56 protein-coding genes (2 of these 56 cut by a window edge) are annotated in these 57,671 nt (G+C 45.4%); 52 read left to right on the top strand and 4 right to left on the bottom strand.

Going from position 1 to position 57,671, the window contains the following annotated elements:
• From mtnP to DESDI_RS12650, 33 genes are all read left to right on the top strand, one after another.
• A protein-coding gene (mtnP, locus tag DESDI_RS12810) for an S-methyl-5'-thioadenosine phosphorylase (protein WP_041219477.1) crosses the window boundary here: on the top strand, positions 1–562 show its 3' portion. It extends 230 nt beyond the left edge of the window; the window shows 562 of its 792 coding nt (coding positions 231–792); its start codon lies beyond the left edge, outside the window; the stop codon is at positions 560–562.
• A gap of 15 nt (positions 563–577) precedes the next feature.
• Positions 578–1,615: an S-methyl-5-thioribose-1-phosphate isomerase gene (gene mtnA, locus DESDI_RS12805; protein WP_015263041.1), complete on the top strand. Its 1,038-nt coding sequence runs from the start codon at positions 578–580 to the stop codon at positions 1,613–1,615.
• The gene (locus DESDI_RS12800) at positions 1,615–2,247 is read left to right on the top strand and encodes a class II aldolase/adducin family protein (protein WP_015263040.1); all 633 of its coding nucleotides are present in this window, start codon (positions 1,615–1,617) and stop codon (positions 2,245–2,247) included. Before mtnA ends, DESDI_RS12800 begins: the two co-directional genes overlap by 1 nt.
• A 59-nt stretch (positions 2,248–2,306) precedes the next feature.
• A complete protein-coding gene (locus DESDI_RS12795) occupies positions 2,307–3,602 on the top strand; it encodes an amidohydrolase (RefSeq protein WP_015263039.1) in 1,296 nt (431 codons plus the stop codon).
• Positions 3,603–3,819: 217 nt separating this feature from the next.
• Entirely contained in the window at positions 3,820–4,188 is a 369-nt protein-coding gene (gene ylxM, locus DESDI_RS12790; protein WP_015263038.1) for a YlxM family DNA-binding protein, read from the top strand.
• A gap of 32 nt (positions 4,189–4,220) precedes the next feature.
• Positions 4,221–5,582, top strand: a complete 1,362-nt coding sequence (gene ffh, locus DESDI_RS12785) for a signal recognition particle protein (protein WP_015263037.1) — start codon at positions 4,221–4,223, stop codon at positions 5,580–5,582.
• A 58-nt stretch (positions 5,583–5,640) separates the two neighbouring features.
• Complete coding sequence (gene rpsP / locus DESDI_RS12780) at positions 5,641–5,907, top strand: 30S ribosomal protein S16 (RefSeq protein WP_015263036.1); 267 nt, start codon at positions 5,641–5,643, stop codon at positions 5,905–5,907.
• Positions 5,908–5,929: 22 nt separating this feature from the next.
• On the top strand, positions 5,930–6,160 hold the full coding sequence (locus tag DESDI_RS12775) for a KH domain-containing protein (protein ID WP_015263035.1): 231 nt from the start codon (positions 5,930–5,932) through the stop codon (positions 6,158–6,160).
• A 59-nt stretch (positions 6,161–6,219) separates the two neighbouring features.
• Positions 6,220–6,726, top strand: a complete 507-nt coding sequence (gene rimM / locus DESDI_RS12770; protein ID WP_015263034.1) for a ribosome maturation factor RimM — start codon at positions 6,220–6,222, stop codon at positions 6,724–6,726.
• Between the two features lies 1 nt (position 6,727).
• Positions 6,728–7,546, top strand: a complete 819-nt coding sequence (gene trmD / locus DESDI_RS12765) for a tRNA (guanosine(37)-N1)-methyltransferase TrmD (protein ID WP_015263033.1) — start codon at positions 6,728–6,730, stop codon at positions 7,544–7,546.
• An 11-nt stretch (positions 7,547–7,557) separates the two neighbouring features.
• Positions 7,558–8,115, top strand: coding sequence for an RNA methyltransferase (locus DESDI_RS12760; protein ID WP_015263032.1), 558 nt, complete (start codon positions 7,558–7,560; stop codon positions 8,113–8,115).
• Between the two features lie 176 nt (positions 8,116–8,291).
• The gene (rplS, locus tag DESDI_RS12755) at positions 8,292–8,633 is read left to right on the top strand and encodes a 50S ribosomal protein L19 (RefSeq protein WP_015263031.1); all 342 of its coding nucleotides are present in this window, start codon (positions 8,292–8,294) and stop codon (positions 8,631–8,633) included.
• A 206-nt stretch (positions 8,634–8,839) separates the two neighbouring features.
• Positions 8,840–9,349, top strand: a complete 510-nt coding sequence (lepB, locus tag DESDI_RS12750) for a signal peptidase I (RefSeq protein WP_015263030.1) — start codon at positions 8,840–8,842, stop codon at positions 9,347–9,349.
• Positions 9,350–9,378: 29 nt separating this feature from the next.
• Complete coding sequence (ylqF, locus tag DESDI_RS12745; protein WP_015263029.1) at positions 9,379–10,290, top strand: ribosome biogenesis GTPase YlqF; 912 nt, start codon at positions 9,379–9,381, stop codon at positions 10,288–10,290.
• Positions 10,235–11,014, top strand: coding sequence for a ribonuclease HII (locus tag DESDI_RS12740; protein WP_015263028.1), 780 nt, complete (start codon positions 10,235–10,237; stop codon positions 11,012–11,014). Before ylqF ends, DESDI_RS12740 begins: the two co-directional genes overlap by 56 nt.
• A gap of 125 nt (positions 11,015–11,139) precedes the next feature.
• A complete protein-coding gene (locus DESDI_RS12735; protein WP_015263027.1) occupies positions 11,140–11,496 on the top strand; it encodes an NADH-quinone oxidoreductase subunit A in 357 nt (118 codons plus the stop codon).
• The gene (locus tag DESDI_RS12730) at positions 11,487–12,008 is read left to right on the top strand and encodes an NADH-quinone oxidoreductase subunit B (protein ID WP_015263026.1); all 522 of its coding nucleotides are present in this window, start codon (positions 11,487–11,489) and stop codon (positions 12,006–12,008) included. The genes DESDI_RS12735 and DESDI_RS12730 overlap by 10 nt, the downstream gene beginning before the upstream one ends.
• Entirely contained in the window at positions 11,998–12,489 is a 492-nt protein-coding gene (locus DESDI_RS12725) for an NADH-quinone oxidoreductase subunit C (RefSeq protein ID WP_015263025.1), read from the top strand. Before DESDI_RS12730 ends, DESDI_RS12725 begins: the two co-directional genes overlap by 11 nt.
• Before the next feature lie 12 nt (positions 12,490–12,501).
• On the top strand, positions 12,502–13,614 hold the full coding sequence (locus tag DESDI_RS12720) for an NADH-quinone oxidoreductase subunit D (RefSeq protein ID WP_015263024.1): 1,113 nt from the start codon (positions 12,502–12,504) through the stop codon (positions 13,612–13,614).
• 24 nt (positions 13,615–13,638) lie between these two features.
• Complete coding sequence (nuoH, locus tag DESDI_RS12715) at positions 13,639–14,697, top strand: NADH-quinone oxidoreductase subunit NuoH (protein ID WP_015263023.1); 1,059 nt, start codon at positions 13,639–13,641, stop codon at positions 14,695–14,697.
• Positions 14,698–14,701: 4 nt separating this feature from the next.
• Positions 14,702–15,109 carry a NuoI/complex I 23 kDa subunit family protein gene (locus tag DESDI_RS12710; protein ID WP_015263022.1) on the top strand — a complete coding sequence of 136 codons (408 nt, stop codon included), beginning with the start codon at positions 14,702–14,704 and terminating at the stop codon, positions 15,107–15,109.
• Positions 15,106–15,618, top strand: coding sequence for an NADH-quinone oxidoreductase subunit J family protein (locus tag DESDI_RS12705; protein WP_015263021.1), 513 nt, complete (start codon positions 15,106–15,108; stop codon positions 15,616–15,618). Before DESDI_RS12710 ends, DESDI_RS12705 begins: the two co-directional genes overlap by 4 nt.
• Positions 15,615–15,947, top strand: a complete 333-nt coding sequence (nuoK, locus tag DESDI_RS12700) for an NADH-quinone oxidoreductase subunit NuoK (protein WP_015263020.1) — start codon at positions 15,615–15,617, stop codon at positions 15,945–15,947. Before DESDI_RS12705 ends, nuoK begins: the two co-directional genes overlap by 4 nt.
• 19 nt (positions 15,948–15,966) lie before the next feature.
• Positions 15,967–17,925, top strand: coding sequence for an NADH-quinone oxidoreductase subunit L (nuoL, locus tag DESDI_RS12695; RefSeq protein WP_015263019.1), 1,959 nt, complete (start codon positions 15,967–15,969; stop codon positions 17,923–17,925).
• The gene (locus tag DESDI_RS12690) at positions 17,925–19,484 is read left to right on the top strand and encodes a complex I subunit 4 family protein (RefSeq protein ID WP_015263018.1); all 1,560 of its coding nucleotides are present in this window, start codon (positions 17,925–17,927) and stop codon (positions 19,482–19,484) included. Before nuoL ends, DESDI_RS12690 begins: the two co-directional genes overlap by 1 nt.
• Positions 19,484–20,947 carry an NADH-quinone oxidoreductase subunit N gene (locus tag DESDI_RS12685; protein ID WP_015263017.1) on the top strand — a complete coding sequence of 488 codons (1,464 nt, stop codon included), beginning with the start codon at positions 19,484–19,486 and terminating at the stop codon, positions 20,945–20,947. The genes DESDI_RS12690 and DESDI_RS12685 overlap by 1 nt, the downstream gene beginning before the upstream one ends.
• Positions 20,948–21,145: 198 nt before the next feature.
• Positions 21,146–21,511, top strand: a complete 366-nt coding sequence (locus DESDI_RS12680) for a YraN family protein (protein ID WP_015263016.1) — start codon at positions 21,146–21,148, stop codon at positions 21,509–21,511.
• A gap of 77 nt (positions 21,512–21,588) precedes the next feature.
• Positions 21,589–22,281, top strand: a complete 693-nt coding sequence (locus DESDI_RS12675; RefSeq protein ID WP_015263015.1) for a response regulator transcription factor — start codon at positions 21,589–21,591, stop codon at positions 22,279–22,281.
• Between the two features lie 31 nt (positions 22,282–22,312).
• The gene (locus tag DESDI_RS12670) at positions 22,313–24,118 is read left to right on the top strand and encodes an ATP-binding protein (RefSeq protein WP_015263014.1); all 1,806 of its coding nucleotides are present in this window, start codon (positions 22,313–22,315) and stop codon (positions 24,116–24,118) included.
• Positions 24,119–24,143: 25 nt separating this feature from the next.
• Positions 24,144–25,067, top strand: a complete 924-nt coding sequence (locus DESDI_RS12665; protein WP_015263013.1) for a LysR family transcriptional regulator — start codon at positions 24,144–24,146, stop codon at positions 25,065–25,067.
• Between the two features lie 13 nt (positions 25,068–25,080).
• Positions 25,081–26,013, top strand: coding sequence for a LysR family transcriptional regulator (locus tag DESDI_RS12660; RefSeq protein WP_015263012.1), 933 nt, complete (start codon positions 25,081–25,083; stop codon positions 26,011–26,013).
• A 377-nt stretch (positions 26,014–26,390) separates the two neighbouring features.
• Positions 26,391–27,914 carry an SLC13 family permease gene (locus DESDI_RS12655; RefSeq protein ID WP_015263011.1) on the top strand — a complete coding sequence of 508 codons (1,524 nt, stop codon included), beginning with the start codon at positions 26,391–26,393 and terminating at the stop codon, positions 27,912–27,914.
• A 150-nt stretch (positions 27,915–28,064) separates the two neighbouring features.
• A complete protein-coding gene (locus tag DESDI_RS12650; RefSeq protein ID WP_015263010.1) occupies positions 28,065–29,951 on the top strand; it encodes an aryl-sulfate sulfotransferase in 1,887 nt (628 codons plus the stop codon).
• A 213-nt stretch (positions 29,952–30,164) separates the two neighbouring features.
• Here the strand turns inward: DESDI_RS12650 and DESDI_RS12645 are convergent, their stop codons facing one another.
• The gene (locus tag DESDI_RS12645) at positions 30,165–31,688 is read right to left on the bottom strand and encodes a YifB family Mg chelatase-like AAA ATPase (RefSeq protein WP_015263009.1); all 1,524 of its coding nucleotides are present in this window, start codon (positions 31,686–31,688) and stop codon (positions 30,165–30,167) included.
• A 217-nt stretch (positions 31,689–31,905) separates the two neighbouring features.
• Between DESDI_RS12645 and DESDI_RS12640 the strand changes: the two genes are divergently transcribed.
• The 5 genes from DESDI_RS12640 to DESDI_RS12620 all read left to right on the top strand — a co-directional run bounded on the left by DESDI_RS12640 (position 31,906) and on the right by DESDI_RS12620 (position 37,291).
• Positions 31,906–32,592 carry a CDGSH iron-sulfur domain-containing protein gene (locus DESDI_RS12640; RefSeq protein WP_015263008.1) on the top strand — a complete coding sequence of 229 codons (687 nt, stop codon included), beginning with the start codon at positions 31,906–31,908 and terminating at the stop codon, positions 32,590–32,592.
• Positions 32,593–32,832: 240 nt separating this feature from the next.
• Positions 32,833–35,763 carry an AfsR/SARP family transcriptional regulator gene (locus DESDI_RS12635; protein ID WP_242825399.1) on the top strand — a complete coding sequence of 977 codons (2,931 nt, stop codon included), beginning with the start codon at positions 32,833–32,835 and terminating at the stop codon, positions 35,761–35,763.
• 178 nt (positions 35,764–35,941) lie between these two features.
• The gene (locus DESDI_RS12630; protein ID WP_015263006.1) at positions 35,942–36,565 is read left to right on the top strand and encodes an RNA polymerase sigma factor; all 624 of its coding nucleotides are present in this window, start codon (positions 35,942–35,944) and stop codon (positions 36,563–36,565) included.
• A complete protein-coding gene (locus DESDI_RS12625; protein ID WP_015263005.1) occupies positions 36,558–36,932 on the top strand; it encodes a hypothetical protein in 375 nt (124 codons plus the stop codon). The genes DESDI_RS12630 and DESDI_RS12625 overlap by 8 nt, the downstream gene beginning before the upstream one ends.
• A 119-nt stretch (positions 36,933–37,051) precedes the next feature.
• Positions 37,052–37,291 carry a Nif11-like leader peptide family natural product precursor gene (locus tag DESDI_RS12620; RefSeq protein WP_015263004.1) on the top strand — a complete coding sequence of 80 codons (240 nt, stop codon included), beginning with the start codon at positions 37,052–37,054 and terminating at the stop codon, positions 37,289–37,291.
• 187 nt (positions 37,292–37,478) lie between these two features.
• Here DESDI_RS12620 and nlpM read toward each other — a convergent pair whose 3' ends face one another.
• Positions 37,479–38,873 carry a nif11-like peptide radical SAM maturase gene (nlpM, locus tag DESDI_RS12615; RefSeq protein ID WP_015263003.1) on the bottom strand — a complete coding sequence of 465 codons (1,395 nt, stop codon included), beginning with the start codon at positions 38,871–38,873 and terminating at the stop codon, positions 37,479–37,481.
• 235 nt (positions 38,874–39,108) lie between these two features.
• Here nlpM and DESDI_RS12610 point away from each other — a divergent pair, with 235 nt between their 5' ends.
• Genes DESDI_RS12610 through DESDI_RS12595 form a run of 4 tightly spaced genes read left to right on the top strand, consistent with a single transcriptional unit; the run spans position 39,109 to position 46,279 of the window.
• Positions 39,109–40,227, top strand: coding sequence for an ABC transporter substrate-binding protein (locus DESDI_RS12610; RefSeq protein ID WP_242825398.1), 1,119 nt, complete (start codon positions 39,109–39,111; stop codon positions 40,225–40,227).
• A 15-nt stretch (positions 40,228–40,242) separates the two neighbouring features.
• Complete coding sequence (locus DESDI_RS12605) at positions 40,243–41,181, top strand: NHLP bacteriocin system secretion protein (protein ID WP_015263001.1); 939 nt, start codon at positions 40,243–40,245, stop codon at positions 41,179–41,181.
• Between the two features lie 32 nt (positions 41,182–41,213).
• Complete coding sequence (locus DESDI_RS12600) at positions 41,214–43,391, top strand: NHLP family bacteriocin export ABC transporter peptidase/permease/ATPase subunit (protein WP_015263000.1); 2,178 nt, start codon at positions 41,214–41,216, stop codon at positions 43,389–43,391.
• A 47-nt stretch (positions 43,392–43,438) separates the two neighbouring features.
• Positions 43,439–46,279: an NHLP bacteriocin export ABC transporter permease/ATPase subunit gene (locus DESDI_RS12595; protein WP_015262999.1), complete on the top strand. Its 2,841-nt coding sequence runs from the start codon at positions 43,439–43,441 to the stop codon at positions 46,277–46,279.
• A 151-nt stretch (positions 46,280–46,430) separates the two neighbouring features.
• Here the strand turns inward: DESDI_RS12595 and DESDI_RS12590 are convergent, their stop codons facing one another.
• Positions 46,431–46,925: a CarD family transcriptional regulator gene (locus DESDI_RS12590; RefSeq protein WP_015262998.1), complete on the bottom strand. Its 495-nt coding sequence runs from the start codon at positions 46,923–46,925 to the stop codon at positions 46,431–46,433.
• Between the two features lie 303 nt (positions 46,926–47,228).
• On the opposite strand from DESDI_RS12590, the gene DESDI_RS12585 reads away from it, so the two are divergent.
• On the top strand, positions 47,229–47,660 hold the full coding sequence (locus DESDI_RS12585; RefSeq protein WP_015262997.1) for an Hsp20/alpha crystallin family protein: 432 nt from the start codon (positions 47,229–47,231) through the stop codon (positions 47,658–47,660).
• An 83-nt stretch (positions 47,661–47,743) separates the two neighbouring features.
• Here the strand turns inward: DESDI_RS12585 and DESDI_RS12580 are convergent, their stop codons facing one another.
• The gene (locus DESDI_RS12580; RefSeq protein WP_015262996.1) at positions 47,744–47,923 is read right to left on the bottom strand and encodes a small, acid-soluble spore protein, alpha/beta type; all 180 of its coding nucleotides are present in this window, start codon (positions 47,921–47,923) and stop codon (positions 47,744–47,746) included.
• Between the two features lie 212 nt (positions 47,924–48,135).
• On the opposite strand from DESDI_RS12580, the gene DESDI_RS12575 reads away from it, so the two are divergent.
• The 9 genes from DESDI_RS12575 to hslU all read left to right on the top strand — a co-directional run.
• Positions 48,136–48,966, top strand: a complete 831-nt coding sequence (locus tag DESDI_RS12575) for a TIM barrel protein (RefSeq protein WP_015262995.1) — start codon at positions 48,136–48,138, stop codon at positions 48,964–48,966.
• A gap of 131 nt (positions 48,967–49,097) precedes the next feature.
• Complete coding sequence (locus DESDI_RS12570; protein WP_015262994.1) at positions 49,098–49,700, top strand: DUF3786 domain-containing protein; 603 nt, start codon at positions 49,098–49,100, stop codon at positions 49,698–49,700.
• A 363-nt stretch (positions 49,701–50,063) separates the two neighbouring features.
• Positions 50,064–50,621 (top strand): hypothetical protein, encoded by a 558-nt coding sequence (locus tag DESDI_RS12565; protein WP_015262993.1) that lies wholly within the window; start codon positions 50,064–50,066, stop codon positions 50,619–50,621.
• Between the two features lie 242 nt (positions 50,622–50,863).
• The gene (gene dprA, locus DESDI_RS12560; RefSeq protein ID WP_041219955.1) at positions 50,864–52,027 is read left to right on the top strand and encodes a DNA-processing protein DprA; all 1,164 of its coding nucleotides are present in this window, start codon (positions 50,864–50,866) and stop codon (positions 52,025–52,027) included.
• 144 nt (positions 52,028–52,171) lie between these two features.
• Positions 52,172–54,262: a type I DNA topoisomerase gene (gene topA, locus DESDI_RS12555; RefSeq protein WP_015262991.1), complete on the top strand. Its 2,091-nt coding sequence runs from the start codon at positions 52,172–52,174 to the stop codon at positions 54,260–54,262.
• Between the two features lies 1 nt (position 54,263).
• A complete protein-coding gene (gene trmFO / locus DESDI_RS12550) occupies positions 54,264–55,577 on the top strand; it encodes a methylenetetrahydrofolate--tRNA-(uracil(54)-C(5))-methyltransferase (FADH(2)-oxidizing) TrmFO (protein WP_015262990.1) in 1,314 nt (437 codons plus the stop codon).
• Positions 55,578–55,621: 44 nt separating this feature from the next.
• Positions 55,622–56,518 (top strand): tyrosine recombinase XerC, encoded by an 897-nt coding sequence (gene xerC, locus DESDI_RS12545; protein WP_015262989.1) that lies wholly within the window; start codon positions 55,622–55,624, stop codon positions 56,516–56,518.
• A gap of 99 nt (positions 56,519–56,617) precedes the next feature.
• Positions 56,618–57,148 (top strand): ATP-dependent protease subunit HslV, encoded by a 531-nt coding sequence (hslV, locus tag DESDI_RS12540; protein ID WP_015262988.1) that lies wholly within the window; start codon positions 56,618–56,620, stop codon positions 57,146–57,148.
• Between the two features lie 11 nt (positions 57,149–57,159).
• Positions 57,160–57,671 carry the beginning of an ATP-dependent protease ATPase subunit HslU gene (hslU, locus tag DESDI_RS12535; protein ID WP_015262987.1) on the top strand. The gene runs 865 nt beyond the window's last position, so 512 of the gene's 1,377 nt are visible here — the first part of the coding sequence; the start codon lies at positions 57,160–57,162; the stop codon falls past the right edge of the window.

The raw sequence follows: 57,671 nt of genomic DNA, 5'->3' as shown, positions 1-57,671 counted from the left end.
CCGTAAAATCATCGCGACAGCAGCTGTGGGATCCCTTGCTTCTCGTTTGCAATTGGGAGATATCGTACTTATGGATCAGTTTCTTGACTTTACGAAGAGTCGTCCGCATACCTTTTATGAAGGGGGAGAACAGGGTGTTCTCCATGTAGATATGACCGAGCCCTATTGTAAATCCCTTCAAGCAGTCATTCGAGTAGCAGGAGAAGCCGTGGGTGTTCCTTTGGAAGAGGGTGCGACCTATGTATGTACAGAGGGTCCACGCTTTGAGACTCCGGCCGAGATTAGAATGTACCAGATGCTTGGTGGAGAATGTGTGGGAATGACCAGTGTTCCTGAAGTTGTTCTTGCTAAAGAATGTGGAATGTGCTATGCCACGATTGGGATGATTACTAATGAAGCGGCAGGGATTGCCGATCATCCCTTGACCCATGAAGAAGTTATAGTGAGCATGAAAGCCACAGGAAAAACAGTGGCCCAATTGATTCAAGAAACATTTCGGATACTTCGCCCCGAACAGGATTGCCGGTGTCAGTTGGGTAATTCAGAGGTCGGTAAGTTTTAGAAAGGCGGTACGAATGTGAAAGCACTAGAATGGATGGGGAATTCTCTACGAATATTAGATCAGACACGCCTGCCCGTTGAGATAAATTATCAGCTGGCTACGACCTATGAAGATGTAGCTAAAGCCATTGAAACGATGGCAGTTCGGGGCGCACCGGCAATCGGTTCTGCCGCTGCTTATGGCTATGCTCTCGGTGCTCTGCAATACTCAGGTGAATTTGAGGGCGTACATGATCATATGGAGCAGGTGAAAAACCGTCTGGCAGAGACTCGCCCTACCGCTGTAAATCTTTTTTGGGCGCTGCGCCGTATGGAAGATCGCTTGCGGGAACAACATGGGGAAACAGATCTGGCAAAAATTCGTCAAGCTCTGCTCGATGAAGCAGAGACTATAGCAGAGGATGATCGGCGCGTCAATCGCTTGATCGGTGAACATGGTAATCCCATCGTTTCCGAAGAAGCCAATATTCTCACCCACTGCAATGCAGGATCCTTGGCTACGGTCGAGTATGGTACTGCCCTTGGGGTAATTCGTGCTGCCCATGATACAGGTAAGAAGGTTCATGTTTATGCTGATGAGACTCGACCCTTTTTGCAGGGGGCTCGTCTGACGACTTTGGAATTGATGAACGATAAGATACCGGTGACTTTGATCGCCGATAATATGGCTGGGTTTTTAATGCAGCAAGGGAAAATTGATTTGGTGATCGTCGGTGCTGACCGTATCGCTGCCAACGGAGATACTGCCAATAAGATCGGCACTTATTCCTTGGCGGTATTGGCTCAGGCCCATGGCATTCCTTTCTATGTGGCAGCTCCCACTTCGACCATTGATTTGAAAGTTCCCAGCGGACAAGATATTCCCATCGAGGAAAGAAATCCTCAAGAAATGCGAGAAGTGTTTGGGGTGCAGGTAGCACCGGCTGATGTACCCGTGTATAATCCGGCCTTTGATGTGACTCCCTCCAAATTGATTACAGGGATTATTACGGAAAAAGGAATTGTTTCGTCCCCTTACTCTGTGAATCTCTTAAAAATGATGGTGCGCTCTTAATGGAGAAAAGGGATATCATCGCGGCGGGTCGTAAAATTGCTGAGAGCGGAATGGTTGCCGGAACTTGGGGTAACATTTCGGCTTGGGACTCATCCCGGGAGGGGTATTGGATTACTCCCAGTGGGATGGATTACTTTACCCTAGGGGAAGAGGATCTCGTCCTTTTGAGCATCGGCAATGTAGTGTTAGAGGGATGCCGCAAGCCTTCTTCAGAGTTGCTGCTCCACACTGAAATTTATAAGCAACGTCCTGATGTGAAGGGGATTGTCCATACTCATTCCCCCTATGCAACAGCCCATGCGGTCGCCCGAGCTCCTCTGCCCGGAATCGTCGAGGATATGGTGATGATTGTGGGTGGTCAAGTGGAAGTGGCGCCATACTGTCTACCCGGCACCTTAGAATTAGCTCAAGGAGCGGTGAATGCTCTGCAGGAGAGAAGTGCTGTGCTGCTGGCTAACCATGGGTTGGTCGGGGTGGGCTGTTCTGTAGAAGAAGCCTTAAAGGTATGCCAAGTAGTAGAAAAAAGTGCTCAAATCCATATAATGTCTCGCCTCTTAGGTGGACCGGCCTTATTGAGTCAAGAGGATATCCAATTGATGTGCCGTTCTTATCGACAAAGCTATGGACAGTGAAGTAAGTCGATGAGACCCCCAATTCCTTGGGGGTCTTTTATAAGCAAGGAGTGAAGTATATGGCCAAGATACTGATACGAGCCATGGTTCTACCCATGACTGGACCCGAAGATTTTTATCCTGAGGGAGAAATCGCTATTGAAAATGACCGAATTCTTTTCGTAGGCGAGAAAGGATCGACGCCGGACAGTTTTGTTCCTGAGCGCATTATCGACTTGCCTGATGATGTGGTCATGCCGGGGTTAATCAATACTCATACTCATGCTGCGATGACGATGTTGAGAAGTTATGCTGATGACTTGCCGTTGATGCCTTGGTTGCAAACGAAGATTTGGCCCTTTGAAGATAAGCTGTCTGATGAAGATATTTATTGGGGGACCTTACTTGCTCTGGGGGAAATGATCCAATCAGGGACCACCACTATGCTGGACATGTATGCCTCCATGAGCCATGTAGCCAAAGCTGTTTTGGAAGCCGGAACCCGCGGTGTGCTGGCGCGCGGTTTGATCGGGAACGCACCTAACGGCGAAAAAGCCCTTGCTGAAAACATTGAATTGGTTCGGGAATATCATGGGGCTGGCAAGGGGAGAATTCAGATCATGTTCGGGCCCCATGCACCTTATACCTGCTCGGGAGAGTTCCTCCAACGAGTCAAGCAGGAAGCTGACCGGCTTGGGGTAGGGATACACATTCATGTGGCTGAGACCGAGGATGAGATCGGGACGATCAAGGAGCAATATGGGAAGACACCGGTGCAATGGCTGGATGAACTTGGATTATTCGGTGGGCATGTGGTTGCCGCCCATTGTGTGCATCTCACCGAGGAAGATCGAGATATTTTGGCGCAAAGAAAGGTCTGTGTAGCTCATAACCCCGAAAGCAATATGAAATTGAACAGCGGTACTGCTCCTGTTCCTGAATTACGCTCTCGTGGAGTCTTGGTCGGTCTGGGAACTGACGGAGCGTCCAGCAACAATAATTTAGATATGTTCGGGGAAATGCGTTCGGCTGCCTTGCAACAGAAACTTACTAAGGGAGCCACAACTCTACCGGCCTATGAAGTGTTGCAGATGGCAACGGTGGATGGGGCGCGCAGCTTAGGGTTAAAAGATGTAGGGATGCTTGTTCCTGGCTATAAGGCTGACCTGATATCGATTGATTTTGATCAGCCGCATTTTTATCCGAGATTCTCAGTGCCAGCTCATTTGGTGTATGTAGCCCATGCCGGTGATGTGCGGACTGTCATGGTAGATGGGGAACTATTGATGGAAGAGCGGCAATTAAAGACCATCGATATTAAGCGCGTGTGCCACGAGGTCGAAAAGCGGGCAAAGGCGATTGCGGAAAGCTTTTAAGGTTTTTTGAATTCTATAAACTAAAATTTTCCTTCATATAATATATCGCATTATTCTTGAAATGAGATATCCAAACAAAACTTAAGAAAATGCTAGCTCCAAGACTTAGAATTCGCATATATTTTAACAACAGGAAAGCAAAATTACTTGACAAGGTCTTGAAGATAGCCTAGAATAGCACAGTAAAGTAAAAATCCTTGACGGGAGGGTTTTTCCCGTGGAAAGATTTGCAAAAATGGCATTGCTGGCAGATTTTTATGGGCCGCTGTTGACTTCTAAGCAAGGGAGGATATGGGACCTCCACTATGAGCAGGATTTCTCCTTAGTAGAAATAGCTGAATCAGAGAATATCAGTCGGCAAGCAGTTTACGATTTGCTTAAAAGAACAGAAAAAATCTTACATGGATATGAGGATAAGCTGGGACTCGTACGCCGTTTTGTGGTCGAGCACAATAAGTTATCCGAAGTCCATCAATTGATGCAGGAATTCGAAGAAAAGGATTTTGCCAACGGAAATGCCTGGGAACGTCATCAATCCATCAAGCAGAAGATTGATGAAATCTATCGGGATATTGAAGCTTCCTAGTCTTAGAATGAGTCCGGAAAGTGAGGGCTTGTATGTTTCAAGGTCTAAGTGAAAAATTGCAAGAAACCTTTAAACGCTTAAAAAGCAAAGGCAAACTCACAGAAGCGGATGTCAATGAAGCGATGCGCGAAGTTCGCATGGCTTTATTGGAAGCTGATGTGAACTTTAAAGTTGTTAAGGATTTTGTCGCTAAAGTCAAGGAGCGTTCGATCGGTCAAGAGGTTCTTGAATCCCTCTCTCCTGGGCAACAGGTGATTAAGATTGTTAACGAGGAAATGGTTGCCTTAATGGGCGGCGTTTCCAGTAAAATAAATATTTCCTCAAAGCCACCGACGGTCATTATGTTGGTGGGCTTGCAAGGGGCCGGTAAAACAACTCATGGAGCTAAGCTCGCCAATATGTTGAAAAAGCAGGGCAAGCATCCCCTCCTGGTCGCCTGTGATATCTATCGTCCTGCGGCAATCAAGCAGCTCGAGGTTTTAGGGGACCAAATCAAGGTCCCGGTGTTTTCATTAGGGCAGGAAAATCCGGTAAAGATCGCTTTGGCCAGCCTAGAGCATGCTCTTAGTCAAGGCTTAGATGTGGTCATTATTGATACGGCAGGACGTCTGCACATCAATGAAGAATTGATGGGGGAGCTCAAGGATATCAAAGCCGCTGTTAAGCCTCATGAAATCCTGCTGGTCGTGGATGCCATGACAGGGCAAGATGCAGTGAATGTGGCAGAAAGCTTCCATGGTGATCTCGGGATTGACGGAATCATTATGACCAAGCTTGATGGCGATACCCGAGGTGGGGCTGCTCTCTCTGTTAAAGCCGTCACCGGCTGTCCCATTAAGTTTGCCGGCATAGGGGAGAAGCTGGACGCTATAGAGCCGTTTTTTCCGGACCGGATGGCCTCCCGTATTTTGGGAATGGGCGATGTCCTAACCCTGATTGAAAAGGCTCAAGAAGCTTTCGATGAAAAGCAGGCTCGGGAGATGGAGCAAAAACTTCGCAAGCAGGAATTCACTCTCGATGATTTCCTCGATCAGATGCAGCAGATTAAAAAAATGGGGCCCTTAGGCTCGCTGCTCGAAATGATTCCCGGTGCCGGGAAACAACTGAAAGATGCCCAGATCGATGAAAAAGATATGTCCCATGTGGAAGCGATCATTCATTCCATGACCCAGGAGGAACGCAGAAAGCCAGCCTTGATTAAAGATTCAAGAAAGCGCCGCATTGCCAAAGGAAGCGGTACCAGCGTTCAAGAAGTGGGTCGGTTGCTTAAACAATTTGAGCAGATGCAAAAAATGATGAAGCAATTTGCGGGTGCGCCGGGTATGGGCATGATGGGTAAAGGTAAAAAGGGTAAAAAAGGCAAGAAATTAGGTTTGCCGTTCCCCTTTAAATAATCACGATACATTAAATTCGGCTAGCGGATAAAAGTATCCTGATGAGGAGGTGAAAAACATGGCAACAAAAATTCGTCTTCGCCGCTTAGGTGCCAAGAAGAATCCCTTCTATCGCTTAATCGTTGCGGATTCCGATTCGCCACGCGATGGTCGTTTTATCGAAGAGATCGGTTACTACGATCCTACGAAACAACCAGCAGTCTTGAACATTGATGAGGAAAAAGCATTGAAATGGTTAGCAACTGGTGCTCAACCTTCAGATACAGCGAAGTCTTTGCTTCGCAAAGCTGGAGTTTTGGCTAAGTACCATGAGTCCAAGAAGTAATTGGATTATTGGGGGTGTTCCTGTGAAGGAACTCGTTGAAGTGCTGGCAAAAGCTTTGGTCGATCACCCGGATCAAGTACTTGTAGCTCAATCCGAAACGGAGAGATCCGTTCATCTGCAACTCACTGTAGCGGCGGAGGATATGGGCAAAGTCATTGGTAAACAGGGTAGAATCGCTAACGCAATTCGCACGTTAGTTAAAGCTGCTGCGGTCAAAGATGGGCGCAGAGTGCATGTTGACATTGATCAGTGATGTTGAGAAGGGCCTTGTGCCCTTTTTGACGTTCAGCTCAAAGAAGGAGCAATAATCTTATGGACAAGGTTCTAATCGGTGAAGTCATTAAGCCCCACGGTGTGCAGGGCGAAATAAAGGTGCATCCCCTTACGGGTAATCCCAAGCGCTTTAAAAAGCTTCAGGAAGTCATACTCGTGCGGAATCAGCTGCAACGCCGTTTGAAGGTGCTGAATGCTAAGGTTCAAGAATCTGAGATATACCTGACTTTAGAAGGAGTAAATTCTAGGGACGAGGCCGATAAATTACGGGGCTGGGCAATTAAGGTGGATCGCTCGGAGGTACCGCCTCTTGAAGAAGGCTGGTATTACTTTGAACTTGAGGGTATGCAGGTATATGAGGGTGAGACTTTATTGGGGACTTTGACTCGAGTGATTGAGACGGGCGCCAATGATGTTTACCTTGTGAAGGGAAATGAGAGGGAAGTCTGCGTGCCGGCTCTGAAGACTGTGGTGAAGCGTGTTGATGTACCCGGCCGACGGATGGAAGTGGAGCTACCCCTTGGACTGCTGGATGGAGAAGAGTAAAATGATGCAGTTTACTATTCTGACCCTTTTTCCAGAAATGTTTGCACCCTTACAGGAGAGTATCCTGAAGCGTGCCCAGGCGGCCAACCTAATGGGTGTTAAGCTGATTAATTTTCGCGATTATGCTCTCAGTAAGCATAAGAATGTGGATGATGTGCCATATGGTGGCGGAGCAGGAATGGTCCTCAAGCCTGAACCTATCTACGCTGCGATACAGGATTTGCCTTCCCCCCGGGGACAGAGGCGGGTTATTTTGCTTACTCCTCAGGGTGAAGTCTTTCAGCAACGGAAGGCTAAAGAATGGAGTAAACTTGATGAGCTGGTCTTTATTTGCGGGCACTATGAAGGATTTGATGAGCGTATTCGCGGCCTTGCTGATGAAGAGGTATCCTTAGGAGACTTTGTCCTTACAGGTGGAGAGCTGGCGGCCATGGTGATGATCGATTCTGTGGCCCGTTTATTGCCTGGAGTGTTGGGAGAAAAAGCATCTGCAGAGGAAGATAGTCACAGTGAAGGGCTTTTGGAGTACCCTCAGTATACTCGCCCACCGGTTTTTAACGGATTAGCGGTTCCGGAGGTTCTTTTGTCTGGACATCATCGTCATATTGAGGGGTGGCGACGCAAGGAATCTTTAAGACGTACTTTTTTAAAGCGTCCCGATTTATTCCTACATACCGAGTTCCAAGGGAGTGACTACACTCTTCTCGAGGAATTGTGCCAAGAAATTCCTAACCTCGCAGCGGAACGATTCCGCTGGCAACACCTTAAGCCAAAGCCGAAAAGGTCGAGAATAAAACCTCAGGCTCCGTTGAACGATTAGGAGGTAAAATCATGGGCGACTTATATATCGCTTTAATTCATGCACCTGTATACAATAAGAACATGGAAACGATCGCAACCTCGATTACGAACTTGGATATTCACGATATCGCTCGGAGTTCGACTACCTACGGGGTTAAGCGTTACTATATCGTTCATCCTGCACAAGCCCAACAAGCATTAGCCCAGCGAATTATGGGTTACTGGCAGGAGGGTTTTGGTGCGGAATACAATCCCAATCGCCAGGAAGCCTTCTCCCGGGTCAAGTTACTTAGTGAGCTTGCTGAGGTTGAGGAAGAAATTTATCAAGAGCAAGGGCTTAAGCCCCTGAGGATTGCCACGGATGCCCGAAGGTATCCCAATACCTTAGATTATGCGGCGGTTCGCGCTAAAATCGAAGAGGGTGAGGAGCCATTGCTTTTGCTCTTCGGAACAGGATGGGGGCTGCACAAAGACGTCATGGCAAGCTGTGATATCATTTTGGAGCCGATTTATGGTCCGGGAGAATGGAATCATCTTTCGGTTCGTTCGGCAGCAGCGATTATTTTAGATCGCTTAAGAGGACATTAGTCACATTGTTTTCTGCAAACAGCTGCTTTATTATTTTAAAAAATTTAAAGTTGCGTCCAAACTTTAATTATGATATGATATCACGGTAAAACGGATGGTCCTCTCACTTTGAAAAGCTTGTTTTTTATGGCAAGCTCAGTGTATGAACATCTATGCAAGGAAGGGGGGAATCAATAATGGATTTTATTCGCATGATTGAAGAAGAACAGATGAAAAAAGATCTTCCTGCCTTCCGTCCTGGAGATACTGTACGCGTACATGTAAAAGTTGTCGAGGGTACTCGGGAACGTATCCAGGCTTTTGAAGGAGTTGTCATCAAGACGAAAGGCGGCGGTTTGCGCCGGACTTTCACTGTTCGTCGGGTGACTTATGGTGTAGGAGTTGAACGGACATTCCCACTCCATTCTCCTCGAATCGACCATATTGAGGTTGTACGTCGTGGTGTTGTGCGCCGTGCTAAACTCTACTACCTACGTGAACTTTCAGGTAAAGCTGCGCGGATTCGCGACCATCGCTAGCAATGAGATGGGCCGGAGCAATCCGGCTCTTTTTGTTATTCATTTTTATACAACTATTTGCTTTTACTGAACAAAATTGGCGAATAGCGTTGACTACTATGGATGGATATTTTTAGATGCTTTTAGACAATCGATACACTGTATGCTCCTCAAAATTTCTGCTCATACTAGTGAAGAATTTGAAACGGAGAGGAGAAAATACAGTGATGCATAAGACAAGATTCGGGTGGGTAATCTGGTTTCTGGCAGCAGTTGTGGTAATTGCTGCGCTTTTGCGTTTATTTGTGCTACAACCTTATGCGATTTCTTCAAATTCCATGGAACCTACACTGGTTAATGGCGATAGGATTCTCGTCAATCGCTTAGCCTATCAAAGCGGAGCCCCGGCGCGGGGAGATATTGTGGTCTTTGCTTATCCAAAGGATACCAGTCGTACTTTTGTCAAACGAGTAATCGCAGTAGAAGGCGAGAGTGTGGAACTCAAAGGAAATCAAGTCTACGTCAATGGGGCCCTTGTTCAAGAGCCTTATCTGAAGCAGGGAGATTATTCACCCTTTGAACCAGAGACTATTCCGGCTGAGAACATTTTTGTTTTAGGTGATAATCGCCGGGAAAGCGGTGACTCTCGCGAATGGGGAGTTTTACCCCAAAGCTATATCATAGGAAAAGCATGGTTGGTTTATAATCCGCTCCAAAGAATAAAGTTCTTTTGGTAGCGATAGTTGAGGATTAAGAAGGTGTTTCCTTGAGTATTCAATGGTTTCCAGGTCATATGACGAAAGCAAAGCGGCTGTTGTTGGATCAACTCCGTTGGGTCGATGTGGTCATCGAGTTAGGCGATGCTCGTTTGCCAGAAAGTAGTAGAAACCCTCTTCTACAAGAGATGTTAGGTGATAAACCCAAAATCGTCATCTTAAACAAATCAGACTTGGCTGATCCTATCCAGACAGAACTCTGGATTAAGGAGCTGCGCAAGGTGAGTCCTGTTTTAGCTGTTAGTGCGGCGACCGGAGCTGGGGTTGGCAAAATCGTACCTACCCTAGAGCGTCTTATGGCGGATAAGATTGAGAAATGGGCAGCCAAAGGAATCCGGGCCCGTGCCATTCGTGTCATGGTTGTCGGTATACCCAATTGCGGAAAGTCGTCTTTAGTGAATAATTTGATTGGTAGTGCAAAAGCTAAAACAGGTAACAAACCTGGTGTAACCCGAGGAAACCAATGGATTCGCATTCATGACAAAGTGGAGCTGATGGATACTCCGGGTTTACTTTGGCCTAAGTTTGAAGATACTGAAGTGGGTATCAAGCTGGGAGCAGCAGGAGCAATTCGCGATGAAGTACTGAATCTGGAAGAATTATCGATTTGGCTATTAGCTTGGTTGAAGCAAAGCTATCCTGATTCATTGCAACGCTATACAGAAAATGTCCAAGACTTAGATCTGGAAGGAATTGGACGTAAAAGGGGCTGTCTTGTGAAAGGAGGTCAAGTGGACATTTTTAAGGCGGCTCAGATCTTTATTAGAGAATTTCGGGCGGGCTCCTTAGGAAGGTTTACCTTGGATCGTATAGAAGAGAAGAGTAGGAAAGAAGAGGATAATAGTTTTGAAAGCGATATCACAAATGAGCATTCGGGAATTGAGCGAGATGCTCAAAACTGAACCCTCGGGTGAATTTCTTAAGGCGTGTGCACAAGACTCGCGTCAGGGAGTTCGACAGCTGATGAACCGCTATCAAAAGGACTGTGAAGCCCGAAAAGCTGAGGCTGCACGGATCCAGCATTTGTTAGTAGAAGAAAAGCAATTATGGCAAGCTGGGTATCTCCACATCGCTGGGATGGATGAAGCGGGACGAGGTCCTCTAGCGGGACCGGTGGTGGCAGCCGCCTGTATCCTGCCGGCAAAATTCAATTTGCCGGGACTTAATGATTCGAAGAAGTTGTCAGAGAGTAAGCGGGAAAGACTGTTTCAAGAGATTAAGGAGCAAGCCTTAGGCTATGCGGTGGGCAGTGCCGAATCCGCTGAGATTGATGCTCTGAATATTCTCCAGGCCACTAAATTGGCTATGAAACGAGCAGTTGAGAATTTAAAGATTCGCCCCCATTTTTTGCTCATCGATGCCTTGGAAATACCCCTCAAAATCCCCCAAAAAGGAATCATCGATGGAGACGCACTCAGCGCAAGTATTGCGGCAGCTTCCATACTTGCTAAAGTCTCACGAGATCATCTGATGAATGAGCTGGATACGCTCTATCCAGCCTATGGATTTAGGAAAAATAAAGGCTATGGTACACGCGAACATCTTACCGCTCTATGTCGCTATGGAGTATGCCCAATCCATCGCCGAACCTTTGCTCCTGTTAAAAATCAGCTGAATATTGTTTGAATAAACTTATAATTTACATTTAGGAGATAAAGCGTACATAATTGTTGACTATTCCTGAACAAATATGGCACAATGAGTTTGGTTTATGGGAATAAAATATTTTTATTATGAAGGGGGGTAAGGAGATGTCAGATAACTTTGCTGCTGTTGGGATAGCACTTGTGGTGGCAATTGCCATTAACATGATTATGATGTTGATGCCCAAGCTCTTAGCTCCAAAAAAACCAGTTCCCGAGAAGTTAACACCGTATGAAGGTGGTAACAAAACGATTGGACGTACCTGGTTAGGGTTCAAAAGCAATTATTTTCTTTATGCCCTTGTTTTTACGGCATTTGACGTAGAAACTGTTTTCCTGTTTCCTTGGGCGTTATCGTTCCGACAACTTGGAACCTTCGCTTTTATTGAAATGTTTGTCTTCATCATCATTCTCTTAGTTGGATTCTGGTATGCTTGGAAAGAAGGTGCATTAGAGTGGATGTAGCAAAAGAGAAAGAACTCCGCGAAGCCGAAGCGCTCATGGAAAAGAATGTTCTACTAACTAGTATTGATAAGATATTGAATTGGGGTCGTGGACATTCCTTTTGGCCTGTAACCTTCGGTTTAGCATGCTGTGCCATCGAAATGATGGCGGCAGGTGGTCCGCGTGTTGACATCTCTCGCTTTGGGTATGAAGTCTTCCGGGCTTCACCGCGTCATGCCGATGTTATGGTTGTCGCTGGAACATGTACTCGCAAAATGGCCCCCCTATTACGGATGATTTATGACCAAATGGCTGAACCTAAATGGGTTATTGCTATGGGGAGCTGTGCCAGCGCAGGTGGTCCCTTTGCGGATTCCTATTCCATGTTGACAGGTGTAGACAAAATTGTCCCTGTCGATGTCTATATTCCGGGTTGTCCTCCGCGGCCGGAGTCCTTAGTATATGGGTTGCTTCAACTTCAATATAAAGTGAACCACCCAGACAAGGTGAGGTTATTGAAACATGGGAAATAATGAAGTATTAAGAAAACGCGTGGATGAGTTAGCGGCGCGTGTCAATGGCAAAGTGGAAGAGATGATTGATACTTTAGTACTTACTGTACAGAGCGCTTACATCACGGAAACTCTAACCGCAGTGAAGAGCTTTGCGGAAGTACCATGTGACTTTCTCCACGACATCGCTGGAGTGGATAAACTTACCCATTTCGAAGTTGTTTATCAGATGACAAGCCTTCGTGGGCCCCAAAAGCTGCGCGTTAAGGCAATTGTCGATCGCGAGAAACCGGTGATTGACTCCGTGACCCGAATCTGGGCAGGTGCCAATTTCATGGAGCGAGAAGCTTATGATATGTTTGGTATCCAATTCACAGGTCACCCGAATCTGAAACGGATTTATATGTGGGATGATTTTGAAGGATTCCCATTACGTAAGGATTATGTTACAGAGCCTGTGGAAGTTCGTAATACTATGCGTGTACGCAGAGATGATGAGTAAGGGGGTAAAACCATGTCAGATTTATACCAAGAAGGAACAGAAGAACTTCTTTTAAACATGGGCCCCCAGCATCCGAGTATGCACGGTGTATTTCGGATGATCGTTCATTTACAGGGGGAAACAGTAACTGCAATTGAACCAAAGATTGGCTATCTCCATCGTGGGTTAGAGAAAATCGCTGAAAGTCGGACGTACACCCAGTTCATTCCGTATACCGACCGTTTAGATTATCTGGCTTCACCCCACAATAATTTGGCTTATGTTCAGGCTGTAGAAAAGTTAATGGGAATTGAGATTCCCGAAAGAGCAGAATATTTACGTATCATTTTTGCTGAGCTAGCACGAATTGCCAGCCACCAAGTGTTTGTAGCCAGTGGGGCCTTAGATATCGCGGGCTGGACCGCCTGGGGATATCCCTTCCGTGATCGGGAGAGAATCCTTGATTTATTTGAGATGACATCAGGTAGCCGACTAACTGTCAACGCAATGCGGATCGGTGGTATGAACTTTGATCCAACGCCAGAATTTTGGGCTGCCTTAGAATCATTCTTGGATGATATGCCGGAAAAAATTGAAGAATATTATAATATCTATCTTGGCAATGAAATCACCCAAGGCAGATTGAAGAATGTCGGAATTCTTTCTAAGGAAAAGGCAGAGAATCTTTGCATTACCGGCCCAGCCCTTCGTGCGTCAGGAGTACAATACGATGTGCGTAAGGCAGAACCTTATGGAATCTATGATCGTTTTGATTTTGAAGTCCCGGTACTTTATGGCTGCGATTCATTCGACCGAAACATGATTCGTTTCTTGGAGATGAACGAGAGCCTCAAAATTATTCGTCAAGCTATGCGGGATATCCCTGAAGGTCCGACTATGGCGAAAGTGCCCAAAATCATCAAACCTCCTGTTGGGGAAGTATATCACCGGGTGGAAAATCCCAAGGGTGAACTCGGTTTCTATATTGTTAGCAATGGAACACCGAAGCCTGAACGGGTGAAGATTCGGGCGGGTGCCTTTGTTAATCTTCAGTGTTTAGAGGAAATAAGTGTTGGAACCTATATTCAAGATTTGATCTGTAGCTTTGCGTCGTTGGATGCAGTGCTTGGTGAAGTGGATAAGTAAAACTCTCAACGAGGGGAGAATAAGATGGACGCTTTTATTCAATCGTTAAATCAATTGCCACTCAATATTGCGGATATGATCCGCGGTTTGTTCGCAGATCCTCACTCCATCTGGGCCGACCTCACTATGACTTTAATCGGCATGATTTTAGTTATCGTGGTCATCGTAGTGGCAGCACTTTTTCTCGTTATCTTAGAGAGAAAAGTTGCCGGATGGGCTTCGCAACGCCCTGGTCCAAATCGTTTGGGTCCTCGCGGATGGTTTCAGACCATAGCTGATGCTCTGAAACTTTTGGGGAAAGAGGATATTACACCAGCGAATGCTGATAAAGTAATGTATAAAATTGCCCCCATGTTTGTTTTTGGTATTCCAATCTTAACTCTAGCCATTATACCTATGGGCTATGGAATGGCAGCTATCGACTTAGAACTGGGGATATTCTACTATCTGGGGATTACTTCAGTTGCTACCTTGGCTTTCTTGATGGCTGGTTGGAGTTCCAATAATAAGTATTCTTTAGTTGGAGGTATGCGTGCAGTTGCGCAAATGATCAGTTATGAAATTCCCTTGATTTTCTCACTTTTGGGTGTTGTCATGCTGACCCAGACGTTCAACTTAACGAAAATCGTCGAGGCTCAAGCTACAATTCCGTTTATTTTCTTACAACCCATAGGATTTATTATCTTTTTGATTTGCGGACAAGCGGAAGTCAACAGAGCGCCGTTCGACCTTGTCGAAGCTGACCAGGAAATTATCGCCGGACCCTTTACCGAATATACAGGTCTGCGTTGGGGATTATTCTACCTCGGTGAATACGCAAACCTAGTTGCTATGTGTGCCTTAGCAACAACAGTCTTCTTAGGGGGTTGGCAAGGGCCAGCGATCTTACCAGGCTGGGCTTGGTTCTGGCTTAAAGTAGGTCTTTTGATTTTTGTTTCTATGTGGGTGCGTTGGACATTTCCACGGATTCGGATCGACCACTTGATGCATTTTGCCTGGAAGGTCTTGTTACCGCTCGCGCTTCTCAACATTTTGTTGACGGGTTTGGGGATTTATATCTATCAACTCGTGATTGGAGGGTGACAGAGTGTTAGGTAAAGGGTTATTTAAAGGTATGGGCATCACCATCAAAAAGATGCTCGGGCCAAACATCACAGAGTTCTATCCAGAGGTTATGCCGAATCTTCCTAAGACGGTTAGAAGCTCCATGGGACTGGAACCGGAGAAATGCATTTCTTGTTCCTTATGTGCTATGGCCTGTCCAAACGAAGTTATTACCTTAACCAGTGAAAAGAATGAGAACAATAAAAAAGTTCTTCAAACTTACCACATGGATGTTGGACGGTGTTTATTCTGCGGCTTATGCACAGAAGCATGTCCGACAAATGCACTTACTGTGACCCAGGAGTTTGAGAATTCGGTCTTCTATCCTGAGGATTTGGATTGGGATATGATCGAGCGTTCCAAACGCAATCGGAAGGAGGGCAACGAATGAGTACTATGGCGACCGTTGTGTTCTTCATTTTCGCCATAATCGCCGTGGCTTCGGCTTGGGGAGTTGTCACCTCGAAAAACATTGTACACAGTGCCTTTTTCTTGGCACTTTCCTTTGCGGGAGTAGCCGTCCTGTATATTTTGTTAAACGCTGAGTATCTTGCAGCAGTTCAATTACTTGTTTATGCAGGTGCTATTTCGATTATGGTGATTTTTGCAGTGATGTTAACCTTAAGGGGAGATGTTGCTGATAGTAGTCCGGTGACCAAAAAGTGGGCTTCCGGTGCTTTGGTCGGCTCCCTTGTGTTTATTCTATTAGCTTTGGTGATTTTGACTCACAGTGATTGGCGTATTCTGGCCATGCCAGCTCTTGCCGGAGGGACGACGGTTGAGCTCTCCAAACTGCTTTTGACATGGTATATGGTACCCTTTGAAGCAGCAGCCATCCTGCTGACACTTGCTCTCATCGGGGCAGTGATTATCGCGAAAGGAGGGCATGAAAGCAGATGAGTATAAGCGTTGGGCTTGGATCCTATTTATTAGTTGGAGCGATGCTTTTTTGCCTAGGACTCTACGGAGTTTTCGTGAAACGGAATATCATTGCTATTCTTATGTCTATTGAATTAATGCTTAATGCAGTCAATATTAATTTTGTGGCTTTTAGCCGGTTTGCCCCCTGGGCTGATCCTGGGACAAATCCACTGATTGGACAGGTTGCTGCAATCTTCGTGATTGTTGTAGCGGCAGCTGAAATTGCCGTGGGCTTGGCATTAGTTATTGCCATTTACCGTAATCGCCGCACCACAAATGTGGATGAGTTCAATTGGTTGAAGTGGTAGAGAGTCAATGGAGAGGTAGGTGTTCAAGGAAATGAATGATCTTTTTCAATGGGCATGGTTAATCCCGTTTTTGCCCTTTCTGTCGTTTCTGCTCATCGTCTTTGTCACGAAGCGATCCAAAAGACTGTCCTCCACCATTTCAATATTGGCGATTCTTACTTCGTTGGGATTGGCCATTGGTATCGGTATTGGTGTAATTCAGTCCGGTTCGCAAGTCATTGAAAACCCTGTGCTGAACACTGCGAATTGGATCAGCATTGCTGGTCTTCAAATCGACTTTGGCACACTCATTGATCCAATGAGTGCGATGATGCTTTTTGTTGTTACTTTGGTAGCATCTATGGTTCAGATCTATTCGATCGGTTACATGCATGGAGACCCTGGGTTTTCACGTTATTATGCATTCCAATCCTTATTTGCGGCTTCCATGCTGGGCATGGTCTTAGCAACAAATTTGTTACAACTGTTTATTTTCTGGGAATTGGTAGGACTATGTTCTTATCTACTCATCGGCTTCTGGTTCTTTAAGGTGTCTGCTCGCGAAGCTGCGAAGAAGGCCTTTATTACCACCCGGGTGGGAGACTTTGGTTTACTCTTAGGAATCCTGTTCCTTTACAACCAATTTGGTACTTTAGATTTCTATGGTCCTGGTTCCTTATCCGTTCAAATGGCCACGAGCTTCCATGATTTTGCCTTGATTGGCGGAGTAAGCTATCTTACTGTCATGGCAGTCTTAGTCTTCATTGGACCGATTGGGAAATCCGGTCAGTTTCCTTTACACGTCTGGTTACCGGATGCCATGGAAGGTCCTACACCCGTCAGTGCCTTGATCCACGCTGCTACCATGGTCGTCGCCGGTGTGTACTTGGTTGCTCGGATGTTCTTCCTGTTTGATAACGCATCACCTTTTGCCCTGCAGCTAGTGGCAGGCATGGGAGCCTTTACGGCGATCTTTGCCGCGACGATAGCCATTGCTCAGGATGACATCAAACGTATTTTGGCTTATTCAACCTTAAGCCAATTAGGTTATATGATGTTCGCTCTGGGGGTTGGCTCTTTAACAGCTTCTATGTTCCACTTAATGACTCATGCCTTCTTCAAGGCTTTGATGTTCTTAGGAGCAGGTTCTGTGATTCATGCCCTTCATGAGAAGCAAAACATCTGGGATATGGGTGGACTTTGGAAGAAGATGCCGATTACCGGTACCACCTTCTTCATCGGTGTATTAGCGATCTCAGGTATTCCACCTTTTGCTGGATTCTTCTCTAAAGACGAGATTTTGGCCGCAGCGCTGCATAATGGTCATCCCGTGATTTTTGCTGTGGGCTTGTTTACCGCATTTTTGACAGCCTTCTATATGAGCCGTCTTTTCTTCGTGGCCTTCATGGGCAAGGAAAAGCCGGAGAATCATCCCCACGAATCTCCTTGGGTAATGACTTTACCGCTGATCATTTTAGCTTTCTTCAGCATCGTCGGCGGATGGGTTGCTTTACCTGAGCACAATTTTGGTTACTTTGTCCATTATGGTGAATTCCACCATGAAGGGATCGATTGGGCGATAGCTTCTATATCTATCCTTGTCGGAGTTCTTGGTATCGGCTTAGCTTATATCACTTACGTGACCCGAGCTATCAAAGCTGAGAATGTAGTAGCACGTTTTCCTGGAGTCTATAAACTCCTCAAGAATAAGTATTATATCGACGAAATCTACCTCTGGTTCATCCATAAGGTTATGGATGGTATCGTTGCTAAAGTTCTTTACTGGTTTGACCTGTATATTATTGATGGCATTGTCAATGGGTTGGCATTCCTCACTCGCGGTTCTGGTCGTGTACTTCGCAAGACCACAACAGGACAGCTACAAACTTATGCCTTAGTCTTCTTCTTTGCGGTCGTCGTCATCTATATTGTCTTTGCTCTAGGAGAAGGACAGCTTTCGACGCTTAATCCCGCAGCTATGCTAGGAGGTGTTAAGTAATGTCGACATTGGCACTTCAGCCCGAAGTGGGCTCTTTGATTCTGCCATTGGCACTGTTAGCACCCATTCTAGCAGCACTCGTAATTGTCTTCCTTCCTAAGGAAGAAGGGAAAACGATTAAATTAGTGGCAGCATTAGGTACTCTCACTTCCTTGTTGCTTTCGCTCTATGTATTCTTTGCATACGACCGCTCCTTGGCAGGTATGCAATTTAATCTAACGATTCCGCTCATTCCTGATATCGGTGTTAACCTAGCGTTCGGAGTTGACGGTATCAGTATTCCTATGCTCCTACTCACGAACTTAATCGCGTTTACAGCAGTGTATTCCTCTTGGAATATTGACAATCGTGTCAAAGAATTTTTCGTTCTACTTTTAATATTGGTTGCTGGGGTTATGGGAACCTTTATTGCTCGCGACTTGTTTATCTTCTTCCTTTTCTATGAAATCGTGGTTATCCCTATCTACATCATGGTTATCATCTGGGGAAGTACGAAACGAGTGTCCAAAGAATATGCGGGTATGAAATTGACCATTTACCTTTTGATTGGATCTGCCTTCTTGCTCGTAGCGATGGTTTCTATTTGGGTTAATGCTACGAATCAGTTTGCGGCTATGGGTCAAGGACCAACCTTCATGTTTGATCAACTGGCAAGGCTCCAGTATGATGAGACCTTCCAGATTATCATCTTTGGTCTCTTAACCTTTGGTTTTGGATCATTGATCTCCATGTTCCCCTTCCACTCTTGGTCTCCCGACGGTTATGCTGGCGCTCCTACAGCAGTCAGTATGATCCACGCTGGGGTCTTGAAGAAAATCGGGGGCTACGGCTTAATTCGTCTAGGACTGTTGTGCTTCCCTATCGGAGCCAAGTTCTGGGCGCCAGTGATTGCGGTTTTAGCTCTTGTTAACGTTCTTTATGCCGCGTTCATTGCATTAGCACAAAAAGACCTCAAGTATGTTGTCGGATACTCATCCGTCAGTCACATGGGATATGTCCTGATCGCCATTGCGGCTTTGAACGTCACCAGTGTTACTGGTGCAGTAGCCATGATGTTTGCCCACGGTGTCATGTCAGCCCTCTTCTTCTCCATGATTGGCTTTATCTATGAGAAGACCCATACCCGCAATGTTGTTGAACTCGGCGGACTGGCCCATCAGATGCCACGTCTGGCTGTTGGGTTCTTGATTGCAGGTATGGCTGGTCTTGGCTTGCCAGGAACTGTGAACTTTATTGGAGAGTTTACCATTTTCATTGGTACAGTTAAGACTTTACCGGTCCATGCGATTGTCGGGGTTGCCGGGATTATCATCACTGCAGTTTATTCCCTTCGCCTTATTGCCAATGTCCTATTTGGACCACGTCGTAAGGAATGGGATCATTTGAAAGACCTCCACGGTCCCGAGTTAGTTCCGTTGGTCATCTTGGTCTTTGTCATTATCATAACGGGTGTATTCCCGAACACCGTACTGCAACTGATCGACACCGGGGTCCATTCCTCAGGATTAGCCAAGGTGCTTGAAGTCGTGACTCAGGCGAAGATTGGAGGGTTGTTCTAATGGTGACTTTTGAATTATCTTTACTCACAACAGAAATCATTATGGCAGTCCTTAGCCTTGGCTTATTTGCAGTAGGGCTCATCCTCCCACGTGGTTCAAGAAAAGGCATGTTTCCTCTCACGATATTTGCCATATTGGGGACCCTTGCTTATGCCCTCTATGATTTCTTCTATGGGGGGAATGCAGCATTCCTCAACGGAATGTATATGCATGATCAATTTGCAGGTTTCTTCAAGATTCTCTTCTTAGTGGCGGCTCTGCTTGTTGTACTTTCAACAAAATCCTATGTTGCCAAATTTCAAGCGTATCGCGGAGAGTTTTATCCCTTACTGCTGATTGCTACTTTGGGCATGATGCTTATGTCTGGAGCAGGGGATCTAATCACGATGTATGTGGGCTTGGAGCTCATGACCATCACCTTCTATATTCTTGTAGCTTATCATCCCAATGATCCAAAATCCTCTGAGGCAGGAATTAAGTATTTAGTCTTGGGAGCTACTTCCTCGGCAGTGCTTCTCTACGGCATCAGCCTCATCTATGGATTGACAGGATCCACGCAGATGTTTGCAGTGGCTATGGCTCTAGGAACAGATGTCAACGCGGTGACAATTCTTGCAACCGTGATGCTGCTCGCTGGATTCGGCTTTAAGATTAGTTTAGTTCCTTTCCATATGTGGGCACCGGATATTTACGAAGGAGCTCCTTCCCCGGTAACTGCCTTCTTAGCAACAGCTTCCAAAGCAGCCGCTTTCGCAGCCTTGGTGAGATTCTACCTCTTGATGATGTATGGTCAATCCTTCGCTGAAACTGGGCTGGTTCTACTCCTTATTTTGGCTGCTTTGACTATGATTATCGGTAACTTGATGGCTTTCCCTCAAAAGAATATCCAACGCTTGATGGCGTATTCGGGGATTGCTCAAGCGGGTTACATCATGGTCGGTATCATTGCCGTTGCCATTCCGGCGGTCTCAGTCTTTGTGGATGGTATCAAGGGCGTGCTCTTCTACCTGATGATTTATGTCGTCGCCAACTTGGGTGCCTTTGCAGTTATTACCCATGTGGCTCAAAGTCAGGGCAGCACTGAGATTAAAGACTACAGCGGTCTTGCCAGACGCTCGCCTCTCGCAGCGGCTGTGCTCACTATATCTTTCCTTTCCTTGGCTGGTATTCCGCCACTTGCTGGGTTTGTCGCTAAATTCTATCTCTTCTCGGCAGTGGTCAATCAAGGTTTTGTTTGGATAGCAGTGATTGGTTTTGTGATGAGTATGATCTCAGTCTACTACTACTTGTCCGTCGTTAAGGTCATGTATTTGGGAGACGGTGAAGGATTGCCGGAGGCACCTGTACATGGTGCCGCTAAGTTTGGCATGTTGTTGTCCATGATTGTAACCGTCATTTTGGGAATCTATCCTACACCGCTTGCTCAAATGGCTATTACGGCGGCAGCAAGTTTGGTAAAATAGATTCTTATAAGTGGGATAGTTTGCAGGAGCCTCAGCATTTGCTGAGGCTCTTTTTTTGCTGTCAGATCTTCAAGAACTGCAGGACAGGAAGGGAATGGAGGCGAGCTTATAGAAGGTAAGCTAAACAGATGAAAGAAGGCAGGACAACATGTAAGAGGCAAAGTGGGGTAAGATAGACAAAGAAAAGAGGAGTCGCAGGTGAGTGAGCAGAGAAGGAACCTAGGGATGCTTGGCGAACAACTTGCTGTTAATCATATTAAGCAAGCCGGACTTACTATTCTTGATCGAAACTATCGTTGTCCTTTGGGAGAAATGGATATCATCGCCCGTGAAGGGGAGACCATCATTTTTATTGAGGTTCGGACACGCTCCACCGGCAAACGTGGCTGGGGTGAAGAGAGTATCACTCCGCAGAAACGGGCCAGATTGAATCGCATTGGAATCCATTTTATAAAATTCCACAACTATAAAGGCTGGCCTCCCCTGCGCTTTGACCTAATCGCCATACGCATACCGGATCAACTGGACAATCCTGCGGAAATATTGTGGATCCGCGGCATTTAAGGATAATTATCGTATTTGTAAGACTATTGAGGTATGATAAAATGCATATAGAGGACTATTTATAGAGGAGGACAACTATGAATCCGATATTAGTAATCGATGACGAAGATCGTATTCGCCATTTAGTGCGTATGTACCTCGAAAGAGAAGGATATAGCGTTGATGAGGCTGACAACGGCCGAGAGGCTCTAGAGAAAATTCAAAAAAAGGAGTATGCCTTGCTCATTATTGATCTCATGATGCCCGAAGTCGACGGTTGGAAAGTATGCCGAGATGTTCGGGAGAAATCCGATATCCCCATCATTATGTTGACAGCACGTGGGGAAGAGTTTGACCGGGTTTTGGGATTTGAATTAGGCGCAGATGATTACCTGGTCAAGCCCTTTAGTACTAAAGAGCTTGTAGCGCGAGTTAAAGCCCTTTTGAGGCGTTCCGGAGGGAATTTAACAGCAAATTCTTCTGATTTAGCCTATGGACCTTTGAAGATTGAGAAAGATAAGCATCGTGTATCCGTCGATGAAGAACAAATCACGTTTACTCCTCGGGAATTTGAACTACTTTACTTTCTAGCCAAAAATCCCAGCCGCGTATTTTCCAGAGAACAGCTTATGGAGACAGTATGGGGATATGATTTCTACGGTGATGCTCGAACGGTGGATACCCATGTTAAGAAAATCCGTGAAAAACTAGCCGATCCTAAGATAAGAAGCATGCTTGCCACAGTGTGGGGTGTAGGTTATAAATTTGACCCCGAAGCAATTAATGGATAGGTGAATAATGAACTCGGAAAGAGGAGAAAAGTTGAAGTTTAACCTTCGTCCACGTAGCATCAGTATGAAATTATGGGCTGCCATTACCGCATTGATTCTCGTAGTATTAGGCGGTCTAGGGGTAACCATTACTTTGCTATTCGGTGATTTTTATTTCCAGCAAACTTTAGATACTTTAGGTGACGAAGTCAAGGAGATATCCCATTATCTTGAGGAGCAGCCCAATTGGGCACAACGCTTATTTGCTATCGATGAAATCCGCTTATCCTCAGATACACAGATGGTTGTCATTGACCGCTATAGTGAAATTATTGCAATCAAAGGGGAGAATGTCGGAGCGAGTTTTGGGACGAATGACCGTATTGGTTGGGGTGATGCCTCAGGTGAAATGAGCTGGTTGATTCGTTCTTTATATCCTTCTGATTTTTTAACCCAATCCGATATTGCCGAAGTTTTGAGCGGAGAAGTTATTACCATCAAGGCCATTCCTCGGAATCAGACGGGCCAAGCTATGCTGATTGCTGCTGCCCCCATCGGTGATCCCAGCGAAGCAATTGTGGTATTGGGAACCTCGCCGGCCCCGGTTCAAGCAAGTATTGATGCTTTTCGCCGGATGACCCTCTATGTTTCACTAGGGGCAGTTGTTTTAGCGACCCTTGTCAGCTTGATTTTTGCACGGCAATTTACGCGTCCCTTAGCCCTCATGCAAAAAGGAGCGAGTCAAATGGCTAACGGTGACTTCCAACCGATTAGTGGAGTCCGAAGTCGTGATGAGTTGGGTGAACTCGCCAATGCTTTAAATTCCATGGGCGAAAGCCTGAAAAATCATATGACCTGGCTTTCAGAGGAGAGAAACCTCTTGCTGGGGATTGTGGAAGGGATTAGCGACGGGGTAATTATGCTGGATGCTGAAGGTGGAATTCTCTATTGTAATGAACCAGCGAAGGCCATTTGGCAGGGGACAGGTCAAGAAGAAGAGTCATCGGCACGAAAAGTGCAACTGATGGTATTTTTACGTGAGTTTATGGATAACATCGACTTAGAGCAAAAAATGCATTTCAACTTAGGAACCCAAGTTCTTCAGGTGGGCATGGCCACCACTCAATCTGAAGATGGTATGCAAGGCTATGTGGCAGTGCTACGAGATGTTACTGCATCCTTACGCGCTGAAAAGGAACGGCGTGATTTCATGGCCAGTGTCACCCACGAATTAAGAACTCCCCTTCATCTCATCCAAGGATACTTAGAGGCTATTCAAGATGAGGTCATCCCCAAGGAAGAGCAGCCGGAGCATATCGATTTGGTGCTGGAGGAGGCAAAGCGTTTAGCCAAGCTGGTCATGGAGCTTCAGGAACTGGATCGTTTTGACAACTGGAGAAACTTTGATAAGAAAGAGATTGATTTGGCTAACTTTCTTCAAGAGCTACGCTATCGATTCCAAGGACGAGCGGATGATTTAGGTATCCACTTAGAGATTGAGAACGGCTCAGGAGCCATCTTTGCTAATCGAGACCGGTTGCTACAAGTATTCATTAATCTGATTGAGAATGCTTTCCGTCATACCCCTGCTGGCAAAAGGGTGCAGATTAAGATTAAGGAATGTTCTGATTGGATTCAGTTCAGCGTCGAAGATGAGGGCGAAGGTATTCCTATTTCGGCTCTGCCGCACATTTTTGAGCGATTTTATAGGGTAGATAAATCACGATCGCGTAAAGAGGGCGGCATGGGCTTAGGATTATCCATTGTGGGACTCATCGTTGAAGCCCATGATGGCGAGATTAAGGTTGAAAGTGAAGTCGGTAACGGAACCATCTTTAAAGTTATCCTCCCTAAGTAAAATGATTTGTAATGGAGGTAGTATTGTGCGTATTGAGCAGCTACAGCATATTATCGAGATTAATAATAAGAAGTCTATCTCTGAAGCGGCGAAAACATTCTTTATGGGTCAGCCTCAGCTTAGCCATTCTGTGAAAAATCTCGAAGATGAGCTGGGCTACAAAATATTTCGGCGCAATCGAGCGGGCTTAATTCCAACTTGCCTAGGGCAAGAAGTCATTAGCATGGCCCGAGAAATCACTAATAGTATTGAAGTACTTAAGTCTCTGGCAGGTGGTGAAGCCAATCTTACCGGAAATTTCAGTCTGATTCTTGCCCCGGGTGTATTCAATTCTTTTGCCGGGCTTCTAATTTCGCGATTTCATGAAAAATACCCTAATGTTAATCTTGTGCTTACAGAGGACATAGGGATTGGCTTAGTCGACAAGGTATCCACAGGGGCATGTTTGATGGGGGTCACAGTTTGGACCAGTAATTATGATGAGACAATGCGCAAGCTACTTGATGAAATGGACATAGCCTATGAAAAAATAATGCAGGATGATATGTGCTTGATTATTGGTTCGAATCACCCTTTAGCAGCTAAGGAGACCATTAGCTTGGCAGAATTAGAAGGAATGACTATCGTGGATTATCGCGGCAGGTATCGTAATTCACTAAGACACTGCGGAATTGATACCACTAAGAGTGAATTGTTGATTGTTTCTAATCGTGAAGTCATGAAGGCAATCATTGCTAAGAATCAGGCTGTTGCTGTCTTTCCACGTTGCTTTTTTTATAATGATCAATTTTTCGAGCAAGGGTTACTCAAATATTGTGCCCTTGAAAAGATAACCGATCAAATTAAAATGGAGATGTACCTTATCTATTCGAAAACTGAATCCTTGTCCCATTCTGCAAAACAACTTAAGAAGATACTTATCGATACAATTGTCGACAACTGTAATTAAAGGAGAAGCCCTTATGCGTATTGAACAGCTTGAACAGATCATAAAAATTGATGAATTTAGATCGATGTCTAAGGCTGCGAATGCTCTTTTCCTTAGTCAACCTTCTTTAAGTGTATCTGTTAGTCGACTGGAAGAAGAGCTGGGCTTAAAGATCTTTGAACGCAGCAGCACTGGCGTTGTCCCGTCAGAACAGGGGAAAGCTGTGCTGGAATTGGCAAAATACATCTTAAGCTTGAGCGAAAAGATCAAAGGAATCATGGACGAAAAAAACGTCCCAATCCATAATCTTCAAATGGCAGTTCCTGGAGCCCTTGCCAATGCTATAGTCCCTGATTTGCTTATGAAATTCCATACTCTTTATCCAAAATTTTGCCTGCATATTCATGAGGCACCTTATTATGAAATCGTGGAGAACATGGATAAAGGTGCTTATTCCATCGGGGTAATAACCTGCGATCCAGAGGGTAAAGACAATTTGCTCAAACAGTTAAAAGATTTGGATATTGAATATGAGATTGTTTTCGGAGGTCAGACTAGATTGTTGGTTTTTTTAAGCAGTAAGAACCCTCTGTCCGATAGAGAATGGCTCAGCTCCTCCGATCTCAAGTCCATGAAGATGGTTTCCTATAAAGAAAACTATGTCCAGACTTCCAAAACCTTAAAGTATCATCTTGATAAACCAATTATTGTTGAAGATATTGAATTGCTTAAAAAACTCATCAGCGATGACTTTGGATTCTCAATTTTTCCCGAGATTTTATCCATTAATGACCTCTATATGAACAGAGGGATGATTAAAGCCATACCGATACAAGAGTTCAGTGAACAGTGGGATATTTTTATCTTATACACTCACTACGAATCCTTATCATTTATGGAAAGGGAGTTACTTACCCTAGTCAAAGAATTGATTCAGGATAATATGGTTAAAAAACAGATTCAATAAGGAAGCTAAAATATAGACGAAAAAATATATATGCACTACAATTAGTGCATATATATTTTTTCACATGTCCAGCATACCAAAACCTGTATTATACAAAGCTTAAGGTGTCAACTAGAATAAAATTAATCTATAGATTCTATTTGATTTAGTTATCTTAAAAGATTCTAACGAACTATTAAAGGAGGAATTGTGAAAGTGCACATAAACATCATGGCCTAGGTTCCTGCTAATAATTATTCCTACGCAAAAGGACATGAAGAAGTTATTGTAAATCCTGCTATGCTACGTGTCGATGTAGTTAATGGAACTAGGATTCTATCTGCGAGAAACCAGCTGTGAAAATGGAAAATAATAAGTATCGAGGAGAGTGGAAAACTATGGAACCTGCTACTGGAGCTGACAACGTTACTTCTGTTAAAAAAACACTATCCCCTATTGATAAAAAAATGTATATCCATAGCTTTATTGGATTAGCAATTATAGTAATTTTTTGGTTTATGTCGCCGATTGAACCGATTACCCCAGTGGGAATGAAGGTCGTTGGTGCTTTTCTGGGTATGGTGTATTTGTGGTCGACCGTTGGTAGTCTGTGGCCAAGCTTGCTGGGCCTAACGGGCATTGCTTTATCCGGCTATGCGGGACAAGGCGCTATCGGCTTTAAATCCGTTTTTCTCAATGCCTTTGGCGCGGACACGGTTTTGCTGACATTGTTTGCTATGGTCTTGTTTGGCGCTATGGACGAAGCAGGATGCACCAAATATATTGCGCGCTGGCTGCTGACTAGAAAAATTATTAATGGCCGACCCTACGCTTTTATGGGTGTAGTTTGGTTTACCTGCTTTGTTATTTCCACCTTGGTATCACCGATCACTGGTTTGATCCTGATGTGGCCGATTACCTTGCGCATTATGGACACAATGGGAGTAAAACGCAGTGATAAAATCTGGCCCTATTTCTTTGTGGGTATGTTTGCCGTTATGACTTTGGGTCAACCCTTGTTCCCCTTTACCGGTGCTCAACTGATTGTTGTAAGTGCGTTTGGTAATATGACGGGTGTTCCCGCTGATATGACACCGGTGCCGTATGCGCCTTATATGGCCTTAAACTTTATAAGTACGATGCTACTTTTGGCCGTGTATATCCTCGTTTTGAAATTTATCGTGCGTCCAGATATCAGCAAGCTCAAGGGCGTCGATGCAGACCAGTTGGCCAGAGAACAGGCGCTGCCCCCGATGGTTTGGCCACAGGTGTTAATGATGATTATGATCCCTATATACATCATCATGCTGCTGGTGCCGAGCTTCTTGGATAGAAGTATTCCGGTGGTAAGTTTTTTAGCAACTCTAGGGCCTTTGGGCGTGACCGTAGCCTGGGTTGTCTTTTTCTGCCTCATTCGTTATCAGGGCAGAGAAGTATTGGATTTTAAAGTGGTTGCCTATAGGCAATTCAATTGGGGTATTTTCTTCATGATCGCTGCCGCAGTTTATGGAGCTAATGCCTTGTCAAATGATGCTACCGGTATTAAAGATTTCTTGCTGAACGCGTTGAACCCAATTCTGGGCGGACAATCAGAGATGGGCTTTGTAGCCATCATGTTTACAGTGGCATTGATCATTACCAATTTTGCCAACAACGCTGCTATGGCAGTAGTACTGATGCCGGTAATCCTGGCTTTCTGCGGTCAGATGGGCCTAGATCCGATGCCGGTGGCCATGGGAGTGACCATGATGGTTTTTGTGGCTATGTTGACTCCTGCCGCTTCTCCTCATGCCGGCATGATGCATGGTCGAACGGATGTCTATAACACCGGTGAAATTATGCGTTTGGGTTTTCCGATCTGCGTTGTCACTCTGGTATATTACATCTTCATTGGTTATCCGTTGGCTAAGTTGCTGTTTTAAAAACAAGACAACACCGTATCGGAAAGCTTGCAGTATTCTCAGGATTATTCTTTCTTACCATTGGATCACATACGGGCGAAATATAGATGAAAAAAGTGTTTAATAATATTTCTGAATAGGATTAAAAAATAATATTAGGAGTGTTGCATAATGAGTCCGATTAAAAGTGAACAAATTCCTCATATTATCCATCAGCAAAGTGAGTTAGAAAAGGGATTTTTAGCAGAATTCGCAGCCGACAACTATACCCTTGCAAATCCCCTAGTCAAGCTTAATCCATATGGAACTTCTCCCTTGACGGCCATGGTATTATTTGAAACACCGGCAGCCACAGAAGCGACAATTATCGTACGTGGTAAAGAGCATCTCGGGGATATCCGCCATACCTTCCCGGCAGGTAAGCGTCATATTTTGCCCGTCTATGGCCTCTATGCTGATTACGAAAACAAAGTGGATATCGTCATGGCTAATGGCCAAAAAAACACCATAACCATCAAGACCGAACCTCTTCATCCCGATGTCCCGGTTGCTACCTCCATCAAGACGACACCTGAATACATGGGGAACAATCTGATGTTCCTGACTGCCGCTATGAGAGCGATGCCAGTCGGCTATGACTATGCAGGGGATATCCGTTGGTATGCCACGAGGAATTTTGCTTTTGATCTCAAGCGTTTACCCAACGGTCATATTCTCGTAGGTACTGAACGTTTAGTAAAAATGCCTTATTTCACCACAGGTCTCTACGAGATGGCTTTTAGTGGCAAGATTTTTAAAGAGTACGTTCTGCCCAGCGGCTATCATCATGATCAATTCGCCATGGAAGACGGCAATATCCTGGTGCTCACCTTTGATTTTTACTCAGGTACAGTAGAAGATATGTGTGTATTGTTGGATGCTAAGACAGGAGAAATTCTGAAGTCCTGGGATTACAAGAAAGTATTACCACAGAATGTGGCTGGTTCAGGAAGTCAAGATGAGCATGACTGGTTCCACAACAACGCCGTTTGGTACGATAAAAAGACCAACAGCTTAAGCTTATCTGGCCGTCACCAAGACGCTGTGATCAATCTTGACTATGAGACAGGAGAATTAAACTGGATTATCGGCGACCCGGAAGGCTGGCCTCAAGAGATGGTGGAAAAATACTTCTTCACCCCAGTTGGGGACGGAGAATTTGACTGGCAGTATGAGCAACACGCTTGTGTTGTGTTACCTGACGGGGATATCATGATGTTTGATAACGGTCACTACAGAGCAAAGAACAAAGAGAATTACTGGCCTAATAGCAAAAACTTCAGTCGTGGGGTCAGATACCGCATTGATACCGAAAAGATGACTATCGAGCAAGTATGGCAGTATGGCAAAGAACGGGGTGCTGAATATTTCTCACCTTACATTTGCAATGTCGAGTATTATAATGAAGGTCACTACTTGGTTCACTCCGGTGGAATCGGCTGTGAAAATGGCAAAACCTGCGAAGGTATGGCGGTCATGAAAACTATGCAACCGGAGTTTAAGGATAATGTCTATACCTTCAATTCCATCACCTGTGAGATCAAAGACGATGTGTTAATGTATGAATTGCAAGTGCCGGCCAACTGTTACCGCGCTGAAAAATTGCCGCTCTACTATGCTCACGAAACTGTCGAATTGGGCGAGGGTGAAATCCTTGGCCATCTAATTCAAACCGAAGAAACAAAAATGAAGATCAAAGCTGAAGTGACAGGTACACTGGTGCCGGAGCATTATCTAGCATCTATCACTGAAGAAGAAGATCGTATTCTCTTTAATGCTATCTTTGATGCCGGTGAGCTGGCTCAATTGCTCCTAGTGGATGAAGCCGGTGGGGTAAAACGTTATCCGATCAATACCGTACCCCAGGCCTTCCAAGCAATGTGCGTAGGAACCTTCCAAAAGGCTGATCCACGCAATATTGATACCTATATTAACAAGACTGGATTATCCGGGAAGTATAATGTCCAACTCGTGGCGGAAGAAAAACTCTATGAGACCGGAGTTAGCATCAAGGCTTAAGCACAATAAGAACTTTCAAAAAGAGGAAACGGCTGGAGAGTAGTGGTAACACCATACTCTCCAGCCGTTTGCTTTAATTTTTTTTACACAGGGGATATTGACCAAGCTTTCTAAGAAGATGAGTTTCCTATATTCCGTATGTATCCTTAGTGAAGGGTCGAATCCAGGCGTTTTTATACCTAGGACAATGTCACACAAGAAATTACTCAAGTGTTAGTATGTAACAGTACGGTCCAGGGCCCTATATTGAAGCGCCTCGGCGAGATGACGAGGAAGGATATGGTTCTCGCTATCTAAATCAGCAATCGTGCGGGCAACCCGGAGAATTCGATCATGGCTGCGGGCGCTCAGGTGTTGTCGCTCAAAGACATTGCGCAGCAGCTGCTCACCTGTGGAATCTAGGCCACAGTAGGCTGATGTTTCCACCGCACTCATTTCAGCATTAGTCTTACTTTCGCCCAGACGAGTCCATTGGCGCTGGCGAGCCTGAAGAACACGGGCTTGCACAGTTGGGGAGGACTCACTTTCCGGATGGCTATGTAGCTCGTCAAATTCCACTCGTGGAACTTCAATATGTAGATCAAAGCGGTCAAGTAAAGGTCCAGATATGCGCCCCCGATAATTATCGATTTGCCGTGGTGAACAGATGCAGGAACGCTTCGGATCTCCGTACCAACCGCAGGGACAGGGATTCATGCTAGCGACGATGCTCAGTCGAGCTGGGTATTTGACACTGCCTCGTTGGCGGGTAAGGGTCAACTCTCGATCTTCTAAGGGTTGGCGTAGAGATTCTAGCACTTCCCGGGAAAACTCCGGCAATTCATCGAGAAACAGCACCCCATGATTAGCAAGAATAAGCTCTCCGGGTTTCATATCGCGCCCGCCCCCCAGAATACCGGCCGCTGTTGCCGAATGGTGAGGTTGGCGAAAAGGCCGTGCCTGAATAAGCTGGCCCATGTGACCGAGCAACCCGGCCACACTATATATTTTGGTGACTTCCAAGCTCTCCACCCGTGTTAGAGGAGGGAGGATCCCAGCATAGGCTTTGGCAAGCATAGTCTTTCCAGAGCCGGGAGGCCCAAGCAAGAGGAGATTGTGACCACCGGCAGCGGCAATCTCTAAAGCTCTTTTCGCTTGCTGTTGCCCACGTACCGTGCTTAAATTGATGGTATTATCCGAAGGTATCTCTTCGGGGGAAGGTTCTGCTTGGGGTTGGGCAAGGAATAGATCCTTCTCTAAAGAAGAGGCGAGCTGTGCCAGATTATCCGCGGATCCACTCGCGATTTCTTCAATTAGGTTGGCTTCCTGTATGTTCTCGGGAGGGACGATCAAGCTATAGGTAGAGTGCTGTGCTAGAGATACAGCCATAGCAAGGACTCCGGGTACCGGACGCAGATGCCCCTCTAGGGATAATTCACCGACAAAGACTCTATTGGTAAGGCTCTTGGCCGAACATTGTCCAGTAGCCGCCAAGATACCGATGGCAATCGGCAGATCCAGACCAGAGCCGTTCTTTTTCAGATCAGCCGGAGCCAAATTGACCGTGATGCGCTGTAAAGGGAAATCAAACCCAGAATTCTTAATGGCCGAACGAACTCTCTCGCGTGACTCCCTTACTGCTGTGTTCGGAAGCCCAACAATGTCAAACACAGGTAAACCATTCGAGACATCCACCTCTACCTGTATTAAGTGAGCCTGAATCCCGAAAACCGCCATACCATGCACAGATGCAAACAAGCTAATCCCTCCCATAGAAGGAAGAATTCGACAGAAATAGGCAGTTTCCTTCCAGCACTATCTGGAGATTAATGTTGTACGATGACAAAATGAGTCTATAAATGTTCTATCTTAGTTTGACTTCAATCTTCTTATAGTGATAAGGTTAATATAGCGACAAGTTAATTAATAGTAAGAAATAGTGCTAGAATTATAGTGTTAAGGGGATATGATTATAATGGACGAGAAAAAAAGCGAATGTAAAATTAAGATCATCAAGGATGGCCCCTATATTGTGACTGGGAATGTTCCCTTGCAGGAAAGCATCATCACCCCTAAGGGCAAAGCCTACGAATACCAACCAGGACGCGAGTTACCGCAAGCTGAAACATATGCCTTATGTCGTTGCGGTAAGTCAAAGAATCCACCCTTCTGTGATGGCTCTCATGTCGATTGTAATTTTGATGGTACAGAGACGGCTTCACGAGACAGATTTGAAGATAGGGCTGAATTATTTAAAGGACCCGAATTAGATCTTTTGGATGACAATCGCTGCGCCTTTGCGCGTTTTTGTCACAGTGAGAAGGGGAATGTCTGGCAGCTAATCGAAGAGTCCGACAAAGAAGGGTTCCGGGAGCTGGCGATTAAAACGGCTGTCGAATGTCCGGCCGGAAGATTGCAGGTTATGGATAAAACCGGCAAGGTCATTGAACCGGAATACGAGCCGTCCATCGAGATACTTCAAGACCCTGAGAGGAGAGTCAGTGGCGGGATATTTGTCAAAGGCATGATTCCCCTAGAATCAGAAGACGGATATATATATGAGCTTAGAAACAGATATGTCTTGTGCCGTTGCGGAAAGTCGAGGAAAAAACCCTTCTGTGATGCGACACATGTACCGATGAAATACAAAGACGAACAATAATACGCGGGGCTGTCACCAAATGTTTATCAGTAAATGTTGGCGACAGTCATTTTTTTTGAAAAAGATTGCCCGTTCAAAATCAGATTCCTGTCTGATTTTGAACGGGCGGTAAGTGAAGGAGATCCGCATACTTGAAAATTAAATTACTGCGGAACGTAAGGGAGAAGGATTTTTAGTGGAGAGGGTCTAATTTTAAAGGTAAGAGTTCTTAAATTGCTGACGATTGAAGGGGGGATAGGGTTGAGGAATATAATGCCAAAAGGCACTGAGGCACTCCTACAACGCCCCCATTTGTTGGATAAGATTGGTCTCCCCGGCACTCAGCTTACCTACATACATGCTGATGCAGGCTATGGTAAGACCACCCTCTTGATGCAATACGCAAGAGGACGTGAAGATGTTGTGTGGATGGCTCTGGATGGTAAGGATCGTGAGCCGTTATTCTTTTTACAGCACCTGGAATTTTCGCTTAGGGAGAGACTGGTCGAGTTTGAGTTTCATGCCACAGACTATATTCCCTTTACGGGGAGTGATACCTTTGTGCCGGTTGTTCTTTCTGCGTTGTTAAAAGCAATGGGTAGCAATAGGCTGACCCTTATCATGGATGATGTGCATGTGATTGCCAATCCACAGTTAACAGATCTTCTTGCAGAAATGATCAAAGGCTGTCCTCCTCAGATTACTCTGATCATGGCTAGTCGTCATGAATTATGGAGTGGTCTTTTTCGCTTAAAAATGGCTGGTGGAGTGACTGAGCTCACCAAAAATGATTTGAGCTTCAGCCAGGAGGAAGCGACAAGACTATGGGGATTTTCAGATGAGGCCGCCTTTTCAGCCACTGAGGGATGGACTTTAGCCATTCAATCCTATCGTTTGGCGGCAGAGGGCAATAAAGAGCTCTCTTTAGCGAAGCTTGAGGCTGAGCGAGATATTAGCCGCTATCTGTTTAATGAAATATTCATGGGGCTAACGGAGGAAATCCGAGATTTCTTGAAAGCCACTTCTCGGCTCCCGGAGCTGGAGGTTGTAACCTGTAATCGTTTGTTAGATATCGACCATTCCCAGAAAATCCTCGAAGAACTTGTGCACAGAAACCTCTTTACCTTGAGAACGTCTACTACCTCTTATCGCTACCACACCTTATTCCGTACTTTTTTACAACAAAATGATGAGGGTACGGGATGGAGAATCTTGCAGAAGGCCAAGGATAGCTACTACGCAAGCGGAGATTATGGGCGGGCAGCTGAGTACGCCTTCTTAGTTGAGGATACGATAATTATTCATGACTGTATCAGTGCAATGGCAGGAGAACTCATTGCCAAAGGGTGCAACAGAGATTTAAAAAGGTACTTTGATTTTCTTGAGGTTCGCCACGCTGAGCTAACCCCAAGGGTTCAACTAATCAAAGGGATTTACCTTTCTGATCACGGCGACTTTTACCAGGCAGAAAAATACCTCAGAGTAGCAACCCCCCAGTTAATAAGTGAAGACAAGGACTTTTATATACTGGCTATGACCCATTCGGCAAGAGTACTGCGCAACAGGTCTTCCTTCGCGGAGAGCAATGCGTGCCTAGATTGTCTGCTACCCCTTCTGGAAGGTACACCCATGTCAGTCTGGTACGGAGTTCTCATTGAAAAGATTCACAACCTGACGCTCATCTCCCAGCTATCCGAGGCCATGGATTTAACAATGGCTATGATGAATAAATGCTTAGTGAATGGAGATTTAAGAATTAAAGGCTGGTTTGAGCGCTATCTCACGGTCATCTATTTTTATAAAGGAGATTATAAAAATTGTTTGAAGGCTTATGAAAAGTCTCTGACCATTCCTCAAGAAGAGCAGGATCAGCTGATGCGCCATGGGGTGGGAGTCTATGCCGCTAAAGCTTACCAGATTGCCGGGCAGGAAGAAAAGGCGCTGCCCTTGCTAGATGCGGAGCTTTATCGGATGCGCCAATTGGGTCTTCATGAAGAGTTCAGCATCAATTATCTCTTGTATGCCGAAACTCTTAATACCGCTGAGCAGCTAAAATATTACTTGGGAGAAGCTGCTGATTTTTCAGTCTCTGATCGTTATCTGAACATGGCGGAAGAATATGCTATTTTAAATCGCAGCACCCGCGAGCACTGGTTATTTGTGAAGATATGGAAGGCTTGTGCGGAAATCTTAGAACATCGGGATAAAGCTGAGCAGATTATTGCCGAGATACTTTTGCTTATCGAAGATACCACCCCCTTCTTTCAGACCGTGGCCTTTGGGCGGATGGCCAATGCCCTGCAAGTGATGAAGAAGAATAAGGAACAGTATATAGAATACTATAAAAAGTCGATCACTATCGGCGAGGGAATTGGCTGCTATGCCTATGCAACCCTTGCTTATGGCAAGCTGGCGGCCATTTATTTGGAAGAGGGTGATGCGGAGCAGGCTCAGAGTTATATCTGCCGCTTTCTGGAACTTTCCCGTCAAAATGATCACCGCTACTACATTCGCTTTAAGCCGCTTTTTGCTGCTGTCTTGAAGCAGGCAGCAGATGAAGGGATTATGCCGGACTATACCCGCGAGCTTTTCAGGTACGGAGAGTATACTTGTGCTCGGATTTATATCAAAACCCTGGGAACCTTTTACATGGCTCCTGCCCATGAGCTGAAAAACCCGATTAAGATCCGCACTCAGAAAGCTCGTGAGCTTTTAGCTTATCTACTAGAGCATCGTGAAGGGGTCAGTAAAGAAAATATCTTGAACGACCTGTGGTGGGACAGCGAGGCAAATGTGACCAGTTTATTTCATACCCGCCGCGGTGAGATACGACGGGCTTTTGAGAGTGTAGGGGCCGGTAACCCTATCGTATATGAGGGTGGTATGTACCGTCTAAAGATGGCTGAAATTAGCTGTGATCTCGATGCTTTCCAGCAAGCTGTAGCAGTGTTCGCACAGCAGCCAAGCTTTGGGAACGCCCAAAAGGTTGTGGAACACTACACTGGACGCTATCTGAATGACTTGGAGGCACTGTGGGCTGAAAGTACAAGAATCCACCTTGAGGAACTCTTTCTTAGAGCTGCGGCGGTCCTGCTGGAGGGGTGCGCGGAAGCGGGAGAAAAGTCCAAGGCCAGGGAATTGATACGGCGGTGTGCGAAGATGGGACATTCCATCGCGAGCATCGAGAACTAATGATTAACGCCAAGAGTAACTCAAAAAGTAACTCAAAAAGTAACTTAAAAAGTAACTCAAAGTGCAATATAAAAAGAGGAAGACCAAAAAATGGTTTTCCTCTTTTATATTGCACTCCGACAACTGTTTTTTTTTACTAGGGTAATCTGCAAAAGTATGGTGGCACTTTTGGTGGTAGTTGGATTTTTATAATGAGGCTACGGGCAGAAGTTTTCAGATCGAGGGGGGATCGGCCATATTAACTCAGGGGTCAGGAAGAGCACTGATTGAACTTGTGCAAGAGGATGAGAACTCCTTTACAGAGTCCTACAATTATTACTTTCCTCGGATTAATAATTATGTGCATTATCGGGTGGCCGATTATCATGATGCCGAAGATCTGGTCAGCCAAATCGTTGAGAAAGTATTTACCAAAAATCACTATTACCAGAAAGACAAAGCCCCTTTTTCTGTCTGGCTTTTTCGCATTGCCCGGAATACCATCACTGATTACTATCGAAGCCGAAAGGGAGTACATGTTATTTCCCTTGATGAATATACCAAAAACATTGTAGCTCGTGAGCCCGATCCGGCAACTATAGTGGAATTAAATGAGATCCAACATCACCTCCTCAAGGCCATTGCTTGCTTAAGTCAACGTGAACAAGAGATTATTGCTTTGAAGTTCTGGAGTGGCTTAAGCAATCGTGAGATCGCCAAGCTCGTTGACATCAGCGAAAGTAATACAGGGGTTATCCTCTTTCGGGCTATGCGACAGTTGCGCATAGTTTTGGCAAGACAAGGGATGTGTGTCTATGAATGAGAAGCAAAAGGCAGATGCTTATTTGACGTATCTGGAGCAGATCATTGCCGGGGAAAAAGATCTGGGAGCGGTGGAGGATCCAGAAATTAGAAAACTTTTGTTCTTAGCTCAGACGATGCTCACCAATGACTTAAGCTCGAACAGTAAGATACGCGATATCTTAAAGGAAAAGATTTTAGCCCAATTAGATCAGGTCAATCCGGTTGGCTTAAGGGAATTCAGTGGAGATGAGGAGTTAGGTGAAGAGGATTTGGACTATGTTGCAGCAGGTTTTTCTCAACAGAGCGGGTGGCAAGAATGCCCGAGATGCGGTTCAAGGTCAAGGAATATTACTGTGGATGGGAGATGTCCATACTGCAAACTGTGATGGCAAAAATCAAAAAGTTTTGTAGTGATCTCTTGTAATACTATCCAGAGAAAATCGTATTAACAGTTGAAGAGGTTAATCTGTGTACAGGGTACACAAATAATAGGAGGGAATATTTAATGAGTATCGAATCCGCAAAAGCATTCATGGAGAAAATGAAAACTGATCAGGACTTTGCCAAGAAAGTTATGGCAGCCAAAGACGCAGAAGAGCGCCGGGTACTAGTAAAAGAGGATGGCTTCGATTTTAGCCCTGCAGAACTAAAGGATCTTGGCGATGAAATGAGTGACAGCGAGTTAGATGCTGTTGCCGGTGGCGGTTGCGTATTAGATTCCTGTGGCTTAAGAGAATTATTCTAAGACTCTTCAGCGGCATCCAATTGGACTTAGTCGATTAATCCAAGGTCAGTTATGCTAGTCAACGCTAAAGGAAACTAAAACAAGGGGAGCATATCAAAATGATATGCTCCCATCCTTTATGTCTGACAAGGCTCGGATTAAGTTTAATACACCCCTCGCAAGTGCCAAGCCAGAGTGTAATAATTTTTTAAAAATCAAGAGGGCAGGGTTTGGGAGGAATAATTTGTTCATTGACTAAAAAGGCTTGATCATCAGGGCTGAGGTTTGACACGATGACTGAGGCCAGTTCAAGTTCACGGTGCCTGAGGCGGCAGATCTCTTCTGAGGGAATGTCTAGGGAGCCGCTAGAGCTAAGATTATCATGCAGGCAGCCACCCGCACAATAATAGCGAGCAAAGCACGAGGCACAGTTTGCCTGAGTGTAAACAGGGCTTTGTAGATAATCATCTCGGTTAAATTTTTCATTGTCAACATGACCTAATTTATAGTCATCGTTGCCTACAAAGCGGTGACAGGGATAGAGGTCTCCTGTTACTGATACACCGACCATCTTGCGACCGACACCACAAAAATGGTATTTATGGCGATTGTGCAGCAAGGTTATCATACCGGGGTAAACCCCATATCCTGCACTACATGCGATTAAGCCACGGAGGCTATCTATGTCTCTGCATCGGAGATGATGCAACCAGGTTTTCGCTTCTTGTTCTAAAGCTTGGAGTTGTACGTGGGTTTTGCGGAGGCTGTTTTTTTCAGATTCATCAGCGAAGAGGGAATGGGAGGCCGGGGAAAGGGAGATGGAGGTAAATCCTAGGTCTTGCAGGTTAGCCTTAACAAGTTGAGGATCAGTATCACCCCAAAGAACCGCATGTCCGGAAACTGTAGGAGCAAGGGCGAGTAATTTTTGGATTTTTGGCACAATCGAGTCATAAGAGCCCTGACCGTTGGCATAGGGACGTTGGGCATCTTGGACTTCCTTTGGACCATCAAAGCTAATCTGTACAGAAATGTGATGTTCTTTAATAAAAGCGATTTTTTCGTCATCTAATAATGTAGCGTTAGTCGTCACATAAAAGGCAACTTCTTTATGGGCTTCTTGAGCTTTGCATTTGGCATATTCCACTGTGGTTTTCATCAGTGCAAAATTAATAAAAGGTTCGCCACCAAAAAATCCTAAGTAGATTTTTTTCATTTTCCCCGACTTGGCGATAAGCCAATCCACAGCTTGCCTAGCCGTGGTAATGTCCATACTGCCGCCGGTTCCGTACTCGCCGCCGTCGCCATAACAGTAAATACAGCGAAGATTACAAGATTGGGTGAGGAAAAGGTACATATAAGTGATGGGGACAGGCTCTATCTTCGCGACTGATATGTCTTTCTCCGTGCCTTCCCTAATTAGATCCCATGACTTGAGCAGTTGTTCTTGCCTCGCAGGAAGTGTTGCTTGCGGCTCCCGGAGCCTATGCAAGATTGGCAAAAGTTCCGCGCTCACTCGATGGGCGGACATCTTTTCGATATTTAGCAGATAATGATCGCCTTGGTATTCAAACAGGTGAAAGGGACCCACTTCCTTTTTGTACATGTACTTCTCTCCCTAATGTCCATTTATTAGTTTATACGTAAAAAGCTTTAGAGCATTACAGAAAGATTGTAATGAATAATCAATTATCACGTATTAACTAGATGAGGATAAGTCTGTGGTTAGCGTAGGCTTGATAATCTTTAACTTGATAAGTTAAATCCTTCTGAACCTTTTAGGCGAATCCAGGGAGAGAGAATAATTCGGAGAGCAAGGTGTAGATATGCTGCAAAGTAGGATGATTAAAAAATCAATAGTTATTATGCTCTTTTTAGGGCTCAGCCTATGGCCTCTGGGATGTACCCAGGTCAACCCAAGTGAAGAAATCCTCATTGGTGTTGCCTGGCCCTTTGCCTCCCCAGATGATTTATTTGAAGAAGGCCTTGATCTGGCCGTTCAAGAGATTAACGATCAGGGCGGTATACAAGGTCGCAAGCTGAGCCTGCTTAAAGCTGATGACGAGGCAGAGCTGGAGAAGGGATTGGCCACCGCTCAGTCCTTCGCGGACCATAAAGGGATGCAGGCTGTCATCGGTCATCGCAATTCCTTTATCTCGATACCGGCATCCTCTATTTATGATCAGGCCGGATTGGCGATGGTATCTCCGGCTTCGACTTCACCGGAACTCACTCAGCATGAGTACACCCATGTCTTTCGCAATATTCCCTCCGATGCAGAGATCGCTCGGCAATTGGCGATTTACCTTGCGGAACAAGGCCATGAGCGGATGGTTATCTATTATACCGATGACTCGTACGGCAATGGTTTGGCCAATGCTTTTGAAGACTATGCCGGTGCCCAGGGAATAACAATCGTGGATCGTTTTAATTACTATAGCAATCTAGAGGATTTAGAACGTTTGCATGATAAATGGCAGGCTTTTGGTTTTGATGGAATTTTTATTGCCAAGATTGCGGCGGAAGGTGGGGCTCAATTTTTGATGGATGCCAGAGCGGTAAACATTGAGGAGCCCTTAGCTGCCGGAAATTCATGGGACTCACTTTCCCTGACCGGGGCTACCGGGGCTGCTGCAGAAGGGCTGCTGGTAGGTTCCTTCTTTAATCCCCAGCGTCCCAGTTCCGAGACCCAAGACTTTATCGAAGCTTTCCGACAGAAATATCAGCAACCACCTACCTCTTATGCAGCTACAGGGTATGATGCGGTCAACTTGCTGGCAGCTGCCTTGGAAAAATCTGATTTGGCTAATCCTACTACAGTTGCCCAAGGATTAAGGGACTTGGGAGCATGGGAGGGAGTGATAGGGGTGCACCGGTTCGATGAGCAGGGTGATGACATCGGCGACCTGATAGTGTTGAAGAAGGTCAAGGACGGACGATTTGAGTATCTTAAGCAGTAGCGGGGGGGTACAGATATGAAGAAAGGATTATTTCGTGAAGTTTCTTTGACGAGACTGTCCTCTCCGGAGCAGCTTGATCAACGGATTCAGGTGACTTCACCTAAGGCCTGGCTAGCCCTAGTGGCAATAGGGCTGATTCTAATAAGTGGGGTCGCTTGGGGACTATTAGGGAGCATTCCCACGAAGGTTCAGGGACAAGGGATTCTTCTGAATAATGGCGGGGTGTTTTCTCTGCAGCATCACGTTACCGGTCAGATCAGTGATATTCGCGTGAAGGTGGGGCAAGAGGTAAGGCAAGGGGATGTCATCGCAAGAATTGAGCAACCGGAGTTAGTCGCTCAAATCAATGAACTATTAAGCAGACAAGACGCCGTGGAAAACAATGGACAAGGAGAAGATCCGGCTAATGCCAAAATCGAGGAACAGATACAGCAGCTCCGCAGTGAATTAGTCTACCAAACTCAAGTTGTGTCAGAAATTGATGGCCGCATATTAGAGTTGAATATTAGCAAAGGAAGTATCATCAAACCGGGTGATACACTGGCGACCCTTGAGCAGTATGGTGATACAGTCAAGCTGGAAGCGGTAGTTTATGTTCCAGCCGAACAAGGTGGTCTGCTCCGTCCCGGCATGGAATGCCAAATCTCCCCGACCACAGTCAACAAAGAAGAGTATGGTTACTTGATAGGGCGGGTGAATGCTGTAGCGGAGTATCCGGCGACCGCGCAAAGTATGTTGCAAACTTTGGGCAATGAAAATTTGGTCGACTTACTAGCAGGGCAAGGTGCTCCCTTATTAGTTAAGATCGACTTGATTCCTGACAATGCAACAGAAAGTGGCTATCGCTGGTCATCTCCCCTAGGACCCCCCATGTCTTTTCAGAGTGGGACCATCATTAGCTCGGAGATTATCACCCTGCGGGAGAAGCCCATTCAGAAAGTCATACCCTTTTAAATTAAGGGGGCCGGAAGGGAGGGAGAAATTAGGTGGTAAAACAGAAAATCGTCAAGGTTCCCACAGTGCTGCAGATGGAAGCGGTGGAGTGCGGAGCGGCGTCTTTGGCTATGATTCTAGCATATTATGGGAAATATATTACCTTGGAGGAATTGAGAATTGATTGTGGTGTTTCCCGGGATGGGAGTAAAGCCAGTAATCTCCTGAAGGCTGCCCGGGGTCATGGTCTGGAAGCGAAGGGTTACCGAAAAGAACCGGATGCTTTGCGTGGGATGCCCCTGCCCCTGGTCATCCACTGGAATTTTAGCCACTTCCTCGTTCTGGAAGGCTTTCATAAAGGAAAAGTATACTTGAATGATCCGGCAGCAGGCAGGAGGGTCGTATCCGAAGAAGAATTTAACCAATCCTTTACGGGCATTGTCCTCTCCTTCACACCAACCCCTGAATTTCAAAAGGATAATAAGAAACCAAATATAAGCACTGCCTTAAAGAAAAGGCTTAAAGGTTCGGAGAAAGCTTTAACCTATATCATTCTGCTGGGTCTGGCCCTAGTTATTCCCGGCTTAGTAATACCCGTGTTTTCCAGAGTATTTGTCGATGATATTTTGTTGGGCGGTCTCGATTCTTGGATGCTACCCTTGTTGCTGGGCATGGGCATTACGGCAATGCTCAGAGGAGTTCTGACTTGGATGCAGCAGTATTATTTGCTTAGATTAGAAACGAAGATTGCCTTAGCCACCTCCGGTCAGTTTCTGTGGCACATTTTTCGTCTACCCAGTGAATTCTTTTCCCAGCGCGCCGCCGGTGATATCACTTCCAGGATACAAAGCAATGATAAGGTAGCGAAGCTCTTGTCAGGGAAACTAGCCACTACGGCACTGAATGTCCTCATGATTATCTTTTACTTTGCGTTAATGCTCAGCTATAGCTGGATTTTAGCCTTAGTAGGTTTGGCAATTGCTTTGATTAATGTATTCTATTTGATTGCGGTATCTGCCCGAAGGGTCGATCTGAACCGCAAATTACTGCAAGATGAGGGAAAACTGCTCGGCTCAAGTATGGCGGGTCTGCAAATTATCGAGACCCTCAAAGCCACAGGCTCGGAAGCTAACTTCTTTGCCCAATGGTCGGGATATCAGGCAAAATTGCTCAATGCAGAACAGGAGCTAGGGGTTTCTTCTCAGTTTCTATCTGTATTCCCCAGTTTTTTAACTGGCATCAATAACGCCCTCGTCTTAGTGATTGGTGGCTTTTTGATTCTCGATGGCCAAATGACCATCGGCATGCTGGTGGCTTTCCAAAGCTTGATGAGTAGCTTTATGATGCCCGTCACCGGACTGGTGGGACTCGGAGCTGAGCTTCAGGAAATGGAAGGCGAGATGAATCGCTTAGACGATGTTTTAAAATATCCACTCGATCGGGAGCAAAGCGTCCACGAGAGTCACGAAGGAGAAGCTAGCGCGAACGCGCCGCTTTCGATGGGGCATAAGCTCTCAGGCTATGTGGAGCTTAAGAACATTACCTTTGGCTATAGTATTTTGGAACCGCCCTTAATTGAAGATTTCAGTTTAAGTCTAAGACCCGGGTCGCGGGTAGCTTTAGTCGGCGGCTCCGGTAGCGGCAAATCGACCATCGCCAAAATCATCGCCGGTATCCACAATCCTTGGTCCGGTGAGATTCTTTTTGATGGGCAACCCCGTTCCTCTTTCCCCAAGGAAGTGATTAGCAATTCTTTAGCGATGGTGGATCAAGAGATTTGTATGTTTCATGGAACAGTCAAGGAAAACATTACCCTCTGGGATGGAACCCTTTCAGAGTTCGAGATGATCCGGGCTGCTAAGGATGCCTGTATTCATGATGATATTACTGCTCGGTCAGGGGGCTATGAGCAAATAGTGGAAGAGGGCGGTAAAAATTATAGCGGAGGTCAAAGGCAGAGGCTGGAGATTGCCAGAGCTTTAGCCGGAAATCCAGTTATTCTAATTATGGATGAAGCTACCAGTGCCCTAGATCCAATAACGGAGAAAAACGTAGATGAACATATTCGTTACCGGGGGTGCACTTGTATCATTGTTGCTCATCGCCTTAGTACGATACGGGATTGTGACGAGATCATTGTGCTGGAAAAGGGGAAGATTATTGAGCGAGGAAACCATGAGTCGCTATATGAGGCCGCAGGGACTTATGCCAAACTGATCGCCACAGGTTAAAGTGGGGACGAAGAAAAATAAACAGTCGTGATCGGCAGGTGAGTGAGATGAATAACTGGGATTTCTTTAAACAAGAGGGTGTGAGAATACCTCTGGATGGCCAAAAATCACTGTTTCTTCATGAAGACCACTATATTTGGATAGTGGAGCAGGGGAAGGCGGCTGTCTTTTTATCGACTATGGATGAAGAGCTACAGACAGGGACCAAAACCTTCTTATTTGAAGCCTGTCCTGGCGATTGGCTTTTTGGAATAACTCCTGAAGGTACCCCTCACAAAAAAGGCTTGTTGGTCTCAGGGCTATTGGGTTCGAGTCTACTGAGATTTGACATCAGGCAACTAACAGGGCTACTTATGGACAGCGAAGAAGCTGACGAGGAAGCCCATAAGAAATTCCAGGGAACAGCTCATGAAGAACTACAAGGTCTAGCCCTTAGTGAACAACGAGGAGCGGACAAAGAAATCTCAGAGATGATTAACAAGGCTATAGGCCAATGGCTTCATAGTTTAGCTCAGATTAGTGGACGCGAAGACATCTCTCAGAAGGCAAAGACTGCTTTCGATCTCGGATCTTCTCAGGATGAGGTCGCTTCTACAGCTGAAGGATTCATATCTGTGTATGAGTATTTAATCAAGGATTCACTTCGTGCAGGATACCATTCGCAAGTTGTGCAAGCAGCAAGCAATCTCTGGGACAAAAAAAGGGAATCTGAGGAAAAGCGGCTGGAGGAGAAAAGTAAATCCGATCGACGATTGATGGATACCGCCATCTCGAAGTTAGCGGCAATTACTGAAAAAGTGGAAACCAAGGCTTTAACAGATCAGACAGGAGATGTCTTGCTGGATGCTTGTCGCCTAGTGGGTCAAACGATGCAGATGAAGATTGTCGCCCCCCCAGAAGTCCTAGGGAGCCGAAGAGAACTGCATCTGGATGATATCGCTCGGGCCTCACGGGTGCGGGTGAGGGAAGTCGCCTTACACGGTGATTGGTATACAAAAGATAGCGGTCCTCTCCTGGGTTATATGAAAAAAGACCATCGACCGATTGCCTTAATTCCTTCCGCACCGACAAAATATTTCCTTCATGATTATACACAAGGGGTCACCAGAACTGTTGATCGCGATACAGCACAGGAGATCGATGCCTTTGGCTTTGTCTTCTATCGTCCCTTTGCTGAAAAGAAAATCACCGCCCGCGACCTGCTAAACTTAGGGTGGGAAAATAGCTGGCGCAGGGACTTCCTGATGATTTTCTTGATGGGTATCTTGGGTGGGATCTTAGGGACAGCTATCCCTCTAGCCACAGGAATCATCTTTAATACCATTATTCCTGAAGGAGAGAGGGGGCACTTAGTCCAAATCGCCTTTTTTTTGGGAGCTAGTGCCTTGGCAACGATGATTTTTCAGTTTGTACGCAGCATGGCGACCTTGCGGATAGAGGGAAAAATGGAGGGAGCAATTCAGGCAGCTATTTGGGATCGCTTGCTGAGTTTACCAGTGCCGTTTTTCAAGCAGTTTCCAGCGGGTGAATTGGCAATGCGGGCAATGGGCATCAGTCAGATTCGCAAAATTCTCTCGGGTGTCACCTTAAATACTGTTCTGTCTAGTATCTTTTCAGTTTTTACTCTGGTCTTAATGTTTTATTATGACCGCAAGCTCGCCGGTGTGGCCACGATCTTAGTGGCCGTAGCACTGCTCATCATGTTTTTTTTGGGGTACCGGCAAGTGGGCTATGAGCGAAAAATATTAGATATCTCGAATCGAATTTCAGGAATGATGCTGCAGTTGATCGGCGGTATCACGAAGTTTCGTGTTGCAGGTGCTGAGGTTAGAGCCTTTTACCGATGGGCTGAGAGGTTCAGTGAACAACGTCAATTCGTCTATAAAAGGAGGATTCTAGGGAATTGGCTGACGACCTTTCATGATGTTTTCCCCCTCCTTGCCAGTATGATCATTTTTTATGCTCTCACTGCAGGCCATAGTCAGTTATCACCGGGGGAGTTCATCGGCTTCAATGCAGCTTTTATCTCCTTTACCCTTTCTATGTCTTCCTTGGCGGAATCAATTATTGGTTCTTATATTGTGATTCCTCTCTATCAACGGGCTAAACCGATTCTAGACACCCTACCGGAGTATGATGAGACGAAGATCACCCCTGTCCCTCTGCGAGGCTCGATCGAGATGGATCACATTTCTTTTCGTTATAAAGAAGATGGGCCTCTGGTGTTGAAAGACATATCTCTCCAGATTAAGGAAGGGGATTATGTCGCTTTAGTGGGTACTTCCGGCTGTGGAAAGTCGACGTTGCTAAGAATCTTGTTGGGCTTCGAAAAGCCAGAGACCGGAAATATATATTACGATGGCCAGGACCTGGAGAAAGTAGATATACGGTCGATCCGGAAGCAGCTGGGTGTTGTACTGCAAAATGGTCAGCTCATGTCTGGGAATATCTTCACAAATATTGTGGGTGCTAATCCTTATCTGACGATCGACGATGCCTGGGCAGCAGCCAGAATGGCCGGAATTGAAGAGGATATTCAGGCCATGCCCATGGGAATGCATACCATGATTAGTGAGGGAGCTTCGACTATCTCCGGCGGGCAAAAGCAACGTTTGATGATTGCCCGGGCCATAGTCAATCAGCCGAAAATTCTCTTCTTTGATGAAGCTACCAGTGCCCTAGATAATCGAACTCAAGCCATTGTCAGTCAAAGCCTTGACCGGATGAAGGTCACCCGGATTGTCATTGCTCACCGCTTAAGTACGATTATTAACTGTAATATGATTATCGTTATGGATCAGGGAAGAATCGTTGAGAGTGGTACCTATGATGAGCTGATGAGCAATAGCGGAGTTTTCGCAAACCTCGTACACAGACAACTCGCTTAAATCCAGCATAAAAGTATATTGCAAAAAGAGGAAGACTCAAGTCAAATAATGCTTGGGTCTTCCTTTTGGCTTTTGAGATATATTTGATTACCGTGTTGTAGCGCATTATTCGATGATTACCCTTGATGAGAATATGGATAATTCTGTAAACCTAATGAACATGTGCAAGAATATAGGGGTGCACTTCATCCGGCGAAATATTTAAGGCTAAAGCAAACTCTTCATGCAGATTTTTTTCAGCAGCTTTCATAATGTCATCATCGGCTTTTGCTAGTTTCTTACCCACTTCAAGACGTTGTTGTTGCTCGATATATAAGGCTTTAATTATTTTTACCCATTCTTCGCTTTGACCTGTTTTAAGTGCCGCTTTGTAGCTTTCGTTTTTATGCCGATCGTCGCTAGCTAAGATGGGTTCCAGTTCCGGCATAGTCGCAATTAATGATAAGACATCCTCTTTGGTCATGATGGGTCTCATCAAGACCTTAGGATTGTTCACGGGGGTCTTAATCGTTATATTGTTGTCATAAGCCGGTTGTAAAACATAGTATTCTGTATCATTATTGCTTATATCCTTTTCCATGACAATATCTACGATTTCACATGATCCGGTTGAGCCGTATACTACATAATCATTAATTTTATACATTTGTTAATCCTCCTTCTCGGCAATTTAGTATTATACTTGTCCATCGCTGACCGCCACTAATGCTTTTGCTAATTAAAATAGATAAGTGGTGATAAGCTGTTTATGCATAGAACCAGAGTTCTGCAACTGTTATTTAACAATTAAGTATAGCAGAAAATCTCCCACCACGTAATTGCCAATTGTTTACATTGGGTTTAATGCTTCAGAAATCTCATTATTTTCTGGGTATGATATTATTAGGAATTGCCATACTAGATTTGAGTTGATTTGCCCAGAATTTAAATAATTAGAGAGGTGAAAACAATGCCATTAGTCCCATATGGATCTTTTCGGATATTCGACCAGTATTGGGATGATATAAATAGCAATCTCCTAAGAGGAAGAGGGAAAGAGGACCTTGCTCAATTTTTGTATCGAGTCGATGTGGAAGAAACCTCTTCGCAAATTTATGTCACTGCCGAAATACCAGGGCTTGATAAGAAAGAAGACCTTTGTATTGAAATTGACGAAAATCAGCTGACCATCAGTGGAGAAATTAAGCGAACAAATTCGGGAGAAGAACGTTCTACTCATCGTGTAGAACGGTATTATGGGAGATTTAGCCGCACCCTAACCCTTCCGGCAGTGGTTAAAGCCGATGGGGCGCATGCTAGTTATAAAAATGGGGTATTAGAGTTGTCCTTTCTTAAGGATCGCCATCCTGCAGCCCGTACGATTGAAGTGGATTTTCATTAGCCTAAAAGGAGATGAAACTACTGAGAAGGGATTAACTCTATAATGCGAGTTAATCCCTTTCGCTTACTTACCTTCTATAACAATCAGGACATACGACCGGACATATTGCGCTCGGCAATCTCAATCGCTTTTTTTACCATGTTACCACAATTTTTGGAAGAAACTCCGCTGAAACCCTCTTGTTTTAAGGTATCCGAAAATCCAAGCTCTTGAGCGATTTGTTGTTTAAGGTTATCGGACATAGTACTGCGGCGTCTGGACATCTAGATTCCTCCTTTCATCTCGGGGCAAAAAAAGATGTCTTGCACTTCAGCAAGTAACTCTAGTTTGTGTCATTAGAGCAAATTTTATGTGAAGCTAAATGTTGTTTTCATCATATATGAATTATCAAAAATTTGGCTGCATTGGTTAGAACATGGTATCCTAGGGGAAACCTAAGCGATTGAAATAGGAAACGAATGAGGGGGGGATATTTGTGCCATTGTTATTTGGGACGGCCGGCGTTCCTATATCGGCCCGGGTACGTTCGACGGAAGCAGGGGTGAAGAGAGTCCGAGAGCTTAAACTGGATGCCATGGAAATAGAATTTGTTCATGGTGTCCGGATGGGAGAAGAGAAGGCTAGCAAAATTGCCAAGATAGCGCTTGAAGAGAATGTTGCTTTAAGCTGCCATGGTCCATACTGGATTAACTTCAATTCACGAGAACCGGAAAAGGTAAAGGCCAGCCGCGATCGCCTTCTGCATAGTGCACGGATTAGTAAGATCCTAGGCGTAAGAAGCGTGGTTTTTCATCCAGCTTTTTACCATGATGATGATCCCCAGGTGGTTTTAGAGCGAACAGCAGGCGAACTCATGAAAGTTCGTGAGATTCTAGATGTTGAGGGTAACGAAATTATATTAAGACCGGAGACGACAGGGAAACCCTCACAGCTAGGTACCCTTCGGGAAGTTTTGAACTTGGCCCAAGAGGTGCCCGGAGTACTCCCTTGTATTGATATCAGCCATCTCTATGCACGCAGCAATGGAAAGATTAATACTTATGATGAGTTTTGTCAGGTTCTCGAAGAAACCGCTCAAGCTCTTGGCGACCAATGGGTGAAGAATGCGCATTTTCATGTTTCGGGTATCGATTACGGACTAAAGGGCGAAAAGAAGCATTTAGTCTTGGCTGAAGCGGATTTTCGCTATCCGGAATTGATAAAAGCACTTCACACCTTCGGGGTAGAAGGATTAGTGATTTGTGAAAGCCCCAACCTTGAAGTCGATGCTTTATTGATGCAAACTACGTATCGTAGCTTAGGGTGAAGTAAGATAGAAACGCCTAAATTATTTAGAAGGAAAAACGCTAGGTGTGCAAGAATTAGAGAGTTAATAAAAATTAACACTCTATGATGCCATAAGAAAAAGGCAAACGAGTGTCCGAAGGAGGAAAGGGAATGGATTATACAGCTGCCCATGATGTTGCTTTAGCCAAATTCCACGAGATAACCCTTGAGGATATAGCGGAGTACTCGGGTTATCCAATCGATGGGAATAGGATAAAGATCGATTTTCTTGGCCGGAAATTCTCTGTAGACTATCCATCAGGTCAGTTTTTCGCAAACACATCAGGGGAGGGAGAAATATCCGTACCTGCTCAAATCCTTATCCTTCATTATTTGGTAAATCGCTCGCTTGCCATGCAAACTGGCCAATATATAACCTATAAAGAGCTTCCGGGTGGAAGTATCTATACTCAGCCCTTTACCAACCGAGCGATTAATCCCTTAGTAAAGTCCTTCGGTCACCGTCCCAAAAGCTTAGTGGAAGCTGCGTGCAAAATAGGCGGAGTACCTGTCTCGTTGGGAGATGTTGCAGTCTCTGTTGAAGTATTCCCTAAGGTTCCCGTTACCATGGTCCTATGGGAAGGGGATGAGGAGTTTTCGGCCTCAGGTAATATTCTCTTTGATCGATCGGCGGGATCGATTCTGCCCACAGAGGATTATGCTGTTTTAGCAAGCATGGTTGTGTTGGCATTGCACAAATTAGCTACAACCTAGATTAGGCTACACATAAGTGTTATCAGTACCCATTGAGCAAATCTATCAACTTTAGAAAATTTTGCTAGTAAATGAGAATTATTTTTATTTAAATTCAGAAATAGTATTGACATAGAGAAGTACGATATTTTATAATGCAAAAGTACTCGATAAAGATAGTCCTTACAATGTGCTTGTGGGGGTATAATTATGCCAAACAAGTCATTTTTTTAAGTGATACTTGTTGGCGACAATTATTGTGTGCGCAATTTGATACGCGAGAGTAAAGATGTGTGTCTTTTCACGGGTCAAAAGCTACTTGGTAAAATTTTAGCTATTAAGCTAAAAATATAAAACTGTACTCAAGAATTGGGAGGAAAAGAAATGAAAAAGGTTTTGGGTGTTGTACTTTCATTAGGTTTATTGGTCGGACTTGCAGGTTGTTCCCAAGCTCCTTCAGCTACCGCTACTAACCCGCCAGCTGCCGTAGAGCCTATTAAAATGGGACGTGTGGATGCTGCTGCTCATGGTTCCAATGCAGTAACTATTGCTGTTGTTGCTGTTCAAGGTGATAAAATCGTTGGGGTTTCCCTTGACGAGTATCAATTCATGCCTGCTGATAAGGCTACAGGTCTTGCTAATAGCGAAGGCCTCGCAGCTAAAAACTACAAAGATCCTGCTCAAGTGCTGGCTTCTAAAATTGTCAACAATGACTACTATAGCAACAACATGAAAGAAAAAGCTGGATCTACTGTTGCCTATGCTGATAACTTCAATGCCATTGTAGAATTCTGCGAAGGAAAAACCATCACTGAATTAGAAGGTGTTCTTACCTCTACACCTGCAGAAAAAATGCCTGTTGACACAGTAACTGGCTCCACCTTAGCTGATACTGCTGGATATGTTAAGGCTATTGTTGATGCTGCTAAAGCTGCAAAATAATTATATTCAAGAACTCAGATATTCCAAATAATCGAGTGCCGCGCTATCTAATGAGATGGTTGCGGCACTCTTTTTTATACGTATCAGAAAGTAGATAGTTTAATCGGTATAGTATAACATTATATATTTTTAGGAAAAGAATAGAAGGAGAAGGAGATTTGCCTAAAGCCACGCAGGAAAATTCCTCCAAAGTCGCGAAATGATGGACGACGGGGAGGGATGCTTTGGTGAAGAATCTTGAGATGGATAGAGATAGCGATGTTTTCCAAGATGCACTTGCTGAGGAAAAGCGTATTCGTGCAATGCTCCATTCGATACAAGGCATTGGCAGCGGTAAGCTGCGTCAACTTATTGCTCGTTTCGGTAATGCTTGCAATGCTTGGCATCATTTAGAAGAAGACCCGTGGAGCAAGGAAGAGCCCTGGTTGCAAAAGATTAGCCAAAAACGCAAGGTGTTGGACCCAAGTGAAGTTGAAGCGCGACTTCATGCTCAAGGAATTAATATAGTGATTCCGGAAGAGAATGGTTATCCTGCGTTATTGCGCCAGCTAGCGGATGCCCCACCGCTTCTTTATTATAAAGGTCAATTATCTGCCGGCAAGGAGTCCCTAGCGATTGTCGGAGCACGCAAGGCTACACCATACGGAAGAGCGGCAGCTGAGGCACTGGCCAAAGAAATAGCGGAAGAAGGAATCATCGTGGTCAGCGGTCTGGCTAGAGGTATTGATACAGCTGCTCATCGAGGAGCTCTAGCCGGGCAAGGAATAACTTGGGCGGTTATGGGATGTGGCCTTAGTTTTATGTACCCGCCAGAAAACCAAAAGCTTGCCGAAGAGATCATGGCGAACCATGGTGTTCTCTGGAGTGAATTTGCTCCTGAGACGCCTCCTGAGCCGCAGCTGTTCCCTGTGCGCAATCGATTAATTAGTGGCATGTCGCGTGGAGTTGTCGTCGTTGAAGCAGCACTGAAAAGCGGAGCATTAATTACGGTTGACTTTGCCTTAGAGCAGGGTCGCGAGGTTTTTGCTGTGCCTGGACCCATATTTAGTCAGGTGAGCAAAGGACCCAACCATCTTATTCGACAAGGCGCCAAGTTAATTGAAGGTTTCCAAGATATTTGTTCAGAGATTCCCGCCTTTGCCGAGGGGAGAGACTCTAGTACCAATAAAGAAACAAAAAGTATCGAGTCGACAAATAATGGGCAAGACAAGAGAGAACCACAAATAAGCCGCGAGCAGGAAAAAATCCTGGGAATGCTGAGCGATATACCGTGTCATATCGATCAGATCATGTTGAATTCGGAGATTGCTCCAGAACAGATTCCCTTGGTATTACTTGAGCTCCAACTGGCGGGGAGAATAGAGCAACTTCCCGGACAGCTTTATGTATTAGCTTATAAGAGCTAGACATACTATGGAAAAGAAGATAATATTAGGCTAGTTTATGCGTGTGACAGCTTCAAATCAAGAGCAATGTAGTTGATTTAAAGCTGTGCTTGTGATATGAATTGTATAATTCGTTTAAACGGCGATAATTTCTTGAGGTGATGTATGGCTAAAACACTTGTAATTGTGGAATCTCCGGCTAAGGCCAAATCTATAAGTAAATTTTTGAGCAATAACTATACGGTTAAAGCATCCATGGGACATTTGCGGGATTTGCCGAAAAGCCAAATGGGTGTAGACGTAGATAATGACTTTGAACCGAAATATATTGCTATCCGAGGTCGTGGAGATCTAATTAAGGAGCTACGGGCTGCTGCCAAAAATGCCGATAGGATCCTTTTGGCTTCTGACCCTGACCGTGAGGGAGAGGCAATTGCTTGGCATTTGGGGCATTTGCTTGGCCTAGATCTAACAGAGAAGTGCCGTATTGAATTTCATGAGATTACAAAACCGGCAATTACAGCCGCAATTAAACAACCTCGGCAGATCGATTCCAGCAAGGTGGATGCTCAACAAGCACGTCGTGTTTTGGATCGTTTGGTGGGGTATCAATTGAGCCCTCTACTTTGGAGAAAAGTGAAAAAGGGGCTTAGTGCGGGACGGGTTCAATCGGTGGCCGTTCGCCTTGTCTGCGATCGCGAGGAGGAGATTACGAACTTTATCCCCGTGGAGTATTGGAGCCTGACGGCTTCCTTAGCAAGTGCGGGTGGGGTATTCTCCGCAAAGCTTGTCAAGAAACAGAATCAGAAGCTAACGATTTCCTCGGAAGAAGAAATGAAGAAAGTTCTCCAAGATCTGGGGAATCAATCCTTTCAAGTGCAAGAAGTGCGGACGAAGGAGAAGAAAAAACAACCATCACCGCCCTTTATCACAAGCAGCTTACAGCAGGAAGCTCATCGTAAGCTCAATATGTCACCTAAGCGGACCATGATGCTTGCCCAACAGCTTTACGAGGGTATCGATTTAGGTAAGTCCGGAAGCATTGGTTTGATTACCTATATGCGTACTGACTCCGTTAGAATCTCCGAGCTAGCTCAAGGCGAAGCGAAGGAGTTTATTCTCGATCAGTATGGCATGGATTATTATCCTCCTGAACCTCGACAGTTTAAAAGCAAGGGCCGAGCTCAAGAAGCTCATGAGGCCATCCGCCCTACATCTGTATTGAGAACTCCAGATTCATTAAAAGAATATCTATCAAGAGATCAACTGCGTCTCTATCGTTTGGTATGGGAGCGTTTCTTAGCAAGTCAAATGAGTGTTGCTTTAGTTGATACCCTCACTGTTGAGATAGAGGCTGGAGGATACCTATTTCGTGCTAATGCCTCCACGGTACGTTTTCCGGGATATCTGGCCGTTTATGAAGAGGCGCAAGATGAAAATGAAGAGCAGCAAGAAGGAACTCTCGCAGCCAATATCCAGGCTAACGAGAAGCTTAGTGTAGCTAACCTTCAGGAGAAGCAGCATTTCACTGAACCGCCCCCGAAATATACGGAAGCATCACTGGTGCGTAAGATGGAAGAAGAGGGAATTGGTCGCCCCAGTACCTACGCTCCTACTATTGAAACGATCCTATCAAGAGGCTATGTGGCTAAGGAAGGAAAACAACTTTCACCTACTGAGTTAGGGGATATCATCGTTACCATTTTAAAAGAGTATTTTCCGGAAATTGTAGATTTGGAATTTACGGCGAATCTGGAAGAGAAGCTGGATGATATTGAGGAAGGGACCTTACCTTGGAAAGATGTTATTCGGGATTTTTACGGCCCCTTCGCGGTGTCCTTGGAGGAAGCCGAACAAAGCATGAGTAAAGTGCAAATCGAAGACAAGGTTTCCGATGAAATCTGCGAAAATTGCGGTCGCAATATGGTCATCAAAATGGGTCGCTATGGAAAGTTTTTGGCTTGCCCGGGCTTCCCGGAATGCCGAAATACCAAGCCGCTCTTGGAAGAGGTCGGAACAAAATGCCCTAACTGCGGTAATCCTTTAGTCATTCGACGCAGCAAAAAAGGCAGAAAGTTCTATGGCTGTAGTACCTACCCCGAGTGTGAGTTTGTTTCATGGGAGTTACCGGCTTCTGAGCCCTGCCCCAAATGTGGAGGTTTAATGGTAGTCAAGACATCAAAGCAAGGAAAAAGATACGCCTGCACGAATACGGAATGCCGCTATGACAAGCAAGTAGAGGAGCAAGCAGAATAATATGCCATCTATTAAAGTAATCGGAGCAGGTCTAGCCGGTGCAGAAGCTGCCTGGCAGATTGCTCGCCACGGAATAGAAGTTGAGCTTTATGAGATGAGGCCCATAAAGACGACGCCGGCCCATCATACGGATTGTTTTGCCGAATTGGTCTGCAGCAATTCACTTAAAGGCGCAGGATTAGAGAATGCCGCCGGATTGCTCAAAGAAGAAATGCGCCGCTTAGATTCGCTACTTATGCGAGTGGCAGATCAGGTTGCAGTACCGGCCGGAGGCGCTTTGGCTGTCGATCGCGAGAAGTTTTCCGCTTCAGTAACAAAGCTTCTTGAGGAGCATCCCTTGATTCATATTTCCAGACAAGAGGTTAAAGACCTTCCTATGTCAGAGGTTGCCATAGTCGCTACGGGACCGTTGACCTCAGATGAGTTAGCGCTAGAAATTCAAAAGATGACCGGCGAGGATGCACTTAGTTTTTACGATGCCGCGGCGCCCATCGTCACCTTAGAGTCAATCAATACGGACAAAGCTTTCTGGGCCTCCCGCTATGACAAAGGGGACCCAGATTATTTGAATTGTCCCATGACCGAAGAAGAATATCGAAACTTCTACAATGAGCTGATTCAGGCTGAGACCGCAGAAGTCAAAGGGTTTGAAAGGAGTAAGGTTTTTGAAGGCTGTATGCCCGTTGAAGTCATGGCCTCCCGTGGGGAACAGACTTTGACCTTTGGCCCTCTAAAACCCGTTGGTCTTATTGATGCCCGCACAGGCAAACGCTCCTATGCAGTCGTTCAGCTCCGTAAGGAAAACCGAGAAGGCACCCTCTTTAACCTCGTAGGATTCCAAACCCATCTCAAATGGGGAGAGCAACAGCGAGTTTTTCGCCTCATACCGGGATTAGAGCAGGCTGAATTTGTACGCTATGGCGTCATGCATCGCAACACGTTCTTAAATGCTCCCAAGATTTTAAAATCTGACTACAGCCTCCGGCAAGCCCCCAACCTATTTTTCGCTGGTCAAATCACCGGTGTCGAAGGCTACGTAGAATCTATAGCCAGTGGCTTAGTCGCAGGTCTCAACGCCGTACGTCGAATCAATAATCAACCCACCCTTCTTTTCCCCGCAGAAACAGCCCTCGGCGCCCTCGCCCGCCACTTGGAAGGCTCCCCCAGCGTGAACTTCCAACCCATGAGCATCAACTACGGTCTCCTCCCCCCCCTCGAGAAACGCATCAAAGCCAAAAAGGAGAAGAACGCCAAAATCTCCGAACGAGCCTTAGCGAAGCTTGAGGAGTTCAAAGCCGCTGAGGGACTGAGTTAAACTTAAGAAAATACCCAAGAATCCGCGAAGGGAGGCCTACCCAAGTGCAAGCCGACCACGCCCTCGGCCTTTTCGACGGCCAACTAAAAGCCCAAAACCGCTCCGAACATACCCTCATAGCCTACCATAACGACCTCGTCCAATTTTTTGACTTCGCTGCCCTTGAGTCTGGGGTAGAACCGGAGCAACTTCATGTGGATCAAGTAGACATCTATATTGTCCGTAGTTTCCTTGGCCAAATGACAGACCGAGGCTTGGAGAGAAAGAGCATGGCTCGTAAACTTTCTGCTCTCAGAGCTTTCTTTAAATTTCTTTGCAAAGAAGGTATCCTGCAGAAAAATCCTGTTCAAAGGATTGCCACCCCCAAATTAGGCAGGAAACTCCCGCACTTCCTTTCTATAGAAGAGTTAAATCGTCTCACCCAGGCACCCGATTGTACAACACTACTGGGAGCACGGGATCAAGTGATTTTAGAGCTCCTCTATGGATCCGGCTTAAGGGTCAGCGAGCTTGCCAATCTTAATCGCCAAGATATTGAATCAGATAGTTTTCTCCTGCGGGTGCGAGGAAAAGGCAACAAAGAGAGAATTATTCCTCTAACACGCTATGCCTTAGAAGCCATCCGGAATTATTTGGCGATGAGGGAAGATAACCAAGAGGCACTGCTCTTGAATTACCAAGGCACACGGCTTTCCGTTCGCTCCATTCGCCGCATACTTGATCGCTTGGCTTTAGAGTCCGGATTATCTCATCATCTGCATCCCCATATGCTTCGCCATTCCTATGCTACCCACTTGCTCGACGGCGGTGCAGATTTGCGTAGTGTCCAAGAACTCCTAGGTCATGCCAAGCTTTCTTCTACGCAGATTTATACCCATTTGACAAAGGAACGGTTGCGTGAAGTATATGAGCAAAGTCACCCGCGGGCCAAGAAGATGTAAACTTCAGGTTAAGTTTTCACAAAAAGACAGCAATTGTACACAATTCTATTGACACTTGAGTAATTATTCTGTAAACTGCCGATATAAGGAGGTATTCCGATGTTCCATGCAACCACTATAGTTGCCATAAAAAAGGGCGAACAAGTAGCCATGGCCGGAGATGGTCAGGTTACTATGGGTCAAGCAACCATCATGAAGCATAGCGCCAGAAAAGTACGCCGGTTGTTCCATGGTAAAGTCCTAGCAGGCTTTGCTGGTTCTGTTGCTGATGCTTTCACCCTCTTTGAAAAATTTGAGCACAAGCTTGAGGAATATCAAGGAAACCTTCAACGGGCAGCCGTTGAGCTTGCCAAGGATTGGCGAATGGATAGGGCGCTTCGCAACCTTGAAGCTCTACTCATTGTGTCTGATCAACAAAGTATGCTTTTGATTTCTGGTTCAGGAGAAGTTATCGAGCCGGATGATGGAATAGCGGCTATAGGCTCCGGTGGAAATTATGCATTAGCAGCAGCAAGAGCCTTGGCTAAGAATACAGATCTCCAACCGGGGGAGCTTGTCCGCGAAGCGATGGCGGTCGCTTCTTCGATTTGTGTTTTTACCAATGACCAAATTATCGTGGAAGAATTGTAAGGAGGGTACCCATGGAACAACTTACACCACGGGAAACTGTCCGTGAACTAGATCGTTATATTGTAGGCCAAAATCAAGCGAAACGGGCAGTGGCTATTGCCCTGCGTAACCGGTATAGAAGAGTTTTGTTGCCGGATGAGATGCAAGAGGAAGTTCTTCCTAAAAATATTCTGATGATTGGTCCGACAGGTGTTGGTAAGACGGAGATTGCGAGACGACTTGCCAAGTTGGTACGTGCCCCCTTCCTTAAAGTAGAAGCCACCAAGTTTACTGAAGTCGGCTATGTAGGAAGGGACGTTGAGTCCATCATTCGTGATTTAGTCGAAATTGCTTTGCGAATGGTTAAAGCAGAAAAGATGGGAGAAGTAGAGGTTCAGGCAGCAAAGTCTGCCGAGATACGCCTGGAGCAATTGCTTGTTCCCGGGAAACGGACGGAGACCAACACTTCTAACCCCTTTCAGTTTTTATTTAATCAGAATCAAGAGAAAGAAGAGATTGTGACACCCGAGATTGAACGGGATCG

The organism is Desulfitobacterium dichloroeliminans LMG P-21439 (assembly GCF_000243135.2).
GTDB classification, from domain to species: Bacteria; Bacillota; Desulfitobacteriia; order Desulfitobacteriales; family Desulfitobacteriaceae; genus Desulfitobacterium; species Desulfitobacterium dichloroeliminans.
Note: the sequence above shows the minus strand (reverse complement) of the source record. Positions and strands in the feature narration are given on the sequence as shown.

Coding starts and splice junctions, on each gene's coding strand:
- DESDI_RS12800 (WP_015263040.1), top strand. CDS start 1,615: ATGGAGAAAAGGGATATCATCGCGGCGGGTCGTAAAATTGCTGAGAGC.
- DESDI_RS12795 (WP_015263039.1), top strand. CDS start 2,307: ATGGCCAAGATACTGATACGAGCCATGGTTCTACCCATGACTGGACCC.
- ffh (WP_015263037.1), top strand. CDS start 4,221: ATGTTTCAAGGTCTAAGTGAAAAATTGCAAGAAACCTTTAAACGCTTA.
- rpsP (WP_015263036.1), top strand. CDS start 5,641: ATGGCAACAAAAATTCGTCTTCGCCGCTTAGGTGCCAAGAAGAATCCC.
- rimM (WP_015263034.1), top strand. CDS start 6,220: ATGGACAAGGTTCTAATCGGTGAAGTCATTAAGCCCCACGGTGTGCAG.
- trmD (WP_015263033.1), top strand. CDS start 6,728: ATGATGCAGTTTACTATTCTGACCCTTTTTCCAGAAATGTTTGCACCC.
- DESDI_RS12760 (WP_015263032.1), top strand. CDS start 7,558: ATGGGCGACTTATATATCGCTTTAATTCATGCACCTGTATACAATAAG.
- rplS (WP_015263031.1), top strand. CDS start 8,292: ATGGATTTTATTCGCATGATTGAAGAAGAACAGATGAAAAAAGATCTT.
- lepB (WP_015263030.1), top strand. CDS start 8,840: ATGCATAAGACAAGATTCGGGTGGGTAATCTGGTTTCTGGCAGCAGTT.
- DESDI_RS12735 (WP_015263027.1), top strand. CDS start 11,140: ATGTCAGATAACTTTGCTGCTGTTGGGATAGCACTTGTGGTGGCAATT.
- DESDI_RS12725 (WP_015263025.1), top strand. CDS start 11,998: ATGGGAAATAATGAAGTATTAAGAAAACGCGTGGATGAGTTAGCGGCG.
- DESDI_RS12720 (WP_015263024.1), top strand. CDS start 12,502: ATGTCAGATTTATACCAAGAAGGAACAGAAGAACTTCTTTTAAACATG.
- nuoH (WP_015263023.1), top strand. CDS start 13,639: ATGGACGCTTTTATTCAATCGTTAAATCAATTGCCACTCAATATTGCG.
- DESDI_RS12705 (WP_015263021.1), top strand. CDS start 15,106: ATGAGTACTATGGCGACCGTTGTGTTCTTCATTTTCGCCATAATCGCC.
- nuoK (WP_015263020.1), top strand. CDS start 15,615: ATGAGTATAAGCGTTGGGCTTGGATCCTATTTATTAGTTGGAGCGATG.
- DESDI_RS12690 (WP_015263018.1), top strand. CDS start 17,925: ATGTCGACATTGGCACTTCAGCCCGAAGTGGGCTCTTTGATTCTGCCA.
- DESDI_RS12685 (WP_015263017.1), top strand. CDS start 19,484: ATGGTGACTTTTGAATTATCTTTACTCACAACAGAAATCATTATGGCA.
- DESDI_RS12675 (WP_015263015.1), top strand. CDS start 21,589: ATGAATCCGATATTAGTAATCGATGACGAAGATCGTATTCGCCATTTA.
- DESDI_RS12660 (WP_015263012.1), top strand. CDS start 25,081: ATGCGTATTGAACAGCTTGAACAGATCATAAAAATTGATGAATTTAGA.
- DESDI_RS12655 (WP_015263011.1), top strand. CDS start 26,391: ATGGAACCTGCTACTGGAGCTGACAACGTTACTTCTGTTAAAAAAACA.
- DESDI_RS12650 (WP_015263010.1), top strand. CDS start 28,065: ATGAGTCCGATTAAAAGTGAACAAATTCCTCATATTATCCATCAGCAA.
- DESDI_RS12640 (WP_015263008.1), top strand. CDS start 31,906: ATGGACGAGAAAAAAAGCGAATGTAAAATTAAGATCATCAAGGATGGC.
- DESDI_RS12625 (WP_015263005.1), top strand. CDS start 36,558: ATGAATGAGAAGCAAAAGGCAGATGCTTATTTGACGTATCTGGAGCAG.
- DESDI_RS12620 (WP_015263004.1), top strand. CDS start 37,052: ATGAGTATCGAATCCGCAAAAGCATTCATGGAGAAAATGAAAACTGAT.
- nlpM (WP_015263003.1), bottom strand. CDS start 38,873: ATGTACAAAAAGGAAGTGGGTCCCTTTCACCTGTTTGAATACCAAGGC.
- DESDI_RS12610 (WP_242825398.1), top strand. CDS start 39,109: ATGATTAAAAAATCAATAGTTATTATGCTCTTTTTAGGGCTCAGCCTA.
- DESDI_RS12605 (WP_015263001.1), top strand. CDS start 40,243: ATGAAGAAAGGATTATTTCGTGAAGTTTCTTTGACGAGACTGTCCTCT.
- DESDI_RS12595 (WP_015262999.1), top strand. CDS start 43,439: ATGAATAACTGGGATTTCTTTAAACAAGAGGGTGTGAGAATACCTCTG.
- DESDI_RS12590 (WP_015262998.1), bottom strand. CDS start 46,925: ATGTATAAAATTAATGATTATGTAGTATACGGCTCAACCGGATCATGT.
- DESDI_RS12585 (WP_015262997.1), top strand. CDS start 47,229: ATGCCATTAGTCCCATATGGATCTTTTCGGATATTCGACCAGTATTGG.
- DESDI_RS12580 (WP_015262996.1), bottom strand. CDS start 47,923: ATGTCCAGACGCCGCAGTACTATGTCCGATAACCTTAAACAACAAATC.
- DESDI_RS12570 (WP_015262994.1), top strand. CDS start 49,098: ATGGATTATACAGCTGCCCATGATGTTGCTTTAGCCAAATTCCACGAG.
- DESDI_RS12565 (WP_015262993.1), top strand. CDS start 50,064: ATGAAAAAGGTTTTGGGTGTTGTACTTTCATTAGGTTTATTGGTCGGA.
- dprA (WP_041219955.1), top strand. CDS start 50,864: ATGGATAGAGATAGCGATGTTTTCCAAGATGCACTTGCTGAGGAAAAG.
- topA (WP_015262991.1), top strand. CDS start 52,172: ATGGCTAAAACACTTGTAATTGTGGAATCTCCGGCTAAGGCCAAATCT.
- trmFO (WP_015262990.1), top strand. CDS start 54,264: ATGCCATCTATTAAAGTAATCGGAGCAGGTCTAGCCGGTGCAGAAGCT.
- hslV (WP_015262988.1), top strand. CDS start 56,618: ATGTTCCATGCAACCACTATAGTTGCCATAAAAAAGGGCGAACAAGTA.